The organism is Pectobacterium brasiliense, from assembly GCF_016950255.1.
In the GTDB taxonomy this organism is placed as follows: domain Bacteria; phylum Pseudomonadota; class Gammaproteobacteria; order Enterobacterales; family Enterobacteriaceae; genus Pectobacterium; species Pectobacterium brasiliense.
In genome coordinates, this window is sequence record NZ_JACGFN010000002.1 from 863,761 (window position 1) to 921,431 (window position 57,671).

At 52.2% G+C, this 57,671-nt stretch carries 53 protein-coding genes, 2 pseudogenes and 2 CRISPR repeat arrays (2 of these 57 only partly in view); of the genes and pseudogenes, 35 read left to right on the forward strand and 20 right to left on the reverse strand.

What is annotated here, in order from left to right; translation table 11 throughout:
* Positions 1–408 carry the 5' portion of a helix-turn-helix domain-containing protein gene (locus H4F65_RS18435; protein ID WP_010279168.1) on the reverse strand. Its footprint begins 186 nt before the window's first position, so 408 of the gene's 594 nt are visible here — the first part of the coding sequence; its start codon is at positions 406–408; its stop codon lies beyond the left edge, outside the window.
* Between the two features lie 123 nt (positions 409–531).
* Between H4F65_RS18435 and H4F65_RS18440 the strand changes: the two genes are divergently transcribed.
* Complete coding sequence (locus H4F65_RS18440) at positions 532–1,488, forward strand: DMT family transporter (RefSeq protein ID WP_010279170.1); 957 nt, start codon at positions 532–534, stop codon at positions 1,486–1,488.
* Here the strand turns inward: H4F65_RS18440 and lysA are convergent.
* Positions 1,485–2,747, reverse strand: coding sequence for a diaminopimelate decarboxylase (lysA, locus tag H4F65_RS18445; protein ID WP_010279173.1), 1,263 nt, complete (start codon positions 2,745–2,747; stop codon positions 1,485–1,487). The genes H4F65_RS18440 and lysA overlap by 4 nt on opposite strands.
* A 150-nt stretch (positions 2,748–2,897) precedes the next feature.
* Here lysA and H4F65_RS18450 point away from each other — a divergent pair, with 150 nt between their 5' ends.
* Entirely contained in the window at positions 2,898–3,821 is a 924-nt protein-coding gene (locus H4F65_RS18450) for a LysR family transcriptional regulator (RefSeq protein WP_010279176.1), read from the forward strand.
* Positions 3,822–3,849: 28 nt separating this feature from the next.
* On the opposite strand, the gene H4F65_RS18455 is transcribed toward H4F65_RS18450, so the two are convergent.
* Positions 3,850–4,770, reverse strand: a complete 921-nt coding sequence (locus H4F65_RS18455; RefSeq protein WP_010279179.1) for a LysR family transcriptional regulator — start codon at positions 4,768–4,770, stop codon at positions 3,850–3,852.
* A 107-nt stretch (positions 4,771–4,877) separates the two neighbouring features.
* Here H4F65_RS18455 and H4F65_RS18460 point away from each other — a divergent pair, with 107 nt between their 5' ends.
* The 8 genes from H4F65_RS18460 to pspG all read left to right on the forward strand — a co-directional run bounded on the left by H4F65_RS18460 (position 4,878) and on the right by pspG (position 11,016).
* On the forward strand, positions 4,878–5,759 hold the full coding sequence (locus H4F65_RS18460) for an MBL fold metallo-hydrolase (RefSeq protein ID WP_010279183.1): 882 nt from the start codon (positions 4,878–4,880) through the stop codon (positions 5,757–5,759).
* Positions 5,747–6,403 carry a DsbA family protein gene (locus H4F65_RS18465; protein ID WP_010279187.1) on the forward strand — a complete coding sequence of 219 codons (657 nt, stop codon included), beginning with the start codon at positions 5,747–5,749 and terminating at the stop codon, positions 6,401–6,403. The genes H4F65_RS18460 and H4F65_RS18465 overlap by 13 nt, the downstream gene beginning before the upstream one ends.
* A 162-nt stretch (positions 6,404–6,565) precedes the next feature.
* Complete coding sequence (locus H4F65_RS18470; protein ID WP_010279191.1) at positions 6,566–7,129, forward strand: SMI1/KNR4 family protein; 564 nt, start codon at positions 6,566–6,568, stop codon at positions 7,127–7,129.
* A 35-nt stretch (positions 7,130–7,164) separates the two neighbouring features.
* Complete coding sequence (locus H4F65_RS18475; RefSeq protein ID WP_010279195.1) at positions 7,165–7,458, forward strand: DUF7677 family protein; 294 nt, start codon at positions 7,165–7,167, stop codon at positions 7,456–7,458.
* A gap of 118 nt (positions 7,459–7,576) precedes the next feature.
* On the forward strand, positions 7,577–8,359 hold the full coding sequence (locus H4F65_RS18480) for an ATP-grasp domain-containing protein (protein ID WP_010279199.1): 783 nt from the start codon (positions 7,577–7,579) through the stop codon (positions 8,357–8,359).
* A gap of 166 nt (positions 8,360–8,525) precedes the next feature.
* On the forward strand, positions 8,526–9,113 hold the full coding sequence (locus H4F65_RS18485; protein ID WP_010279203.1) for a hypothetical protein: 588 nt from the start codon (positions 8,526–8,528) through the stop codon (positions 9,111–9,113).
* Positions 9,114–9,555: 442 nt separating this feature from the next.
* Positions 9,556–10,578: a tRNA dihydrouridine(20/20a) synthase DusA gene (gene dusA, locus H4F65_RS18490; RefSeq protein WP_010279206.1), complete on the forward strand. Its 1,023-nt coding sequence runs from the start codon at positions 9,556–9,558 to the stop codon at positions 10,576–10,578.
* Positions 10,579–10,743: 165 nt separating this feature from the next.
* Positions 10,744–11,016 (forward strand): envelope stress response protein PspG, encoded by a 273-nt coding sequence (gene pspG / locus H4F65_RS18495; RefSeq protein ID WP_010279209.1) that lies wholly within the window; start codon positions 10,744–10,746, stop codon positions 11,014–11,016.
* A gap of 207 nt (positions 11,017–11,223) precedes the next feature.
* Here pspG and H4F65_RS18500 read toward each other — a convergent pair whose 3' ends face one another.
* The 3 genes from H4F65_RS18500 to H4F65_RS18510 all read right to left on the reverse strand — a co-directional run bounded on the left by H4F65_RS18500 (position 11,224) and on the right by H4F65_RS18510 (position 14,255).
* Positions 11,224–11,397 (reverse strand): hypothetical protein, encoded by a 174-nt coding sequence (locus H4F65_RS18500; protein ID WP_010279213.1) that lies wholly within the window; start codon positions 11,395–11,397, stop codon positions 11,224–11,226.
* Between the two features lie 103 nt (positions 11,398–11,500).
* The gene (locus H4F65_RS18505) at positions 11,501–12,889 is read right to left on the reverse strand and encodes a cytochrome P450 (RefSeq protein WP_010279216.1); all 1,389 of its coding nucleotides are present in this window, start codon (positions 12,887–12,889) and stop codon (positions 11,501–11,503) included.
* Positions 12,890–13,268: 379 nt separating this feature from the next.
* Complete coding sequence (locus tag H4F65_RS18510) at positions 13,269–14,255, reverse strand: quinone oxidoreductase (RefSeq protein WP_010279219.1); 987 nt, start codon at positions 14,253–14,255, stop codon at positions 13,269–13,271.
* A 127-nt stretch (positions 14,256–14,382) separates the two neighbouring features.
* On the opposite strand from H4F65_RS18510, the gene dnaB reads away from it, so the two are divergent.
* The 8 genes and pseudogenes from dnaB to tssD form a co-directional block, all read left to right on the forward strand.
* A complete protein-coding gene (dnaB, locus tag H4F65_RS18515; protein WP_010279223.1) occupies positions 14,383–15,789 on the forward strand; it encodes a replicative DNA helicase in 1,407 nt (468 codons plus the stop codon).
* Positions 15,790–15,830: 41 nt separating this feature from the next.
* Positions 15,831–16,913, forward strand: coding sequence for an alanine racemase (gene alr, locus H4F65_RS18520; protein ID WP_010279226.1), 1,083 nt, complete (start codon positions 15,831–15,833; stop codon positions 16,911–16,913).
* Positions 16,906–17,544 carry a hypothetical protein gene (locus H4F65_RS18525; protein WP_010279230.1) on the forward strand — a complete coding sequence of 213 codons (639 nt, stop codon included), beginning with the start codon at positions 16,906–16,908 and terminating at the stop codon, positions 17,542–17,544. Before alr ends, H4F65_RS18525 begins: the two co-directional genes overlap by 8 nt.
* 253 nt (positions 17,545–17,797) lie before the next feature.
* Positions 17,798–18,277 (forward strand): Lrp/AsnC family transcriptional regulator, encoded by a 480-nt coding sequence (locus H4F65_RS18530; RefSeq protein WP_010279234.1) that lies wholly within the window; start codon positions 17,798–17,800, stop codon positions 18,275–18,277.
* A gap of 251 nt (positions 18,278–18,528) precedes the next feature.
* On the forward strand, positions 18,529–19,143 hold the full coding sequence (locus H4F65_RS18535) for a YitT family protein (RefSeq protein WP_010279239.1): 615 nt from the start codon (positions 18,529–18,531) through the stop codon (positions 19,141–19,143).
* Between the two features lie 64 nt (positions 19,144–19,207).
* A complete protein-coding gene (locus tag H4F65_RS18540; RefSeq protein WP_010279242.1) occupies positions 19,208–20,401 on the forward strand; it encodes an amino acid aminotransferase in 1,194 nt (397 codons plus the stop codon).
* Positions 20,402–20,484: 83 nt separating this feature from the next.
* Positions 20,485–20,982 carry a M48 family metallopeptidase gene (locus H4F65_RS18545; RefSeq protein ID WP_010279245.1) on the forward strand — a complete coding sequence of 166 codons (498 nt, stop codon included), beginning with the start codon at positions 20,485–20,487 and terminating at the stop codon, positions 20,980–20,982.
* Positions 20,983–21,364: 382 nt separating this feature from the next.
* A pseudogene (gene tssD / locus H4F65_RS18550) lies at positions 21,365–21,601 on the forward strand (type VI secretion system tube protein TssD); the annotation flags it as partial.
* Between the two features lie 49 nt (positions 21,602–21,650).
* On the opposite strand, the gene H4F65_RS18555 reads toward tssD, so the two are convergent.
* From H4F65_RS18555 to H4F65_RS18570, 4 genes are read right to left on the reverse strand one after another with little or no spacing between them, the layout of a single operon-like run.
* A complete protein-coding gene (locus H4F65_RS18555) occupies positions 21,651–22,058 on the reverse strand; it encodes a DUF1240 domain-containing protein (RefSeq protein WP_010279252.1) in 408 nt (135 codons plus the stop codon).
* Between the two features lie 45 nt (positions 22,059–22,103).
* A complete protein-coding gene (locus H4F65_RS18560; RefSeq protein ID WP_010279254.1) occupies positions 22,104–22,511 on the reverse strand; it encodes a DUF1240 domain-containing protein in 408 nt (135 codons plus the stop codon).
* 57 nt (positions 22,512–22,568) lie between these two features.
* A complete protein-coding gene (locus H4F65_RS18565; protein ID WP_010279258.1) occupies positions 22,569–22,973 on the reverse strand; it encodes a DUF1240 domain-containing protein in 405 nt (134 codons plus the stop codon).
* Positions 22,966–23,823 carry a hypothetical protein gene (locus tag H4F65_RS18570; RefSeq protein WP_010279261.1) on the reverse strand — a complete coding sequence of 286 codons (858 nt, stop codon included), beginning with the start codon at positions 23,821–23,823 and terminating at the stop codon, positions 22,966–22,968. The genes H4F65_RS18565 and H4F65_RS18570 overlap by 8 nt, the downstream gene beginning before the upstream one ends.
* 251 nt (positions 23,824–24,074) lie before the next feature.
* A CRISPR array of direct repeats spans positions 24,075–24,942; the repeat unit is 28 nt; unit sequence TTTCTAAGCTGCCTATACGGCAGTGAAC.
* Between the two features lie 295 nt (positions 24,943–25,237).
* Here H4F65_RS18570 and cas1f point away from each other — a divergent pair.
* From cas1f to cas6f, 6 genes are read left to right on the forward strand one after another with little or no spacing between them, the layout of a single operon-like run.
* On the forward strand, positions 25,238–26,218 hold the full coding sequence (gene cas1f, locus H4F65_RS18575) for a type I-F CRISPR-associated endonuclease Cas1f (protein WP_010279266.1): 981 nt from the start codon (positions 25,238–25,240) through the stop codon (positions 26,216–26,218).
* Positions 26,215–29,511, forward strand: coding sequence for a type I-F CRISPR-associated helicase Cas3f (gene cas3f / locus H4F65_RS18580; protein WP_010279269.1), 3,297 nt, complete (start codon positions 26,215–26,217; stop codon positions 29,509–29,511). The genes cas1f and cas3f overlap by 4 nt, the downstream gene beginning before the upstream one ends.
* 23 nt (positions 29,512–29,534) lie before the next feature.
* Entirely contained in the window at positions 29,535–30,869 is a 1,335-nt protein-coding gene (csy1, locus tag H4F65_RS18585; protein ID WP_010279272.1) for a type I-F CRISPR-associated protein Csy1, read from the forward strand.
* Entirely contained in the window at positions 30,866–31,798 is a 933-nt protein-coding gene (csy2, locus tag H4F65_RS18590; protein ID WP_010279275.1) for a type I-F CRISPR-associated protein Csy2, read from the forward strand. Before csy1 ends, csy2 begins: the two co-directional genes overlap by 4 nt.
* Positions 31,799–31,811: 13 nt before the next feature.
* On the forward strand, positions 31,812–32,822 hold the full coding sequence (gene csy3, locus H4F65_RS18595) for a type I-F CRISPR-associated protein Csy3 (protein WP_010279277.1): 1,011 nt from the start codon (positions 31,812–31,814) through the stop codon (positions 32,820–32,822).
* A gap of 9 nt (positions 32,823–32,831) precedes the next feature.
* Positions 32,832–33,386 (forward strand): type I-F CRISPR-associated endoribonuclease Cas6/Csy4, encoded by a 555-nt coding sequence (gene cas6f, locus H4F65_RS18600; RefSeq protein ID WP_010279279.1) that lies wholly within the window; start codon positions 32,832–32,834, stop codon positions 33,384–33,386.
* 129 nt (positions 33,387–33,515) lie between these two features.
* Positions 33,516–34,083: a CRISPR direct-repeat array (repeat unit 28 nt; unit sequence GTTCACTGCCGTATAGGCAGCTTAGAAA).
* A gap of 38 nt (positions 34,084–34,121) precedes the next feature.
* On the opposite strand, the pseudogene H4F65_RS18605 reads toward cas6f, so the two are convergent.
* A pseudogene (locus H4F65_RS18605) lies at positions 34,122–34,540 on the reverse strand (secondary thiamine-phosphate synthase enzyme YjbQ).
* Positions 34,541–34,555: 15 nt separating this feature from the next.
* The gene (gene uvrA, locus H4F65_RS18610) at positions 34,556–37,390 is read right to left on the reverse strand and encodes an excinuclease ABC subunit UvrA (RefSeq protein WP_010279281.1); all 2,835 of its coding nucleotides are present in this window, start codon (positions 37,388–37,390) and stop codon (positions 34,556–34,558) included.
* Positions 37,391–37,464: 74 nt separating this feature from the next.
* Here uvrA and H4F65_RS18615 point away from each other — a divergent pair, with 74 nt between their 5' ends.
* The 3 genes from H4F65_RS18615 (at position 37,465) to H4F65_RS18625 (ending at position 39,304) form a co-directional block, all read left to right on the forward strand.
* On the forward strand, positions 37,465–37,659 hold the full coding sequence (locus H4F65_RS18615) for a hypothetical protein (RefSeq protein ID WP_158527647.1): 195 nt from the start codon (positions 37,465–37,467) through the stop codon (positions 37,657–37,659).
* Positions 37,640–38,182 carry a single-stranded DNA-binding protein SSB1 gene (gene ssb1 / locus H4F65_RS18620; RefSeq protein WP_010279283.1) on the forward strand — a complete coding sequence of 181 codons (543 nt, stop codon included), beginning with the start codon at positions 37,640–37,642 and terminating at the stop codon, positions 38,180–38,182. Before H4F65_RS18615 ends, ssb1 begins: the two co-directional genes overlap by 20 nt.
* 126 nt (positions 38,183–38,308) lie before the next feature.
* Complete coding sequence (locus H4F65_RS18625) at positions 38,309–39,304, forward strand: LacI family DNA-binding transcriptional regulator (protein ID WP_010279285.1); 996 nt, start codon at positions 38,309–38,311, stop codon at positions 39,302–39,304.
* 178 nt (positions 39,305–39,482) lie between these two features.
* On the opposite strand, the gene H4F65_RS18630 is transcribed toward H4F65_RS18625, so the two are convergent.
* Both H4F65_RS18630 and H4F65_RS18635 read right to left on the reverse strand, forming a co-directional pair.
* Positions 39,483–40,916, reverse strand: coding sequence for a glycoside hydrolase family 32 protein (locus H4F65_RS18630; protein ID WP_085996928.1), 1,434 nt, complete (start codon positions 40,914–40,916; stop codon positions 39,483–39,485).
* A 1-nt stretch (position 40,917) separates the two neighbouring features.
* A complete protein-coding gene (locus H4F65_RS18635; RefSeq protein ID WP_010279288.1) occupies positions 40,918–42,183 on the reverse strand; it encodes an MFS transporter in 1,266 nt (421 codons plus the stop codon).
* A 335-nt stretch (positions 42,184–42,518) separates the two neighbouring features.
* Here H4F65_RS18635 and H4F65_RS18640 point away from each other — a divergent pair, with 335 nt between their 5' ends.
* The 4 genes from H4F65_RS18640 (at position 42,519) to H4F65_RS18655 (ending at position 45,713) form a co-directional block, all read left to right on the forward strand.
* Entirely contained in the window at positions 42,519–42,977 is a 459-nt protein-coding gene (locus H4F65_RS18640; protein WP_010279291.1) for a GNAT family N-acetyltransferase, read from the forward strand.
* A 61-nt stretch (positions 42,978–43,038) separates the two neighbouring features.
* Positions 43,039–43,452, forward strand: a complete 414-nt coding sequence (locus H4F65_RS18645; RefSeq protein ID WP_010279295.1) for a hypothetical protein — start codon at positions 43,039–43,041, stop codon at positions 43,450–43,452.
* Positions 43,453–43,672: 220 nt separating this feature from the next.
* A complete protein-coding gene (locus tag H4F65_RS18650) occupies positions 43,673–45,097 on the forward strand; it encodes an SIR2 family protein (RefSeq protein ID WP_010279298.1) in 1,425 nt (474 codons plus the stop codon).
* Positions 45,098–45,110: 13 nt separating this feature from the next.
* On the forward strand, positions 45,111–45,713 hold the full coding sequence (locus H4F65_RS18655) for a TIR domain-containing protein (RefSeq protein WP_010279302.1): 603 nt from the start codon (positions 45,111–45,113) through the stop codon (positions 45,711–45,713).
* Positions 45,714–46,174: 461 nt separating this feature from the next.
* Here the strand turns inward: H4F65_RS18655 and H4F65_RS18660 are convergent, their stop codons facing one another.
* Genes H4F65_RS18660 through H4F65_RS18685 form a run of 6 tightly spaced genes read right to left on the reverse strand, consistent with a single transcriptional unit; the run spans position 46,175 to position 53,959 of the window.
* Positions 46,175–47,212, reverse strand: coding sequence for a LacI family DNA-binding transcriptional regulator (locus H4F65_RS18660; RefSeq protein WP_010279307.1), 1,038 nt, complete (start codon positions 47,210–47,212; stop codon positions 46,175–46,177).
* Positions 47,212–48,264 (reverse strand): carbohydrate ABC transporter permease, encoded by a 1,053-nt coding sequence (locus H4F65_RS18665; protein ID WP_014916590.1) that lies wholly within the window; start codon positions 48,262–48,264, stop codon positions 47,212–47,214. The genes H4F65_RS18660 and H4F65_RS18665 overlap by 1 nt, the downstream gene beginning before the upstream one ends.
* Before the next feature lie 8 nt (positions 48,265–48,272).
* The gene (locus H4F65_RS18670) at positions 48,273–49,271 is read right to left on the reverse strand and encodes a carbohydrate ABC transporter permease (protein WP_010279314.1); all 999 of its coding nucleotides are present in this window, start codon (positions 49,269–49,271) and stop codon (positions 48,273–48,275) included.
* A gap of 23 nt (positions 49,272–49,294) precedes the next feature.
* Entirely contained in the window at positions 49,295–50,386 is a 1,092-nt protein-coding gene (locus H4F65_RS18675; RefSeq protein WP_010279317.1) for an ABC transporter ATP-binding protein, read from the reverse strand.
* Between the two features lie 2 nt (positions 50,387–50,388).
* Positions 50,389–51,495, reverse strand: coding sequence for a beta-galactosidase BglB (bglB, locus tag H4F65_RS18680; RefSeq protein ID WP_010279320.1), 1,107 nt, complete (start codon positions 51,493–51,495; stop codon positions 50,389–50,391).
* Position 51,496: 1 nt separating this feature from the next.
* The gene (locus H4F65_RS18685; RefSeq protein ID WP_039319051.1) at positions 51,497–53,959 is read right to left on the reverse strand and encodes a hypothetical protein; all 2,463 of its coding nucleotides are present in this window, start codon (positions 53,957–53,959) and stop codon (positions 51,497–51,499) included.
* A gap of 453 nt (positions 53,960–54,412) precedes the next feature.
* Between H4F65_RS18685 and H4F65_RS18690 the strand changes: the two genes are divergently transcribed.
* The 4 genes in view from H4F65_RS18690 to H4F65_RS18705 are tightly spaced (at most 25 nt apart) and all read left to right on the forward strand, a layout consistent with a single transcriptional unit that may run on beyond the window.
* Positions 54,413–55,720, forward strand: coding sequence for an ABC transporter substrate-binding protein (locus H4F65_RS18690; RefSeq protein WP_010286561.1), 1,308 nt, complete (start codon positions 54,413–54,415; stop codon positions 55,718–55,720).
* Positions 55,717–56,268, forward strand: a complete 552-nt coding sequence (locus tag H4F65_RS18695) for a glucosamine kinase (RefSeq protein ID WP_010286564.1) — start codon at positions 55,717–55,719, stop codon at positions 56,266–56,268. The genes H4F65_RS18690 and H4F65_RS18695 overlap by 4 nt, the downstream gene beginning before the upstream one ends.
* On the forward strand, positions 56,265–57,170 hold the full coding sequence (locus H4F65_RS18700; RefSeq protein ID WP_010286567.1) for a glucosamine kinase nucleotide-binding domain-containing protein: 906 nt from the start codon (positions 56,265–56,267) through the stop codon (positions 57,168–57,170). The genes H4F65_RS18695 and H4F65_RS18700 overlap by 4 nt, the downstream gene beginning before the upstream one ends.
* A gap of 25 nt (positions 57,171–57,195) precedes the next feature.
* On the forward strand, positions 57,196–57,671 hold the start of the coding sequence (locus H4F65_RS18705) for a metallophosphoesterase family protein (protein ID WP_010286569.1). The gene runs 1,348 nt beyond the window's last position; only the first 476 of its 1,824 coding nucleotides appear in the window; its start codon is at positions 57,196–57,198; the stop codon falls past the right edge of the window.

Sequence of the window (57,671 nt, forward strand, 5' to 3'; positions counted from 1 at the left end):
AGAGACTCTGGCTTCCCCCGGCTGTACTTTCAGCCGATAGATATCACGCTGCGCGCCTGCCGGGCACGCAGCCAGCAGCGTCGCGGCATAGTTCGCCTGCTCGGAGTAGGTTGCTGCGCCTTCGTTAGCACGAATCACCTGCACATGCTGGCGAGGCTGCCCAATCAGTTGGCTGACTTGTACATCAAGCGCCATCGCCAGCGCCCAGAGCGTTTCCAGACTCGGGTTGCCGATCCCGGTTTCCAGCTGTGAAAGCGTTGATTTTGCCAACCCTGCGCGCTTTGCCAGTTCGGTCACTGACAGATTTAACCGCTCTCGTTCACGCCGAATAGAAACGGCCAGCCGTGCGATGGGCGTAATCTCCTGCGCCCCCTTTTCCTGATTATCGATCGTCATATTGTTCACCATAACGTCCATTCGTTCGACTTGACGAACGAATGGTTTGTGTTCATTATTTTGTCCTGTTGTTCATTATAAAGAATGTTGTTCGCTATAGCAGCAATCTCGACACACTAACAGGCAGGAAAAAAGATGGCACCTCAGACTCGCGGCACGATAGAAATGGCTATCGCGATGATCATTTCCGGCACCGTTGGCTGGTTCGTTTTGACAGCGGGACAGCCAGCCATGACGGTGGTCTTCTGGCGCTGCGCATTCGGCGCATTGACGATGCTCATCGTCTGCGGATTATTGGGTCTGCTGCGACGGGGCATCATTAGCAGGAAGCAGGCTGGCATTGCCGTACTCGGCGGCCTGGCACTGGTATTCAACTGGACGCTGCTATTTGGCGCTTATGCACACGCGTCTATCGCCGTCGCCACCGTGGTTTACCACACGCAGCCCTTTATGCTGCTGGGGCTAGGCGCGATCTTTTTCAGGGAAACGCTCACTCTCAACAAAATCGGCTGGCTGCTGTGCGCCTTTAGCGGCATTGTCCTGATCGTCAGCGCCCAAGCGGGGGCCGACGGCAACGACAAAAGTTATCTGTCAGGCGTGCTGATGGCATTGGGTGCCGCGTTCTTCTACGCCGTGGCGGCCGCGATAACGAAAAAACTGTCCGGGATCCCACCGCACGTACTGGTGCTGATACAGCTGCTCGTTGGTGTCGTCATCCTTGCGCCCTTCGCGACAATGCCGGTTTCCCCTACGGCTTCACAGTGGGGAATGCTTGTGACTATCGGCGTGATCCATACCGGGCTGATGTCGACGCTGTTATACAGCGCGATCCAGAAGATCCCGACCGCGCTGGTTGGCGCGCTATCGTTTATCTATCCCGTTGTCGCCGCGCTAGTAGGCTGGGCAGCTTTTGGGCATCGGCTGGATGCGATGCAGCTTGCCGGTGCGGTCGCGATTCTGCTGTCCGCCGCCGGCATGACGTTCGGTTGGTGCATCACGTTCAACAGGCAAAAGCGTCGTCTGCATCAAGCTGTACGTTCGGGGGAAAAACAGAACGCTTCTCCCCCGATCGAACCGAATCATCCCGATTAAAGCGCTTCCAGCGCCAGCAACTCGTCCAGCGTCTGGCGACGGCGAATCAGGCGCGGTTCACCGTTTTCGAACAGCACTTCTGGCAGCAGCGGACGGCTGTTGTAGTTCGAGGACATGGATGCACCGTACGCGCCGGTGTCATGGAAAACCAGATAATCGCCAACCTGTGCATCCGGCAGCGCGAACGTTTCCACACCGCCACCCGCCTGCTGGGTAAACACATCGCCGGATTCACACAGCGGCCCGGCAATCACGCTATCGCGCAACGTGGACTGGCTGATATCGCGGCCATCGCCCGGCAGCAAAGAAACATGGTGATAACTGCCGTACATTGCCGGACGCATCAGATCGTTAAACCCGGCATCGACCAGCACAAAGTGGCGACTCCCCATAGATTTTATCGCCCGCACTTCCGCCACCAGCACGCCGGATTCCGCGACCAGAAAACGTCCTGGCTCGATTTCCAGCGTCACCGGGTGACCGAGATGCGCGGCAATTTTCTCACGCGCCGCGTTCCACAGCCCGTAATAGTGTTCGGTATCAATCGCTTCTTCACCGTGGCGATAGGGAATCGACAGCCCGCCGCCCGCTGAAATCGCCTCGATATCCTGACCCAGTTCAACAACCTGCTGCACCATCGCCTCGCACACCTGTTCCAGATGGCCGTAATCGACGCCAGAACCAATGTGCATGTGGATTCCCACCAGCTTCAGCTGATAGCGCTGAATGTGCGCCAGCGCCAGCGGTAAGTCGCCGTACCAGATGCCGTGCTTGCTGTTCTCGCCGCCAGTGTTGGTTTTCTGGCTGTGACCATGACCAAAGCCCGGATTCACACGCAGCCACACTGGATGCCCCGGCGACTGCTGCCCAAGCTGTTCCAACATATCGACCGAGCCAGCGTTAACCGGAATGTTCAGTTCGGAAACGCGTTGCAGCGTCGGACGATCCAATAGATCGGCAGTAAATACGATCTCATGCGCGTCGGTACCCGGCACAAAGCCTGCAATCAGCGCACGCTCGATCTCACCCAGCGATACCGAATCCACTTTCACACCCTGCTCACGCATCAGGCGCAAAATATGCGTGTTGGAACACGCCTTCTGCGCAAAGCGGATTGTGTCGAACTGGCGTAGTTGGGCGATGCGGTTAACGATGGTCTGCGCGTCATAGGCCCAAACCGGGCAACCAAAACGTGCAGGCAGTTCACGCAGGCTTTGCGCGTTCAGAGCATGGGTTACGTCATTCAGATCGTGTGGCATAAGTGTTACCGATTTACAGGGTTAAACGTGGTTGAGAAACACTATAAAAACCCCCCAATAGGTAAACAAATATCGTTTTAAGCACACTCTATTCATTTCTGATATGGTTTATCAAAATGATGGTTTATAAAAATAAATGAAGGAGGCGACATGGCAGCAATATCCTTACGGCACATCGAAATTTTCCATGCGGTTATGACGACCGGGAATCTGACGGAAGCGGCAGCGCTGCTGAACACGTCGCAGCCGACCGTCAGCCGCGAGCTGGCACGCTTTGAGAAGTTGATTCAGATGACGCTGTTCGAGCGACTGCGAGGCCGGCTTTACCCCACCGCGCAGGGGCTACAGCTGTTTGAAGAAGTGCAACGCTCGTATTATGGGTTGGATCGGATTATCAACGCCGCCAGCGATATTCGCCGTTTTCAGCAGGCGCAGCTTTCGATTGCCTGTCTGCCCGTGTTCTCACAGTCGCTGCTGCCCGACGCCTGCAAACCGCTGCTGGCGCGTTACCCGCTGCTTAATCTGCACATCATTCCGCAAGAGTCGCCGCTGCTGGAAGAGTGGCTGTCTGCACAGCGCCACGATTTGGGCTTAACGGAAAACAGCCTCACGCCAGCCGGTACAGAACGGCAAACGTTGATGTTGCTCAATGAAGTGTGCGTGCTGCCAGAGGGGCATCCGCTGGCGCAAAAAGCAGTGCTCACGCCGCAGGATTTTGCCGATGAGCCCTTTATCAGCCTGTCGAGCGCCGACAGCTATCGCCAGTTGCTGGATAAGCTGTTTCAGGAACAGGGCGTGTCGCGCCGGATGGTACTGGAAACGCACAGCGCGGCATCGGTGTGTGCGATGGTGCGGGCGGGCATCGGGCTGTCGATCGTTAACCCGCTCACCGCGTTGGATTATGCCGCTTCCGGCGTGGTCGTGCGGCCTTTCAGCATCGACGTGCCTTTTACGGTCAGCCTGATTCGTCCGCTGCACCGCCCTGCTTCGGCGCTGGTCGATACCGTGATTGATCAACTCAAACAGTATGCCGCCGATGTGCCTTCGCGTCTGGGGCAGGTCTTGCAGTGCTAATAACGTGATTCGCTTGTGATTAGTATCGTCACATCGCCGATGGCTGTGCCAGTGCCCGCCAGCGAGGATCGTGAGCAAACCATTCCACCAGAAAATCCAGCAGGGTACGCAGCGCAGCGGGCATCTGGCGGCGCGAGGTGTAAATACCGTAAATCCCCATCGCCTGCGGGCGGTATTCCGGCAACAGCGCCACTAATTGTCCACTAGCGAGATAAGGTGCCACAGAATAGCGCGGTTGCAGCGCGATGCCGGCTCCTTCCAGCGCACCCGCTAGCAGCACCAGCGACTCGTTGCCGCTCAGGTTACCGCTAACGGGAATCGTAAACTTTTCATCACTGCGGGAAAAATGCCACAGACTTTTGCCGAAATAGGTGTAGGTCAGGCAGTTATGAATCGAGAGATCGGTCAACTGTCGCGGAATACCGTACTCATTCAGATAAGAAGGCGATGCACACAGTACCGACTCACAGCGTGAAAGCGGTCGGGCAATCAGATTGGGATCCAGCTCGTTGGTGATGCGCAGCGCCAGATCGATACGCTCCTCGACCAGATTCACCGTGCGGTTATTCATTTGCAGATCGATAGCAACGCGAGGATGCCGCCGCAGGAAAGTCGTTATCGCCATACCGAGCGCCCCCTGCGCCAGCGACTGCGAACAGCTGACGCGCAGCAAACCGCTTAACGTGGCATCGTCGGTATCGGCTTCGACGCGCATGTCTGCCGTCAGCGCCAGCATCTCCCGGCAGCGTGCCAGCGTTTTTTCACCCGCATCCGTCAGGCTCAGCTTACGCGTGGTGCGGTGCAATAGCCGCGCCCCTGCCCACGTTTCCATCTCCGCCAGATAGCGCGTTACCATCGCCCGGGATATGTCCAGCGTCTCTGCCGCCGCAATCATGCTACCGCGGTCTATAATCGTGACAAACACTTCAGCAGCCGTAATACGATCCATAAATTAGTCCGTTTTATGCAACAAATAATTGCCCGTTTTGCGGTTTTTCGTACGATTAATGCAACATAACATGAACCCACTTTCTGTCATACCTGTGGAGTATCACCATGTCTAAATCTATCGCTTTTACCGTGTCTTTACTCGCTGCATCGCTGGGTCTGGCTTCTGCGGCTAACGCCGCCGAGTTAAAAATCGACGTGTTTAATCCAGGTGAAGCCAGCATATTCCCGGTTTCTTCTGAAATTATCAGCGGCGATAAAGAAGTCGCGCTGATCGATGCGCAGTTCCAGCGTAACGATGCCCAAACGCTGGTTGATCGCATCAAAGCCACCGGAAAAAAACTGACCACCGTCTATATCAGCCATTCTGACCCTGACTACTATTTCGGTCTGGACGTGATTAAAGCCGCCTTCCCGGACGCTAAAATTATTGCGACTCAGGCGACCATCGATGCGATCAACGCCAGCAAAGACGGCAAAGTGGCACATTGGGGCCCGCTTCTGAAAGAAAACGCGCCGAAGGAGATCGTGGTTCCTCAGGCACTGGAAGGCGATAGCTTTACCGTTGATGGCAAAAAACTGGAAGTGAAAGGACTGAAAGGGCCAACGCCGGATCGCACCTTCGTCTGGATCCCTTCGCTGAAAGCCGTGGTCGGCGGTATTCCGGTGTCTGCCAATATCCACGTCTGGCTTGCCGATACCCAAACGCCAGAATCTCGCGTTCACTGGCGTGACACGCTGAAATCCATTGAAGCGCTGAAGCCCACCACCGTCGTGCCAGGTCACTTTATCGCGCCAACGGATTACACCTTGAAAAACGTGACGTTTACGCTGCAATATCTGGATACGGTGGAAAAAGAGCTGGCAAAAAGCAAAGATTCTGCCGAACTGATCGCAGCAATGAAAAAACACTACCCGACGCTGAAAGAAGAATCGGGTCTTGAACTGAGCGCCAAAGTCCTGAAAGGTGAAATGAAGTGGCCACAGTAAGACTGCATTATATTTACGATCCGTTGTGCGGCTGGTGCTACGGTGCCGCCCCACTCGCGCTGGCAGCGCAGGAAATTGATGGGCTAGATCTGATCCTCCACGGCGGCGGTATGATGACGGGCAGCAATAGCCGTACCATCACCCCGGAGTGGCACGATTACGTGATCCCCCACGATCGCCGCATTGCACAAATGACCGGGCAAACCTTCGGGGAAGCGTATTACGAAGGACTGCTGCGCGACACCAGCGTCGTGCTGGATTCTGCGCCACCGACGGCTGCCGTACTCGCCGCGGAAGCGATGGATGATAAAGGCATGGTGATGTTGCACGAGATCGAGCGTGCGCACTATGTTTCCGGGCTAAAAATCGCCGACACCGCCGTGCTGCGTCAGTGCGCGGAAGCAATCGGTCTGGATGGCGAGGCTTTCAGCACCGAGTTCTCCTTTATCCAGGCAGAAACGCTGTCAAAACACATCAACGCTAGCCGGGAATTACTGGCGAAAGTGCGTGGACAAGGCTTTCCCACTTTTGCACTGGAAGATGCCAACGGGAATTTCCAGCAAATCCCCGCAGCAAACTACCTCGGTCAGGTAGATGCATGGCGCAAGGTGCTGACACAGATGGTCAACCACGCCACCGCATAACGTTCTCATCACTCTTCCCAAGGGAGCAAGCCACGGCCTGCTCCCTTTTTTCGCTCCCGATATCGGCTGTATCTCATCCCCGTAAACCGCTAAAGTATTTCCTTCGTGATAAATCAACGCGCTACCGCGTTTATTCATCAATCCCGTTGAGAAGGAAGCAACATGAACGAACAGTGGTCTGTTTTTGAAACATGGTTGGAAGCACACTGGCCTGAAGGACGTAAAGGGCTCAATCCCCCCGCCACGGAACAAGAGATCAAGGCGCTTGAACAGGCGCTTGGCACCTCTCTGCCTGAGGACTATAAAGCCTGCCTGCGTGTTCATAACGGGCAAGATACCTACTCCGGCGGCCTTTTCGAGAACGCAGAATTCTTATCCACACACGCGGTATTGGAACAATGGGAAATCTGGCAATCGCTGCTTAGCGATGGGCAATTTGAGGGCATCCAGTCCAGCCCAGAAGACGGCATCAAGGCTGACTGGTGGAATGCAAAATGGATCCCCTTCACCCACAACGGCGGCGGCGATCACTACTGCCTCGATCTCGATCCGGCTACCGGAGGCCAGCACGGCCAGATTATTACCATGTGGCACGACATGGACGAGAGAGAGAAACTGTCCTCCTCATTCGCAGACTGGTTCCAGAACTATGTCTCCGACGTGATTGCCGGAAAGTACGTTTACTCTGATGAGTACGGCGGGCTAACACCGATTGATGAGCTATAAATGCGTAAAGCAGTCAATAACAGGAGCGATTTACCATGAAATTAAGCCACAGTTTTAGCAGCGCATTAAGAACGTTCGCCTATTTCATGGCTAGCGGCACCCAAAATACGCTAGAAGGCATTGATTACCTTTCACTGTACGGTGAAGAGCCGAGTGCGTTTGAACAGGTCTTCGCTATCTACGCCAATGTGTTAGAGCTGGATGAAGACGGCAACGTACTGAACGCCAAATATGCCGAAAAACGAGCCACAGACTATTTACGGCAATACTGCGACCCCAGTTTCACCGTCGAACCGCCTTATGAAGACTGGGAAGTTGAGCTGCATTAATTTTCCCAGAGGGTTCAATCCCTTAAAATGAAAATCGCTGCTGAACACCGGCAAAATAAGACGTGTGATACGTTATTTTAAATTTCAATGTCACCCTTTCTCTTTTGAGATAACTTACATGAATATAATTTACCCCAGTGATTACTTTGATAGTTCAAAAGTGGATGAGATTTTTGAGGCGGAATATCATTCGGCTAAAGAACGTGGCTTATCGTGTCTGTTATTATCAACGCAGCATGTATCCAATGGGAAATACAAGTTTTCAAAGGACCTTGAATCGAATTCCCCAGTAATTTGGCGAGGCTGGATGTTCAAATCGGATGAATATAAGAGCCTGAGCGATGCGGTGACTCGGAATGGCGGTAATATGCTCGTATCCTTAGAAGATTACCTCTCAAGCCATCATATTACGGGATGGTATAAATCATGCGAAAAATATACGCCAGAGACCACTTTCTTAAAAGAAAGTGATGACTTCGATCAGGTGACTAACCAGCTAAAATGGCCCCGCTATTTTGTTAAGGACTATGTTAAATCGCTAACCACATCCAGAGGGTCTATCGCTGAAAATGCTGAAGAGATCCGCGAAATAATAGCCGCCATTAAGCAATTTCGTGGCGACATTGAAGGTGGCATTAGTCTGAGAAAAGTTGAAGACATTATAAAAACCAGTGAAAGACGCTATTTTTCCTTTAGAAATAACGTGTACTCTTCTGACGGCATGGTTCCGGATCTTGTTGCTGAAATAGCGCAGCATATTAGCTCACCTTTTTTCTCGATTGATATGGCTGAAAACGCTGCTGGTGAACTTCGCCTGATAGAAATTGGCGATGGGCAAGTCTCTGATATCAAAGAATGGAACGTCGACAAGTTTCTTCAAATGTTTCTTAATATGCATTAGCTCAGATTTGGGCTACCGCTTGTGTGAGCCAGAGCAATACTTCCCCTGGCAAACGGCTTCATGCCCTGAGCGTACGTGGAGTCACACCATCAAACCACGCTAAGAGATAGCGAAAAGTATTTATAAAACAGATGCCAATTCAGTTATTCATGGGAGTGATAATACGATGGTATTCGGATTTGTTACGAAGAAAGCGCTAACTGACTGGCAAAATAAACCCTTATATCTGCCGCAGTTTCAGTTCTATGAGCGGCACCGCACCGTCATAAGCACTACCACCCCTGAAAAAATATTACCGGCAATTGCTGACTATGATGCCCAACAGGATGTCATTGTTAAAACCTTAATGTCGGTGCGGCAACTGCCGCAAAAATTACGACGCCATAAATCTGAAAGTGCGACGAATCCGTTTGGGCTACACAGTTTCACTTTATTAGAAAACACAAAAACCGAACTTTGCTATGGCTTAAGAGGACAATTCTGGAGGAGCGATTTTGGCCTTGAGGATGTACCCGATATTAGCGCCTATTGCGCAGCACTCCAGACGGGCAACGCAAAGCTGCTGATGCGATATCAGGTTCAACAACTCGCTACCGATGAATATGCCCTCTGCACAGAAACCTTCATATATTGCCCTGACAGAACGACACAGTTAAAAATGGCTGGATATTGGCTGGCAATCAGAGTGGGGAGTGGCTGGATTCGGCAAAGGATACTCAAAGCAGTAAAGCTTGAGCTCGAGAAAGTGGGCTAGTAGCCTCACGGCGGATAATAGTGCGATTAATTACGTCTAACCTGGCATTGGACACAATCAACTGGATGTCAAAAGTGGGACACTTGAATCGTTGTTCAAAGCCAAAGCCATATGGGAAATGTGCTCGCTTATAATTCGTTGCCGACCTGACCTCCCATCAATCTAACCGCTAGGTGCAGAGGACGTATCCAACTTTTCGATGCGCTAAACCACTGGAGCAAGTCACAGCCGGATCAAACCTGAGCCAATACACATAATACGCCGCTAACAGCGTCGTGATTCATATTTATTGGTGTCAGGTTATCACGCGCTTGGGACGCCAGCTATCTGGCGCAGGGTAAGATAACTATCCGTCACGACCCGTTCCCTGTGCTATAGTCGCCCCGCAAAAGTAACCTCAGACCACACCGCCAGACACACACGAAACGATAACTGACAAACCATGACCGACGTAAAATCAGGTACACACCACACGGTATCCACCGACTCTCGCGCTTCTCGCCTTAACCGCTTCTCCATCGCGCCGATGCTCGACTGGACCGATCGCCACTGCCGTTATTTTCTTCGCCAGTTGACTAGCCAGACGCTGCTGTATACCGAAATGGTAACGACAGGCGCGATTCTTCACGGTAAAGGCGACTATCTGGCCTACAGCGAAGAAGAACACCCGCTGGCGTTACAGCTCGGCGGTAGCGATCCGCAAGCGCTGGCGCAGTGTGCCAAATTGGCAGAACAGCGTGGCTATGATGAAGTTAACCTGAACGTTGGCTGCCCGTCTGACCGTGTACAGAACGGTCGTTTCGGTGCCTGCCTGATGGGCGAAGCGGCGCTGGTAGCAGACTGCATCAAGGCGATGAAAGACAGTACCTCAATCCCGATTACGGTGAAAACCCGCATCGGCATTGACGATCAAGACAGCTATGAATTCCTGTGCGACTTTATTCAAACCGTCGCCGAACGCGGCGAGTGCGAGACGTTTATCGTCCACGCGCGCAAAGCCTGGCTATCGGGCCTGAGTCCGAAAGAGAATCGGGAGATTCCACCGCTGGATTATCCGCGCGTTTACCAGCTCAAGCGCGATTTCCCTGCGCTCACTATCGCCATCAACGGCGGCGTCAAAACGCTGGAAGAAGCCAAAACGCATTTACAGCATCTGGACGGCGTGATGATGGGCCGTGAGGCTTACCAGAATCCTGGGATTCTGGCGCAGGTTGACCGTGAGCTATTTGGCATCGACGCCGCCACGCCGGATCTGGCTGGTGTGGTGCGGGCCATGTATCCCTATATCGAGCGTGAACTCTCTGGCGGCGCGTCATTAGGCCACATCACGCGCCATATGCTCGGCATGTTTCAGGGCATCCCCGGCGCGCGTCAGTGGCGACGCTATCTGAGTGAAAACGCCCACAAACCCGGTGCTGACGCTGCGGTGGTAGAGCGTGCGCTAGCGCTGGTTAATCTGGTTTAAAAAACACTAACAGTTAGTCTTTTCCACCAACATTCTTTCATTTCTCTTCCCCGTGCCGCTGGTAAATCAATCACTTACCAGCGGCGCATCTTGGCATGATTCTTGTTATAGCTTATGTGGCACGCAGAACTTTTCTCTGCGGTTTAACCGCTACAGGAGCACACCATGTTGGAAATTTTCTTCGTTATTGGCTTTTTTATCATGCTGATGTTGACGGGCGTGTCACTGCTGGGCGTGATTGCAGCACTGTTTGTGGCATCCCTTTTTATGTTGATTGGTGGGCTGTTTAGCATCGCGATAAAGGTGCTGCCGTGGCTGATTTTAGCCGTCGCGGCGGTGTGGCTGTGGCGCAAATTTAGCGGTCGACCTGTCTACAACTCGCACCGCTATACCTATCGCAAATACACGTATCGCCAGCGCAACGGAAATGAGTGGTAATGCCAGAAAAATCTGAATTACGCACGAAAATGACGGGCAACGCCGTATTTAACACCAACTTGTTTTACTACGGCTTGTTTTAACGGCATGTTTTAATATGACCTGCTTTAGTACAAAAGTGTGCGCCAGCAGATATTTTTTCCCGGATGTGGCTGCTAGGATGACGCCACAGTTTGACACCCGATTGTCGTTTATAAGGTGAGCAAACTAAATTGGGTAAATAAAACGTTGGGTAAATAAAACAGGGTGGCGAATAAGCCACACGATTTCATCGTCGTCAGGGAAATAATAGCCGCACAGCGGCACTTTCGTGACGATCACCACGCTGTACCCTACATACAGTTTGATGAAATTGGCGTTACGCCAAAGCCTTTCAGGCAATAATACCGACTCTTAACGAGTCGGTATTATTGTCAGGCTCTGTCACTCAGCAACCGCCTTCCCTGACCTCAGCACATTCACTTACACACCATATCTACTCTTGCTATTGCAACGGCTCACGCTTGTGTAGCTTCACACGAAAGCCTGATGGCGACATCGTAAAAGCAAAGCTTTCAGTGACGTCCGATGCGGGCTGCTGCGCCTCGACGCGGAACCCGCCGCACAGCGCGTGAAATCCCAGTTTAATTTCCATTAATGCCAGCGACCGTCCGGGGCACATACGCGGCCCGCCACCAAAAGGCTGAAGATCGGAAAAAGAGGCCTTTCCGCGTTCAAGCCATCGCTCAGGCACAAAATCATCAGGCTGCTGAAACAGCACGTCGTCAAACCCGCTCGCATTCAGCATCAGCAACAGAGGCGTGCCCTTTTTGATCAGGAAATCATCAATAACGGTGTTCTTCGTTGGCTCAAGATACAGCAGCGGTGCAACGGGCTTGAGCCGCATCGATTCATACATCACAGCGGTGAGCCAGGGCAGTCGCGGAAGCGGCCACGGGAGGAGTGCTCCGGCACCATCAGTCGCCTCTTTACACTCTTGAAAAACGCACTCTTCGACCGAAGGCGCTGAGCAAAGCTGGAAACTCATCCAGGCCAGCGTATTCGCCGTCGTATCCTCCCCCGCGAGAAGGAGCGTAATCGCATTGGCGACAATGTCGTCGTCTTTCAGCGTCCCGTCTTTTTTCTGCTCGGCAAGCATCACCTGTAGCATATTTTCCGGCGCTTCTATTAATTGCGGATTGAGCCGGAGGCGTTTCCGCTGGCGATAAATAAACCCATCAACATATTCACGAATCAGGCTCAGGCTTGCATCGAACTGCTTATCTCGCTCCCTCCTGATGTACCGCCATAAAGGAAACAAAGAACCACTGCGGGCATTAATCATGGGAAATAGGTGACGTAAGCTTTGCGACAGCGGGTTTTCCCCCTGTTCGAGCGTATTCACGTCTTCACCAAAAGCCAGTAATGACGTGATATCAACCGTATAACGCTTGAATTCTTCCACGAGGACAACGGCTTCGCCGGTTTCAGCCAGCATCGTGAAACGGTCTGATAGCCGGGAGGTCACCTTCCTGAGGCTGGGATAGAAATACTTCAGATGGGCGGGCTGAAACATCGGCTCCGTCAGTCTGCGCTGATGCTCCCAGCGTTTCCCTTCCGATGAGAAAACTCCGTTCAACCCCGCTTCCTGAAACACGGATTCAATGCTGCTGATACGCCGAAACTCGTCAGGGCGGGATTTCATGATGGTGCGAATACATTCCGCGTCGGCAATCACTATCGCGGACGTGAACCCCAGCCTTAAGCGATAAAAGCGGCCATATTGCGCTTTCCACCGCAGCATCTGGAGATGAACATCACTTCGTTTCAGGTAATCAACATGCCCGAGAATACTTCGGGTTGGGGGCATTGGCAGGCGTTTGATGGATCTCATACTCACATCCTTCTTTAGTGTGTTCAAAATCAGGCGAGAAATCGCCTGTGAAAACAACAATCGAGATAACGGAGAGGTAAAGAGAGAACCATTTTTGAAAAAATGCCGTGGAACCGATGCTCACAGCCAGACGCAACATACGCGTTCAATTCTGCTTATTGGGATTGATGTACGGCGCAGACAACGAGCAAGGCACAAAACCTGAGTGACCGTCTTAATCTGCTTTTCGTCAAATCCTACAGAGAGGCGTTTAAAAAACAAACAATCCGTTTTGGTTTTTTTGTTAAGAAGTAATACTGTCGGCCGCTCTTTTCCCTGTCTGGAAAAGGGGGCGGGAGAAGTGAGGTTATCGCCAGAATACGATAACCTCATTAAACAATTAGCCCGGAATCAGCAGGCATGAGCCCTGCGTACTGCGGCTTTCCAGCGCCCGATGCGCGGCTTGCGCATCCGACAGCGCGAACTTCTGGTTCTGCGGCACATCTACCGTAATCGCCCCGCTGGCGATCAGTGAGAAGAGTTCATTGCTGGCTTGTTCCAGCTCGGCGCGATTCGTCACGTAGCCAAACAGCGACGGACGCGTGACGTACAGCGAGCCTTTCTGGTTCAAAATCCCCAGATTGACGCCGGTGACTGGCCCAGACGCATTGCCGAAGCTGACCATCAATCCACGGCGGCGCAGGCTATCAAGCGAGGCTTCCCAGGTATCTTTCCCGACCGAGTCATACACAACGTTCACCTTCTGCCCATCGGTCAGTTCTGCGACGCGCTGCGCAATATTCTCGGTACGGTAATTTATGGTCGCCCAGGCACCCGCCTGTGTTGCCCGCTCCGCCTTCTCGTCGGAACCCACCGTCCCGATCAACTTCGCCCCCAGCGCCTTCGCCCACTGGCAAGCGATCAGCCCAACACCACCCGCCGCGGCATGGAACAGGAAGACTTCATTCGGCTTGATTTCATACGTCTGGCGCAGCAGATAGTAAACCGTCAGCCCTTTCAGGAAAGAAGCCGCTGCCTGCTCAAAGCTGATGGCATCCGGCAGCAGCGCCACCTTTTCCGCCACCACGTTATGCACGTCGCTATACGCGCCCAGCCCGGACTGCGCATACACCACGCGATCGCCGACTTTCAGCACGCTAACCCCTGCTCCGACTTTCGTCACGACGCCTGCCGCTTCGGTTCCCAGCCCGGAAGGCAGATCAGGAACCGGATACAGGCCGCTGCGAATATAGGTATCGATAAAATTAATGCCGATGGCGCGGTTCTCAACCTGAACCTCTCCCGCAGCGGGGTCGGCAGGCGTGAAATCCACATATTGTAGAACCTCTGGGCCACCATAAGCTCGGAACTGAACGCGTTTTGCCATGTTATCTCCTTAATCGTGACAGGTTCATCATTGCTCTATTATGGATATGGATTGTGTTATTTCGGACGTGTGACATATACAATGCCTCCTAATCCAATGGCAAATCAACCGGTAAAGAACCCGTTTCATGGCAGAGAAAAGACCCACCAATAAATCGAATGAACCCCGTGACCGCCAGATGGAAGGTCTGAAACTTCCGCCACATTCGCTGGAAGCGGAGCAATCGGTATTGGGTGGCCTGATGCTCGACAATGAACGTTGGGATAATGTCGCCGAGCGTGTTGTCGCGAACGACTTCTATAACCGCGCCCACCGCCTGATCTTCACCGAAATGCAGCGCTTGCTCGAAATGAGCAAGCCCATCGACCTGATTACGCTGTCCGAATCGCTCGAACTGCAAGGTTCGCTGGAATCCGCCGGTGGCTTCGCCTATCTTGCCGAACTGGCAAAAAACACCCCCAGCGCCGCGAACATCGGAGCCTATGCCGATATCGTGCGCGAGCGCGCCGTGGTGCGTGAAATGATCTCCGTCGCCAATGAGATCGCCGATGCGGGCTACGATCCGCAGGGCCGCAGCAGTGAAGATCTGCTCGATCTGGCGGAATCCCGCGTCTTCCAGATCGCCGAAAACCGCGCCAGCAAAGACGAAGGTCCGAAAAGTATCGATCGCATTCTGGAAGACACCGTTTCCCGTATCGAGCAGCTGTATCAGCGCCCGCACGACGGCGTAACTGGCGTGTCTACCGGCTATCAGGATCTGGATAAAAAGACCGCAGGATTGCAAAAATCTGACCTGATCATCGTCGCGGCGCGTCCATCGATGGGTAAAACCACCTTCGCCATGAACCTGTGTGAAAACGCGGCGATGATGCAGGATAAACCGGTATTGATCTTCAGTCTGGAGATGCCCGGCGAACAGATCATGATGCGTATGCTGGCTTCCCTGTCCCGAGTGGATCAGACCCGTATTCGTACCGGCCAGTTGGACGATGAAGACTGGGCGCGTATTTCCAGCACCATGGGGATCCTGCTGGAAAAGCGCAACATGTACATCGATGATTCCTCCGGCCTGACACCAACCGAAGTGCGATCCCGCGCCCGCCGCGTGTTCCGTGAACATGACGGCCTGAGCCTAATCATGATCGACTACCTGCAATTGATGCGTGTGCCGTCGCTGTCCGACAACCGTACGCTGGAGATTGCAGAAATTTCCCGCTCGCTCAAAGCATTGGCAAAAGAATTGCAGGTTCCCGTCGTCGCGCTGTCGCAGCTTAACCGTAGCCTGGAACAGCGCGCCGATAAGCGCCCGGTCAACTCGGATCTGCGTGAATCCGGCTCCATCGAGCAGGATGCCGACCTGATTATGTTTATCTATCGTGATGAGGTTTATCACGAAAACAGCGACCTGAAAGGCATCGCTGAAATCATTCTGGGGAAACAGCGTAACGGCCCGATTGGTTCCGTTCGTTTGACCTTTAACGGGCAGTGGTCGCGCTTTGATAACTATGCCGGCCCACAATATGACGATGAATAACGCAGCGCTCAGCAATGACAACACTGCACTAAGGAACAAGAATGAAAACGGCAACTGCCGTCATTAACCGGCGTGCTTTGCGCCACAACCTGCAACGTATCCGCCAGCTAGCACCTGGCAGCCAGGTCGTTGCCATCGTGAAAGCCAACGCCTACGGCCACGGCATGATCGACGCTGCCCATACCTTTTCCGACGCTGACTGTTACGGCGTCGCGCGGCTCTCCGAAGCGCTGGCACTGCGCGCCGCGGGTATCACCAAGCCTATCGTCCTGCTGGAAGGTTTTTTCTCCGCCGACGATCTCCCGCTTCTGGTGGAGCACCAGCTAGAAACCGCCGTTCACAGCCCCGAACAGCTTGCCGCACTGGAACAGGTCACGCTGCCACAGCCGATCCCCGTGTGGATGAAGCTGGATAGCGGCATGCACCGCCTTGGCGTTCTGCCGGAACACGCCGACGCGTTTTGGCAACGCCTGACCGAATGCCGCAATGTGGTTCAGCCGGTCAATATCATGAGCCACTTTTGCCGCGCCGATGAGCCCGAAGCCGGAACCACCGAACGCCAGTTGGCCTGCTTCGATGCCTTTACACAGGGTAAACCCGGCGCACAGTCCATCGCGGCCTCCGGCGGCATTCTGCTGTGGCCGCAGTCGCACCGCGATCGCGTTCGTCCTGGCATCATTCTCTATGGCGTGTCGCCGCTGGATAACGAAGACGCCGCGCATTTCGGCTTCCAGCCTGCGATGACCTTTACGTCTCACCTGATTGCCGTTCGCGAACACAATGCGGGCGAAGCAGTCGGTTACGGCGGTACCTGGACCAGCCCACGCAATACCCGTCTGGGCGTGGTAGCCGTCGGCTACGGCGATGGCTATCCGCGCTGCGCGCCAGCAGGAACCCCCGTGCTCATCAACGGGCGCGAAGTGCCGCTTTCCGGTCGCGTATCAATGGATATGATTACGGTGGATTTAGGGCCGAATGCGCAGGACAAGGTTGGCGATGAGGTCATTCTTTGGGGGCCAACGCTACCGGTTGAACGCATTGCCGCGCATACGGGTGCCAGCGCCTACGAACTGATTACGCGCTTAACCCAGCGCACTGCGTTGGAATACGTCGACGGTGAGTAAAAACGAACCAGCAGGTTTTTATCGGCAGGCGCATGGCTTGCCGACCTTAAAACGGGTTATCTACTATGCGGCAAGCTGGCTTGCCGTCTCCGCGATCCTGACGCTGTTTGCTCTCATCAATTTCTATACTCTGAAACCGACGGATGTCGGCGGCACGCTGTTTGGCGGCATGTTTAGCGCGATGTTCGATCTCATCTACTGGTCTTGTGCCGCATCGGGTTTCTGCTTTCTGGCACTCTTTCGGCTTTCAGGATGGCGTGTTGCCTGGATACTCGCGGGTCTGGTGCAAATCGGTATCAGCGCCCTGTGGCGGATTCAATATTGGCAGGATTATGAAAACGAAGAGCTGATACTTTCCCCGATGCCCGGTGAACTGTATGTATCCATGCTGGTGGGCGCAGGCATGGCGGCTATCGGCATAGTGAAATATCGACACGCGCGGCGCAACCCAGTCGCTCAACACCCAACCTATGCTAAAGCCGTCGCCGCACTGCTGCTCGTTGCGCTTTATCTGGCGCTTCCGCTACATCTCTACCTGCGTGAACCTCTCCCCTACTGCGCCTTTAGCCCTGACGGGCAGCAGTTAAGTGTCTGTCTCGGAGACAATGACGAGCGGATTATTGTGGAGTGATGGATTTACTGCCGTATAGGCAGCTTAGAAATTCACTCGAAGGGAAGCCGCGCGTTCAAATCAGTTCACTGCCGCATAGGCAGCTTAGAAACACAGACAGCCATTTGAAACCATGGCGTGGATGTTCACTGCCGAACAGGCAGTTAAGAAAATAGAGCTCTCCCAAAGTCAGGAATAAAAAACTCATAGGCAACGCGGCCTAAAAAGCTGGTAGTCTGTTTGGCCGACTGCCTGATACTGTTTAGGAAACGCGATGTACCACATTGATGACTTCGATCTGAAAATCCTGACGTTGCTACAGACGAACGGCCGCCTGACCAATCAGGAACTGAGCGATCTGGTTGGGCTTTCCGCCTCGCAGTGTTCCCGCCGTCGTATCGCGCTAGAACAGGCACAGCTGATTCTCGGCTATCATGCCCGTCTGTCGCCGAACGCGGTCGGACTGGAATGTCTGGGATTAATTGAGGTGCGACTGATCAATCACACCAGCGAATACGTTGAGCGCTTCCACCAGATGCTGGGGGAAGTGGATGCCATCATCGACGCCTATAAAACCACGGGTGATGCCGATTACCTGTTAAAAGTCGCCGTGGCAGATCTGCCCGGACTCAGCACGCTGATTAGCCAGATTCTGTCGCAGAACAAGAGCGTCGCGCACCTGAAAACCTCAGTAGTATTAAACCGCCTCAAAGAGAACGGTTTGATGATGCCAGAACGGCCTGCGTTGCCCTAAGTTGGGGCAATCGCCTCTATTTGGTGCATAAAAATGAATAATTCGCGCAACAAAAACCAAATAAATGCACAAAAAAGACAAATAGATAATAAAAAACGCACGAATCGCGCATTATTTTCATTCATATAATTCAATACGTTGCTCTTATCGCAGGCGAGATTATGCTGATGCCAGCCGCTAAGCAGCACTATCTGGTGCGATTCTTGCTTTGGTAAGCACATGTTTTTACGACAGTCTGTTGAGTGCTCACCATGGATAACGTTATTCCCACACAAAAACTATCACACACGCTGCTGGAAGATATTCTGGCGATACTGATCGGCACGCTGATGGTGTCGTTTGGCGTCATTCTGCTGCGTCAGGCCGGTGCCCTCACCGGCGGCACCGCAGGTATCGCTTTTCTTATCCACTATCTGACAAACGTCTCCTTTGGCGTCGCGTTTTTCCTGCTGAACTTGCCCTTCTACTATCTGGCCTTACGCCGCATGGGGTGGGAATTCACGGTGAAAACGTTCTGCGCCGTCGGGCTGGTTTCGCTGTTTTCCGACCTGCACCCGATGTTCGTTCATTTCGATCAGCTCAACCCGTTCTACGCCACGCTGTTTGGCAATATCATCACCGGAATCGGCTTCGTGGTGCTGTTCCGCCACAAGGCCAGCCTCGGCGGCATGAACATTCTGGCGCTGTATCTTCAGGACAAATACGGCCTGCGGGCGGGAAAACTCCAGATGGGCGTTGACGTTGTGATTGTGCTGACTTCCCTGTTCGTGGTAAGCATACCGATGTTGATTGCTTCGATTCTGGGGGCAACCATTCTGAACCTGATTATCGCGATGAATCATCGCCCCGGCCGTTACGCGGCCTGATTGTCCCCCACCATCGTCGGGGTTGCGGTACCCATAAAAATGACACATTCAGGAGAGCTACACTGTGTTTCAAAACGTTGATACCTATGCCGGAGATCCTATCCTGTCTCTGATGGAAAAATTCAAACAGGATCCAAGAGCGGATAAGATCAATTTGAGTATCGGGCTCTACTACAACGAGCAGAATATTATCCCGCAGCTGCGCTCCGTCAGTGCGGCAGAAAGCAGCCTGAAACAGCCAGCGCAGAGCGCGAGCTCTTACCTGCCGATGGAAGGGCTACAGCCTTACCGTACCGCGATCCAACAACTGCTATTTGGCGAAAACCACGCGGCGCTGGAAGCGGGTCGCATCGCCACCATCCAGACGCTGGGCGGTTCCGGTGCGCTGAAAGTCGGTGCGGATTTCCTGAAACGCTACTTCCCGAATTCAGAAGTGTGGGTCAGCGATCCAACATGGGAAAACCATATTGCGATCTTTGAGGGGGCGGGCTTTAACGTTCACACCTACCCATATTTTGATAGCGAAAGCCTGGGCGTGAAATTTGACGCCATGCTCGCCACCCTGCAAACGTTGCCAGCACGCAGCATCGTGCTGCTGCACCCGTGCTGCCACAACCCGACTGGTTCTGACCTCACCACTGAACGGTGGGATCGCGTCATTGAGGTCATCATCCAACGTGAGCTGATTCCGTTTATGGATATCGCCTATCAGGGCTTTGGCCTCGGGATTGAGCAGGATGCCTATGCGATTCGCGCCGTTGCCAGCGCGGGCGTTCCTGCACTGATCGCCAACTCGTTCTCCAAGATTTTCTCACTGTATAGCGAGCGCGTCGGCGGCCTTTCCGTGGTGTGTGACGATGCTGACAGCGCACAGCGCGTGCTGGGTCAGTTAAAAGCGACCGTCCGCCGCAACTACTCTTCCCCACCGAATTTCGGCGCACAGGTGGTCTCTAAAGTCCTGAATGACGCGCAGTTGAACGCTGACTGGAAAGCGGAAGTCGAAGAGATGCGCACCCGCATTCTGAGCATGCGTCAGGAACTGGTTTCCGCACTGAAAAACGCACTGCCGAACCGTAACTTCGACTACCTGCTCACACAGCGCGGCATGTTCAGCTACACCGGATTCAGCCCGGAACAGGTTGATCGTCTGCGTGAAGAATTCGGCGTGTACCTGATCGCCAGCGGCCGTATGTGTATGGCGGGGCTTAACCACAGCAACGTCCAGCGCGTTGCTGCGGCTTTCGCCGCAATTCAGTAAATCGTAAAATAATAAAGCCACTGGCTTAACCGACTCACGGTTGTGAACTCGCTTAACTCAGTGGCTTCTGTGATAAAAATCCCATGACCCAGTTACGCTACCTAAACGGCTATCCCCCAACGATTGTTGCCCAAGTACAAACGCTCCTCGATCAAGGCAAACTCGGCCTTTGGCTGGAAAAAAGATACCCTGACCGCCATCCGATCCAGAGTGATAAGTCGCTCTATCAATTTGTCACCGAGCTGAAACAGCGCTATTTGAAAAATGCCCCGGCGATATCAAAGGTGCTTTACGACAATAAACAAAACCCGATAAAAGGGACGCTAGGAACCAATACGTTTGTGGCACGTGTGCAGGGCGGAAAATTAAAGTCCAATAACGAAATCAGAATAGCGACGCTATTTCGTGACGGGCCGGAAGATTTCCTGCGGATGATCGTGGTACACGAACTCGCTCACCTCAAAGAAAAAGACCACAACAAGGCCTTCTACCAACTCTGCTGCCATATGGACCCTGATTATCACCAGCTGGAATTTGATATGCGAATCTGGCTGAACTGGCGAGAAATAAATGCGGGTTAGGATCTATATTCCCTGCAAAAAGGAAAGGCGGATTCGTCAGAAAAACAGAGTAACTCTGATTTTATTTTAATACGTTGATTTTTATTATTTCATATCGCGTAAAAATAACGCTGAGGTGAACGAAACCGCCGGGTGAGCGGCAGGACGCCGCGAAAGTCAGCGCCGCGTCGGGAACGCGTCGCTGGCGGCCCGACTGCGGAGTCGATCGCCGAAGGCACCGCTAAGCGGCGTTATTTCCCGCGAGAAGCCAGGGGCCACGGGGTGATGGCGATTGAACACCCCGTGTCGGGCGCATGCGACTCACGTTGCAAATAATCGCATTCGTCAACGCGCACGAAACCCTCTCTTTGCAGGCATAAATCACTATCTCACTGATCTATATGTTGATGTGACATTTTATTTTTATCGCGTCAATTCCGCTGGGCAGTTAGAGCTTTATTACGAAGTGACCTTAACGGATGCGAGCATTGTCGACGTCACCTGTGTCTACCCACACGTCATCGATAACAATGACATCATGCCGTATGAAAAAGTCCAGCTGAAATATAAAACCATAGCATGGAATCACAAAATCGCAGGAACGTCGGGTTACAGCATTTGGGAGGAAATGAGCCTCTAAGATTTATGACCTTTGATAACAGGCGCATCTTATCAGGTGTGCTTGTTATTCACCATTCATCACAAAGAGCGATATTTTTCACATATTTATTGGGATCCATCCAGGAGTTTTTAGGACAGATTTCATAGCCTTGTTCTCTAAAATTAAAAGATATATACATAGATGCAACAAAACTAACCACCACACCAATAAAAAACAAATAACCACACACACTTGCTAATATCCCATGCATTCCTATAGGTTTGTTTTTTACTGCCATGTAAAACCCTAAATACGAAAAGTAGAATAATATTGGCGCACCAAAAATAAGTATACCTACTTTCCATGAAAAGATAATGACATCGTTTAGCCTAAATAGATTCCAATAGCCGTTAAAAGAAAACCATATTCCCCAGCATGTAAGAATAAAAATCAACACTGAGAACGCGAAAAATAATGGCCTATTTATTTTAAACACGAACAATCCTCCACAAGCATGAATAAAAACCTATCAGATCATTGTTTACCATTCATCACAAAGAGAAATGTCTTTCACATACTTATTGGGAGCTATCCATGAGTTCTTAGGACAGGTTTTATAATCTTGATCATTAAGATCATATGATATATAAATTGATAAAAAAAAACTAACAACCGCACCAAATATAGCCACAACAGCTAATGAGTTAGCTAGTTTATTATTCATTTTAGGCACTTCATTTTTTATAGCTGAATAAAATGCCAAATATGAAAAATAAAACAACAAAGGTGATCCAAATATCATTAAACCAAGTTTCCATGAAAAAATTATCACATCACTTTTTTGTAAAAAACTCAAATATCCATTGAAGGAAATCCAGCTAATAAAACATGAAATAAGAAAAAGGAAAACTGCAAACGCACCAACTAATGGCCTATTTACCTTAACCACGACTGTACCTCCCCCAGGCATGAAAAAGCATTCCCTATCAGACGTCCATTTTTGTTCTTACTCTTTACAAAGAGCGATGTCTTTCACATATTTATTGGGAGCTACCCATGAGCTCTTGGGACAGATTTTATAACCCTGTTCATTAAGGCTATAAGAGATATACATAGATGAAAATAAACTCACCGCAGTACCAAAAACAGCAAATATAACCAATACATTTGAAACTTTATTATTCATTTTAATTGGTCTATTTTTTACAGCAGAAAAAAAACCAAAATAAGAAAACTGGAACACTATTGGAACTAGAAAAATTATCACCCCGAGTTTCCATGAAAATGAAATAACATCATTTAGATTAAAGAAATCAATATACCCGTTTAAAGAGAACCATCCTCCCCAGCATGAAAGAAGAAAAATAAAAACTGAATATATGAAAAAAAAAGGTCTATTTATCTTAACCACGACTGACTCTCCCCCATGCATGAAAGAATTGATCAGGATGGTATGGTGTATATTGCTTTTTATGCGATTTCAAATTTTTTATTATCGTCTCACTTATTTTATACTCATTATCCAACCACAGTAATGAAAGACTGACTATCACCCCAATAGCAAAGATGCCAAAAGCAATGCCAATAACACTGAACCCCGTAGCCATAAGCCCAGTCGCTAATGTTTTCGCCCCCCATGCAACCCCAACCGATACAGCTAACTTTGCCGCATCCATCGTTAAATTAACAAAGAAATCGGTCAGTGCGTATTCATCTTTCACCATCAATTCAATGGCTCGATAAGCGCCTGAAAACACAATGCAGAACCTTGCCCCAGTCGCAATACCACTTTCAATACCTTTTGTACCTATCCCTATATCGAGTACTTTTTGGTTACTGACTAAATATCGAGTGGCATCTAAATACTTTCTTACCCCCGGATAGCCAGATAATTTTATGTACTTACTACCATTTTTCCCGACATATTCCGTTGCCGTGACGCCGAACCCTTTCATCTCCATCACGATTCTGCTCACAGACACCGATTCTGCAATATTTCCGGCAAACGACGAGATGGGATCGGTACAGGCAAAAATGGCCGTTTTCCACGACTCATTAGGGTTTGGTGTACATAACGTCTTTAAAAAATACGTCGCTTCCTGCACAGTTAATATGGCATGAATGTTATCGTTATTTATTTCATTGAGTTGAGCATGTAATTTCTGATAGTTAATATCAGCATGCTGCTTTTTAAAATCAAGATGATCTTCTAACCGATAGTCATCATCAACAAGTGTTTTTAAAACCGGATCGTATTTCACAGCATCTCATTCCTTTGAATTTTACTTAAGTCAACGAACTATTTCCCTGTAAGGTTACTTTAACGGAAAAATGATGATTTTTAAATGTTAATAATGCCAAATCCGCAATTTTCCATCCCACACAAAGAAACCCGTTACTTAAAAATGTCACGAGAAAAGGGAATCAAAAATACGTTATTTAAAGGCGATAACACATCAAACACTGACGATAGTGTTACCTCGATAATAGCCAGATAATGGCACTTAAGGCGTGGATAAACTGCCTGTACGGCAGTGAACTTTCTTCCTGCAAAAAAATCCCGCCGACGCGTTTCTAAGCTGCCTATGCGGCAGTGAACGATTCAAGAGGCAAACATTGACGTCATCAATATTTCTAAGCTGCCTATGCGGCAGTGAACATTATATTATCGCCTTTTTTTATCTCAGTAAGTTTCTAAGCTGCCTATACGGCAGTGAACTGTGGGCGCTGTTGAACATCAAAGCCGCGGGTTTTCTAAGCTGCCTATACGGCAGTGAACACCTACATTCAATTCCCGTCATCCAGCTTTAACTTTCTAAGCTGCCTATACGGCAGTGAACTTATTAAATTTAATGGCTCTAATAAATTCCGATTTCTAAGCTGCCTATACGGCAGTGAACTTGCTGACGCAATTAAAATGGCTAGTGAGCAATTTCTAAGCTGCCTATACGGCAGTGAACAATTTTCTTTATCTTCCGCCACGTTTTCGCATTTTCTAAGCTGCCTATACGGCAGTGAACGCTTGCTTCTTTTCAAACTCGCCAGCTTCAACTTTCTAAGCTGCCTATACGGCAGTGAACTATGTTCGAGAAGCTGCGACAAGCGCGGGCATTTTCTAAGCTGCCTATACGGCAGTGAACTCTCGCTCACGGTCAACGACGAGGCGAACGGCTTTCTAAGCTGCCTATACGGCAGTGAACAGCAACTGTGACCGGATGGCATTTACGCTATCTTTCTAAGCTGCCTATACGGCAGTGAACAAAGAGATGGCCCGCGAGTTTATTGACGCTGCTTTCTAAGCTGCCTATACGGCAGTGAACTGGCTTTTTTCTGATTTCGGCCTGCCGTTTTCTTTCTAAGCTGCCTATACGGCAGTGAACAGTAGCCCGATCACTCTAACGGTTTGTTTTATTAGCAGCAATTGCCGTTTTCCCTGCAAAAACCCTTTTTTTCAGCTCATCTGTAACTCATTGATTGTTAAGCTTGTGAAATAGACCAAATAAAAAGGGTCTGTGTTTGGGTAATATTTTTTGCGGTCAGAATTTTTCATATACAACTGTGATAATCTGATTTTCGTTAGTTTTCTGAAGATTATATTTTTTCTTATCAAATGGTTAGCCTGCGATTTACTTCGCTGGCGTCACAGCTATTATCGATTGCGGCAGAAAATACATTATGGATAACGCCTTTAGCCCTTCGGACTTAAAAACCATTCTGCATTCCAAACGCGCCAATGTTTATTATCTCCAGCATTGCCGCATTCTCGTTAACGGTGGCCGTGTCGAATATGTCACGGAGGAAGGAAACCAGTCTCTGTACTGGAATATTCCCATCGCCAATACCAGCGTGGTGATGTTGGGAACCGGCACTTCTGTAACGCAGGCAGCGATGCGGGAATTTGCCAGAGCCGGTGTGATGGTTGGCTTTTGTGGCGGCGGCGGCACACCGCTATTTGCGGCCAACGAGGCGGAAGTCGCGGTATCCTGGCTATCGCCACAGAGCGAATATCGGCCAACCGAGTATTTGCAGGATTGGGTCAGCTTTTGGTTCGATGATGAGAAAAGGCTGGCTGCCGCCATCGCTTTCCAACAGGTGCGAATAACACAAATTCGTCAGCACTGGCTGGGCTCGCGTCTGTCCCGAGAATCTCGTTTTACCTTTAAGGCCGACCATCTTCAGGCGCTTCTGGATCGCTATGAAAAAGGGCTAACCGACTGCCGCACCAGCAATGACGTGCTGGTGCAGGAAGCAATGATGACCAAAGCCCTGTACAAACTGGCCGCTAATGCCGTGAGCTATGGCGACTTTACCCGCGCCAAACGCGGCGGTGGCACCGATCTGGCTAACCGTTTTCTCGATCACGGCAACTATCTGGCTTACGGGCTGGCTGCCGTCGCGACATGGGTGTTGGGTCTGCCGCACGGGTTAGCGGTGTTGCATGGTAAAACTCGCCGTGGTGGGCTGGTATTCGACGTCGCCGATTTAATTAAGGACGCGCTCGTACTGCCGCAGGCGTTTATTGCCGCGATGGAAGGCGAAGATGAGCAAGAATTTCGTCAGCGCTGCCTGACCGCATTCCAACAATCTGAGGCGCTGGATGTGATGATCGGCAGCTTGCAGGATGTCGCTGGCAAGCTGAGCCAGGTGGCTCGATGAACATTCTGCTGATTTCAGAATGCAATAAGCGCGCGCTGGTCGAAACCCGCCGGATACTGGATCAGTTTGCTGAGCGCAAGGGCGAACGCACGTGGCAAACCGCTATCACGCAGGAAGGGCTGAACACGCTACGCAAGCTGCTGCGCAAAACAGCGCGTCGTAACACGGCTGTCGCCTGTCACTGGGTTCGCAGTGCGAATCATACCGAACTGCTGTGGATCGTCGGTAATTTGCGGCGTTTTAATGCACAAGGGAGCGTGCCGACCAACACCAACAGCCGCGATATTCTGCGCTCGAAAGATGAAAACCCGTGGCACAGCGCCGAGGTGTTTAGCCTGCTGGCCGCTATTGCTGGGTTATTTCACGATGTCGGCAAGGCTAACGCACTATTCCAGACGGGGTTGAGCGGTACAGGTCCACGCAGCCAACCGTATCGGCATGAATGGGTATCGCTGCGGCTGTTTCAGGCCTTCGTGGGGGAGCAAGACGACAAAGGCTGGTTAACCGCGCTCAGCACGGTGACTCCAGAGGCAGAAACAACCCTGCTGGCAGCCTTACAGCGGGATAAGCAAACGCCCAGTAGCAGTCCATTTCGCACTTTGCCGCCGCTGGCGCAGGTTATCGCCTGGCTGATTGTTTCGCACCATCGGCTGCCCGTGTTTAACAAATCGGCAGAGCTTGCGCCCAACAGCAGTGAACCCCAGCTCGACTATGCAGAAACATGGTTAACCGACCATCTCTCGGCACAATGGAATGCACTCAATCATTGCAAGCTCGATGTCACGCCAGCCAATCTGGCACAGGTGTGGCAGTTTCCGCATGGCACGCCGCTACGCAGCAGCGTCTGGCGTGAGAAGGCGCGCAAGTTTGCGGGTCGAGCGCTAAAGCTCCCCTCATTCATGCATTTCGCTCGGTTAGATCAACGACTGACCGTGCATCTGGCGCGTCTCGCACTCATGCTGGCTGACCATCATTATTCAGCAGGCGCGGCAACGGTTGGCTGGCAGGATATGGCTTATTCAGTCTGGGCTAACACCGATCGCAAAACGGGGGAATATAAACAGAGGCTGGATGAACACTGCGTCGGCGTCGGGCAAAATGCTCTGCTGCTGGGGCGCAGTCTGCCGCATCTGCGTGACACGCTACCCGCAATTACTCGCCACAAAGGATTTCGTCAGCGCAGCACGCACCCGCGCTTTCGCTGGCAGGATCGCGCATTCGATCTCGCCTGCTCTATTCGCGAATCCAGCAAGCAGCATGGTTTTTTCGGCGTCAACATGGCCTCGACAGGCCGGGGGAAAACCTTCGCTAACGCCCGAATTATGTATGGCTTGTCGGACGAAACACTCGGCTGTCGCTTCTCTGTCGCGTTAGGGCTACGCACGCTGACGCTACAAACGGGTGATGCGCTACGGCAGCGCTTAAAGCTGGATGAAGACGACCTAGCGGTGCTGATTGGTTCACAGGCCGTGCAAGATCTCCATGAAATGCAGTTGGAAAATGAGACGCGCCAACAAAACACCGCGCAGACGGGCAGTGAATCCGCCGACCCGTTGTTCTCTGAACATCAGTATGTTCGTTACGATGGCTCGCTGGACGATGGCAGGTTAAAGACGTGGCTGGAACGTAGCCCAACCCTGCATCAATTACTGAGTGCACCGGTGCTGATCACCACCATCGATCACCTGATGCCCGCTACAGAAAGTCTGCGCAGCGGACACCAGATTGCCCCGATGCTACGGCTATTGACCTCCGATCTGGTACTCGATGAACCGGATGATTTTGGGCTAGAAGATCTTCCCGCACTCTGCCGGCTGGTGAACTGGGCAGGCATGTTGGGATCGCGTGTTCTACTTTCCTCGGCCACATTGCCGCCCGCGTTAATTCGCGCGTTGTTCGGTGCCTATCTTGATGGCCGTGCTGCCTGGCAACAGGCTTACGGCACACCGAATACGCCCTTGAACGTGTGCTGCGGCTGGTTTGATGAATTTGATTGTCAGCATGAGCAGTACGGCGATGTGAAAGGCTTCATGACCAGGCACGATGCGTTCGTTCAGCAGAGGCTGAAGAATCTTACCAAAGAGGAACTCCCGCTCCGGCTAGCTTCCATTGTGCCCGTCAGCAGCCCCAGTAAAAATAAAGATGATGTTCATCTGGCCGTCGCACAGGTGATCCACCCACTGATACGAGATTTACATTCACAGCATCACCAACAGCATAAGAGCGGAAAAACCGTCTCGCTGGGGCTGGTCAGAATGGCAAACATCGACCCGCTGGTTGCCGTCGCCCGCCAGTTGCTTGCCATCCCCTCACCGCCGGATACCTGTATTCATTACTGCATTTATCACAGCCAACATCCGCTGGCGATGCGTTCCTATATTGAGCAGCGACTTGATGCAGCACTGATGCGTAACGACGCCGATGCACTATGGCAGGTCGATGAAATTCGTCAGGCGATAGAAAACGCGCCGCCGCAGCATCATATCTTTGTGGTGTTAGCGACCTCGGTCGCCGAAGTGGGTCGTGACCACGACTACGACTGGGCGATTGTCGAGCCCAGCTCAATGCGTTCATTCATTCAACTCGCCGGACGAATATTGCGCCACCGGCAGGATAAACAACATGTGCCTAAAACGCCGAATATCTGCTTACTTAGCCACAATATTCGCGCGCTGAAAGATGAAGACGTCGCGTACTGTAAGCCGGGGTTTGAATCTGACGATGAACAGCTAACCACACATGACCTTCGTCAGCTATTGCAGGAGGAGGACTACCGTCATCTCAACGCCGCCCCGCGCATTGTGCAACCGGCGCCCCTCATCAAACCGTTTTCGCTGGTGGCGTTAGAACATGCTGTTTTAGGAAAAACGCTGCTTGGCCTTAAAAATCAAAAGCTCGATGACCTGAAACGCCCGCCCGCCGCATTCTGGTGGCGTGCACATCCGCACTGGAACGGTGAGTTACAGCGGCGCACGCCCTTTCGAAAATCCGACAGAGATGAACCGTACACCCTGTGGATCGCCGATGACGATGAAGATGCCGTTTTCATGATACCGGACGACGGCCCCAGTAAATGGAAGCAAAGCGATGTGATCCGTCCCACTTCACTGCACATGGCAGAAGGCGTTTGTGCGTGGATCGATCCCGACTACCACGCCTTATACCAGCAGCTGGCAGACGAGAAACAGTGGGAACTCAAACGGGTTAGCGCTCGCTTCGGCGAAATCCGCCTGCGGGAAAAAGAAGAAAAAGACTGGCTCTGGCACCCGCTGTTAGGAGTGTTTGGACAGTGACAAGAATAACAATAGGAGGAGGAATGGAAGAAAGCAGACTGACACGGTTCATCGTGTCCTACATCAACAATCGAAAGCAAGCCAAACTGGATGCGTTCGATAAAGAAGCGGAGAAGAAACGTGCGACGCTCAGCGGTGAAGACTTAGCCGCAGAGGAATTGGATCTGGCCGAGAAGCGGCGAGAGATTGAGCAAAAACACGAGGTTCGCGCGTGGTTAAGCGATGCCGCCAGCCGCGCCGGACAAATCAGTCTGGTCACCCACGCGTTGAAATTTACCCACAGCGATGCCAAAGGCACCAGCGTCTTTAGCACCGGAACGGTAACGGAGGCTAAAACGCTTTCGACCGCAACACTGGCACAACCCGCTATCGATGCCGTGGGAAACGCCGCCGCCCTTGATGTCGCCAAACTGCTCCAGACTGAACACGACGGGGATTCGCTGGTCGCGGCCCTACAGCGTGGCGATCACCATGCATTAGAAAAACTGGCAGAAAACCCGGAACAGCTCGCACAGTGGCTGGTGGGGTTTCAGCAAGTCTTCACCGATCGCCAGCCCAGCTCACATAAGCTAGCCAAACAGATCTATTTCCCCATAGCAAACGGTGAATACCATCTGTTAAGCCCGCTGTACTCCTCTTCACTCGCGCAAGCGCTCCACCAGCGAATTAACACCGTGCGCTTTGGTGATGAAGTAAAAGCGATTCGTCAGGCGCAAAAAGCGAATCAGTGGCATGAGCAGCTCTCCATCAGCTACCCCTATCTGGCGGTACAGAATATGGGCGGCACCAAGCCACAAAATATTTCATCACTCAATAGCAGCCGCAGCGGCCGTTCCTATTTGCTCAGTAGCGCACCGCCACAGTGGAACAGCATTGAAAAACCACCGCAGCAGCATGACTCTATTTTCCGTCCACGCGGCGAGGTGGACTATCACACACGAGCGACCTTAGCGCAGATGCAGCGCTTTCTGCTTAGCGTCAAAGAGGTGGAAAACAATCGCGACATTCGTCACCAGCGCCTGCGCTATCTCGACCAGTTGATCGACCAGCTCTTCTTTTATGTCTCCAGCGTGCAAAACCTGCCCTCCGGCTGGAGCGCAGAGTCTGAACTGAAACGCGCCCAGCAACTGTGGCTCGATCCTTATCGTGCAGAAACGGATACGGTTTTCCGCCGCGAGCGTGAAGCTGGAGATTGGCAAAAGGCTGTGGCCTACGATTTTGGCCGTTGGCTGAACCGTCGGCTCAAGCATGAAGACTTGATCTTCGGCGAAATCGAACGCCGCGAATGGTCTACCGCCGCGCTGTTCAAACGCCGGATGCGTGAAATGGAAAGCGCACTGAAAGAGGATCTGGCATGAGCACATTAATTATCCTTCGGCGTATCAAAGTCGAAAATGCCAACGCCATTGCCGGGTTGACCTATGGCTTCCCCGCTATTACGCACTTTCTCGGCTTTACCCATGCGCTGTCACGCAAGTTACAGGCCCGCCACGGGTTGACGCTGGACGGCTGCGGCGTGGTGAGCCATCAGCATCAGCTACACGCCTACGGTTCTAGCTGGGAACGGAGTTTCGCCCTGACCCGCAATCCATTGACCAAAGAAGCGAAAACCGCTGCTTTCAATGAAGAAGGCCGCATGCATATGACCGTCTCGCTGTTAATCCGCTGCGAGGGCCAGATCCCGGCGGATACCACGGCATTGTGTGATTTCCTCACCCAGCAGGCACAGTGCCAGCGACTGGCGGGCGGCACCATTGTTGATATCGAACGCGTCACCATCCAGTCATTACCCAGCGACGAAGCAGAAACTCGTAAAGTTATGCGCCGTTTGTTACCTGGCTTTGTACTAAAAGATCGCACATCGCTGCTGCATGACCATTTCCAGACGCTACAGCAGGACAATCCGCAAGCGGAACTGATTGATGCCTGGCTGAACTTCGCCGCGTTAAAAATGCGGGCAGAGCGCGATCCCAACGGGAGCAATGTACAGTGGCAGTACCAGCCCAAACCCGGTGGCGGTGGTTTCTTGATCACGCTAATGATCGGCTACCGCGCCATTTCGCCGCTTTATGCTCCCGGTGAAGTCGATAAAACCCGCGATCCGCACACGCCATTCTGTTTTGCCGAAGCCGCCTACGGCATCGGGGAATGGCAAGGCGCGCACCGCATCAGTGATATCCGCCAGATACTCTGGGAGTACGACTATCAGAACGGCGATTATCACTGCCGCCAATTAGCAGACACCCATTCAGCAGCAGAAGACATTTCCTACGAATTCGATGACTAAAAAGGACGACATCATGGCAAAAGCATCAACAAGTTTAAAAACCGCATCGGTACTGGCTTTTGAACGCAAGCTGGCGAATTCGGACGCGGTAATGTACGCAGGCAACTGGGCGCAGCAGGATAACTGGACGCCTATTGCCATTCAGGAGAAATCGGTGCGCGGGACGATCTCCAACCGCCTGAAAAATGCCCTCACCAGCGACCCCGCCAAGCTGGATGCAGAAATCCAAAAAGCCAACCTGCAAACCGTAGACGTTGCCGCCCTTCCCTTCGGATCCGATACCCTGAAAGTCGTGTTTACTCTGCGGGTGCTCGGTAATCTGGCGCAGCCCTCGGTCTGTAACGATCAGGATTATCAAACCGCGCTGGGTAACATCATCACCGGATACGCTCAGGGTCAGGGTTTTGGCACACTGGCGGCACGCTATGCGGAAAATATTGCGAACGGTCGTTTTCTGTGGCGCAACCGCGTCGGGGCGGAAGCCATTCGCGTGGTCGTTACCACAGGTGAGCAGCGTTGGGAATTTAACGGTGAAGACTATTCGCTACGGGCGTTCAGCCAACCAACGGGTGACCTTGCAGCACTGGCGCAAGCCATTGAGCAAGGGCTGGCTGGCGATACATCGGTGCTTTTTACCGTGGAAGCCTACGTGCAGCTCGGTAACGGACAGGAAGTCTTCCCGTCTCAGGAACTGGTGCTCGATGAAAAAGCGCGTAACGGCAAGAGCAAGATTCTCTATCAGGTGAACGATGTCGCGGCTATCCACTCGCAGAAAATCGGTAACGCGCTACGCACCGTTGATGACTGGTATCCGGCGGCGGATGAAGCGGGCCCGATTGCCGTCGAACCCTACGGTTCCGTCACCAGCCGGGGTAAAGCCTACCGCCAGCCCAAGGAGAAGATGGATTTTTACACGCTGCTGGATAACTGGGTGATTAAAGGGGATGTTCCTGCACCGGAGCAGCAGCATTACGTGATTGCCACGCTGATTCGCGGCGGCGTGTTCGGTGAAAAAGGCGAATAAGGTGGCAGCATGGATCACTATATTGATATTCGCGTCCAGCCCGATCCCGAGTTCACCGCCTCACAGCTCTTGAACGCGCTGTTTGCCAAACTGCACCGAGCACTCGGACAGGTGGCGGATGGCAAGATCGGGATCAGCTTTCCCCAAGTGGGTAAAACGCTGGGGGAATGTCTGCGGCTGCACGGTACAAGAGAGGCGCTCTCGACGCTCGAGCAAACGGCCTGGCTGAAAGGATTGCGGGATTACACGCAGGTTTCTGAATGTAAAATCGTACCTGACGGCGTGAAATTTCGCACCGTGCGCCGCGTTCAGCTCAAGAGCAGCGCAGAACGGCTACGTCGACGCTCGGTGAACAAAGGCTGGCTGACAGAGGCGGAAGCCGCAGCACGAATTCCTGATGCGGTGGAAAAACGTAGCGCACTGCCGTTTGTGCAAATTAAGAGCTTGTCCAACGGTCAGATGTTCTTCGTGTTTATAGAACATGGCCCGTTACAGGATGCTCCTGTCGCAGGACGCTTTTCCTCCTATGGCCTAAGTGCAGAAGCCACCGTACCCTGGTTCTGACCCTTTTTTGGCGACCAGTTGCAACCCATTGATTTTTAATTGCGGTTGGTCGCCCTAATAAAAAAGGGTTTTTCGACAAAAAAGTCATATTCTCTTTAACAATCTGGTGGTTAGATTAAAAACCTAACCGTTCACTGCCGTATAGGCAGCTTAGAAAGCATTATTCACCGCTGGCAACCACTGTATTCTGTTCACTGCCGTATAGGCAGCTTAGAAAGTTACCCCGTCTATGCAATTTCAGGATCAAGAGTTCACTGCCGTATAGGCAGCTTAGAAAGATGCGGTTGCGCTGGGTATGGCGACTGATGCGTTCACTGCCGTATAGGCAGCTTAGAAAACGTTGATTCCTGATGGATTTGCGCCGCGAAAGTTCACTGCCGTATAGGCAGCTTAGAAACATTAGCTCTGATGATTCATCGGATAGGTCGAGTTCACTGCCGTATAGGCAGCTTAGAAAATACCCCGTGTGATTAAGAACATCTTGATATCGTTCACTGCCGTATAGGCAGCTTAGAAAGGCAAGACGCTTTGCTCTAACCATTCCTGCATGTTCACTGCCGTATAGGCAGCTTAGAAATAACGACTTCAGTGACCGGCCGAATGACACGCGTTCACTGCCGTATAGGCAGCTTAGAAAGCGATGATGACGAAAAGATAATGAGGAATAAAGTTCACTGCCGTATAGGCAGCTTGATACTATCGAAATGCGTCGCTGGTGCGACGCATTTTAGAGGCTTATTCCCCGTGGAGGGTGACAACCAGCGAGCGGCTGCCGCCGTGGTTGCGGTGTTCGCACAGGTAGATGCCCTGCCAGGTGCCGATGTTCAGGCGTCCGTTGGTGATGGGGATCGTTAGACTGTTTCCGAGCAGGCTACCTTTTAGGTGCGCCGGCATGTCGTCGCTACCTTCATATGTATGGCGGTAATACGGCTCATCCTCAGGCACTAAACGATTAAAAAACTCTCGAAATCCTGCCGCACCGTGGGGTCGGCATTCTCGTTAATCGTTAGCGCCGCCGAGGTGTGTTTGATGAACACCTGCATCAGCCCGACGTTTATCTGACGCAGTCCAGTAACCTGCGCCAGTATTTCGTCAGTCACCAGATGGAAGCCTCTGGCTTTCGGCTTCAGGCGGATTTCATATTGCATCCACATCGCAGCCCCCTGCTATCAGGCTTCGCGTGCCAGAATCGGCCGCAGGAAGCGCGCAGTGTGAGACTGTTCGCACTCTGCCACCGTTTCCGGCGTGCCGGAGACCAGAATTTCTCCGCCGCCGCTGCCGCCCTCCGGTCCTAAATCGACAATCCAGTCAGCCGTCTTAATCACGTCCAGATTGTGCTCAATCACCACGATAGTATTGCCCTGATCGCGCAGCTGATGCAGAACGGTAAGAAGCTGCTGAATATCGGCAAAATGCAGGCCAGTCGTAGGTTCGTCGAGAATATACAGCGTCTGTCCGGTTCCGCGTTTTGACAACTCGCGCGACAGTTTCACACGCTGTGCTTCCCCACCAGACAGCGTGGTGGCCGACTGCCCAAGGCGAATGTAGGACAGGCCGACGTCGATCAGCGTTTGCAGCTTCCGCGCCAGCGCCGGAATGGCATCAAAGAACCCTCGCGCTTCTTCAATGGTCATATCCAGCACTTCATGAATGCCTTTGCCTTTGTATTGAATTTCCAGCGTTTCGCGGTTGTAGCGCTTGCCTTTGCACTGGTCGCACGGCACATAAACATCCGGCAGGAAGTGCATTTCGACCTTAATCACGCCGTCGCCCTGACAGGCTTCGCAGCGTCCACCGCGCACGTTAAAGCTGAAACGGCCAGGGTTGTAACCACGGGTACGTGCTTCCGGCACGCCAGCAAACAGCTCACGAATCGGCGTGAAAATGCCGGTATAGGTTGCCGGGTTGGAGCGCGGCGTGCGGCCAATCGGGCTTTGATCGATATCGATCACCTTATCGAAATGTTCCAGCCCTTGAATTTCACGGTGAGCGGCAGGTTCCGCCAGCGTCGCGCCGTTCAACTGACGCTGCGCCAGCGGGAATAAGGTATCGTTGATGAGGGTGGATTTACCCGATCCCGACACGCCGGTGATGCAGGTAAATAGCCCAACCGGCAGCGTTAGCGTGACGTCTTTCAGGTTATTGCCCTTCGCGCCAATCAACTTCAGCACTTTGGTCGGATCCGCAGGCACGCGCTGTTGCGGGATTTCAATCTTGCGTTTACCGCTGAGGAACTGCCCCGTCAGCGAATCCGGCACCGCCATGATCTCTTCCATCGTGCCTTCTGCGACAATCTGGCCGCCGTGCACGCCCGCGCCGGGGCCGATATCAATCACATGGTCGGCAGCACGAATCGCATCTTCATCATGCTCCACCACAATGACGGTGTTGCCCAGATTACGCAGGTGAATCAGGGTTTCCAGCAGGCGCTCGTTGTCGCGCTGATGCAGGCCGATAGAGGGCTCATCCAGTACGTACATCACGCCAACCAGCCCGGCACCAATCTGGCTCGCCAGACGAATACGCTGCGCCTCTCCGCCGGACAGCGTTTCCGCCGAACGGGAGAGTGACAAATAGTTCAGCCCGACATTCACCAGAAACTTCAGCCGATCGCCAATCTCTTTCAGCACTTTCTCGGCGATTTGGGCGCGTTGCCCGCTGAGCTTCATATTCTGGAAAAACGTCATCGCATGGCCGATGCTCATATCGGAAATCTGCGGCAGCGTCGTCTGCTCAACAAACACGTTACGCGCTTCTTCACGCAGGCGCGTTCCGCCGCAACTGGCGCAGGAGCGGTTGCTGATGAATTTCGCCAGCTCTTCGCGCACCGCCGTGGACTCCGTCTCTTTATAACGGCGCTCCATGTTGTGCAGCACGCCTTCAAACGGATGGCGACGCACCGAGGTATCGCCGCGATCGTTGATATATTTGAATTCGACGTTTTCTTTGCCGGAGCCGTACAGAATCACTTTCTGCACCGCGGCGCTCAGGCTTTCAAATGGCGCATCGACGTCAAACTTGTAGTGCTCCGCCAGTGAGCGCAGCATTTGGAAATAGTAGAAGTTGCGGCGATCCCAGCCGCGAATCGCGCCCCCCGCCAGCGACAGCTCGGCATTTTGCACCACGCGGGACGGATCGAAGAACTGCTGCACACCCAGACCATCACAGCTTGGACACGCGCCCGCTGGGTTGTTGAACGAGAACATACGCGGTTCCAGTTCGTGCATGCTGTAGCCACACACCGGACAGGCAAAGTTCGCCGAGAACAGCAGTTCTGGCTGCGTCGGGTCGTCCATATCCGCGACCACCACGCTACCGCCGGACAGATCCAGCGCGGTTTCAAACGACTCTGCCAGTCGCTGCGCCAAATCTTCACGCACTTTAAACCGGTCAACGACGACTTCGATGGTGTGCTTTTTCTGTAATTCCAGTTTCGGCGGATCGGACAGATCGCACACTTCGCCGTCGATACGGGCGCGGATGTAGCCCTGTGAGGCCAGGTTTTCCAGCGTTTTACTGTGTTCGCCTTTGCGATCCTTCACAATCGGTGCCAGCAGCATCAGGCGCTTACCTTCCGGCTGCGCCAGCACGTTGTCCACCATCTGGCTGACCGTCTGCGCATCCAGCGGCACATCGTGCTCCGGGCAGCGCGGTTCACCCACGCGAGCAAACAGCAAACGCAGGTAGTCATGAATTTCGGTAATCGTCCCGACCGTGGAACGCGGGTTATGCGAGGTGGATTTCTGTTCGATAGAGATGGCGGGCGACAGCCCTTCTATATGATCGACGTCCGGTTTTTCCATCAGCGACAAAAACTGACGGGCGTAGGCGGAGAGAGATTCCACATAGCGCCGCTGCCCTTCGGCATACAGCGTGTCAAACGCCAGCGATGACTTACCCGAGCCCGACAAACCGGTGATTACGATCAGCTTGTCACGAGGGATTATCAGGTTGATATTCTTGAGATTATGGGTACGAGCACCACGAACTTCGATCTTATCCATTCACACACTTCCCGGAATAAAAACGGTTTGTCATCGCCTCTCGAAGGGAGAGAACCGGTACGAAACGAGCAATTATGGCACAAAAAAAACTGAATGGATATCCAGTATTAAACCCGCTTACTTTGCAAACGCTGCAAATCTTACTTTCATTTCTGAAGCCATTTCGCAGGTATGACAGAGAGTTTTCCCATGGTAAGATTGATCGTTTAGACTTAGAAAATAAATCTACCGATTCATCAGGAGACGAGCATGGCCAGCAGAGGCGTTAATAAAGTGATTCTTGTCGGAAATCTGGGTCAAGACCCGGAAGTCCGCTATATGCCGAATGGTGGTGCAGTTGCCAACATCACGCTGGCTACGTCGGAAAGCTGGCGTGACAAGCAAACCGGTGAGCAGAAAGAGAAGACCGAATGGCACCGTGTCGTGCTGTTCGGCAAACTGGCAGAAGTCGCAGGCGAATACCTGCGCAAAGGCTCTCAGGTTTACATCGAAGGCGCACTGCAAACCCGTAAATGGGCCGATCAGTCTGGCGTAGAGCGCTACACCACCGAAGTCGTTGTTAACGTCGGCGGCACCATGCAGATGCTGGGTGGACGCCAGGGCGGCGGCGCACCAGCAGGCGGTAACGCAGGTGGCGGTCAGCAACAGGGCGGTTGGGGTCAACCTCAGCAGCCGCAGGGCGGCAACCAGTTCAGCGGCGGCGCGCAATCTCAACAGCGCCCTGCACAGAACAGCGCTCCAGCACAAAGCAACGAACCGCCAATGGATTTCGACGACGACATTCCGTTCTGATTTCGAAAGTATCCTTGTCACATTGATGGTTACCACATTCTTTTGTGGTAACCATTAGCTCTTGAAACATTGATTCATCACCCTTTTATGATAAAGGGTCATCATCTTCATCATAATGGAAAAAGTATGGTTTCCCTGAAGGATGTGGCGCAGTTAGCGGGTGTGTCAATGATGACGGTGTCACGCGTCCTCAACCATCCCGATACCGTTCGCCCTGAAACCAGAAAGCGCGTCATGCAGGCGGTGCAGACGCTTAACTACATCCCCGACCATTCCGCACGAAAAATACGTACCCAGCGTAACAACGCCTCCACGATTGCGATTCTGGCAAGAGATACCGCAACGACGCCCTTCTCCGTCGAAATTTTATTAGCAATAGAACAAACGGCGCGGGAAAAAGGCTGGAATAGTTTTCTCATTAATATCTTTTCAGAGCAAGACAGCGAACGTGCGGTACGACAGCTGTTAGCACAGCGCCCAGACGGAATTATTTATACCACTATGGGGCTTCGCCATGTCACGCTGCCAGATGTACTGAAAGGGGAAAATGTTATTTTAGCGAACTGCCAGTCAGACGATAAGTCGCTTCCTGCCTACATCCCCAACAATTTTGACGCACAGTATCAGGCAACACGCTATCTGATTGATCGTGGCTACCAAAAACCCCTGTGCTTTTGGCTACCTGACGCAGAAGCGGCAAGCCGCGACCGCCGCAACGGGTTTGAGCATGCCTGGCAAACGGCCGGACGTTCATTATCAGACACCTCGCAGCATCATATGATGTTGGGAGATGAACACTACACGGACCTGGCAGAGTTACTGGCCATCAAATTAAAAGATAATCATCCTGACTTTGATGTCCTCATCTGCGGTAACGATAGGATCGCCTTTATCGCTTATCAGGTCTTGCTTGCACACGGCATTGCTATCCCCGAACAGGTTGCAGTATTAGGGTTTGATAATCAGGTAGGCATGGGCAATTTATTCCTCCCTCCCCTTTCTACCATACAATTACCTCACGATGAGATTGGCCGGCAGGCAACGCTTCACATTATTGAAAACCGCGAAAACGGCGGTTGTCAGCAACTCCCTTGTCCGCTCCTGATCCGTTCATCGACATAATACGGCTGCTGTAAGATTCGCTTTTACGTTTGACGAAGACTCAGCAACAGTGAGACTACCGAGTCTTCGTGTATCAATGCACCAATCTTTTGATTATGCGGCGGTTTCAGTACGCAATGATTTAGTACGTAATGAATAGCGCATCACAGTAAACGATTGATTGCGATGCAAACAGGCGCTATTCAAGACGCCAAAGCGAACCGCCAAGCATGACCGCCTCTCCCTGACTGGAATAAAGCGTCAATGCACGCTGCTCCGGCTGCGGATAAATTCGACTCGTCATACAGGCTTCTCCATCGTTCACAAATACTTCCACCGAAGAACGATCGATAAACATCCGAATTTTTATCTGTTCAGACGGTGGTAACGCGATACTCCGATAGCCGTCTATTCCTTCATGTAGATAGCGACGCCATAACACCAGCCGCTTAGCCTGATTATCCACATACAGTTGCAGCCCCTCTCCCAACCTGACGCCATACTGCTCTGCCTGACTGCGTGCCATATCCCAACAGATTTCCAGTTCAACCGCATCTGCACAAGGCGTGATAAGAAAGGGATCCGTCATGGTCGCGGGCTCAATAAGCTGCGGTTGCTGGCGCAGGCTTTCCAGTTCACGAACCGGCCGCTGATATAGCTTTCCATGACATTCAATGAGTTCACGCGGCAAGGTAAACGATCCGGCCCACCCTTCCTGTTTGGACGGCATAGGCGACTCCCACATGTCCATCCACCCTAAAATGACGCGTCTGCCGTCTGCCGTTAAAAACGACTGTGGCGCATAAAAATCGTGCCCATGATCCAGCTCTTCGAAAACTCCCGTCCGTTTAAACACCGTTTCCGGCTGCCAGTCCCCCTGCAATACAGCGCTTTGAAAGCGATTGCGATAGGCATAGCCTTCTGCTTTCATCCCCTGAGGAGAAAACATGAGGTAGCGATGTTCACCTAATGGAAAAAAGTCCGGGCACTCCCACATATACCCTTCTTGCGCATCGGCATGGGCCAGTACCTGTTCAAAACACCATTCCGATAATGACGAGCCGCGATACAGTAATACCTGCCCCGTATCGTTCTTGTCCCGCGCACCGACCACCATCCACCAAGAGCCATCCTCACGCCAGACCTTCGGATCGCGAAAATGCATGATGCCTTCTGGCGGTGTCAGGATGACGCCTCGTTTTTCAAAATGAATGCCATCATGGCTGATTGCCAGACACTGCACTTCACGGATGGCACTATCGTCCCCTTCTCCTGATAACCAGACATGTCCGGTGTAAATCAGCGATAGCACGCCATCATCATCTACCGCACTGCCGGAGAAGCAGCCATCAAGGTCATATTCATCCCCTGGAGCCAAGGCGATAGCCTCATGCTGCCAGCGCACCATATCCGGGCTTGTCGCGTGTCCCCAATGCATCGGTCCCCAATGTTCACTCATGGGATGATGTTGATAGAAAGCATGGTAGACACCATTGAAATAGATCAGACCATTGGGGTCGTTCATCCAGCCCGCTGGCGGCGCTAAATGGTAATGTGGATAAAACGTATTGCCGCGCTGCGTCAACAACGCGTCCCGTGCAGATTCTGCCTGTATTAAACGTGATTTCATCATTTCACCGTGGTGCTGTATTCATATTTTCAGAAGCGGATTCATCATCCTCCGCGCGAAGCAATACGCCAGACACCAGAGTCAGAATGAGTACAGCGACCGCCAGTATCATATAGGTGTCAGCAAAGCCCAGTGCGTCATAGCCATACCCCACAATCGGGGAAAGGATCGCGGCACAAAATGAGGTAACAAACTGGAATCCGACCAGATAGAGCGTGGCCGACAGACGTTTGTCGAATTGCGAGGTAATGTATTTGAACATGGCGATGAGCAGGATCGGCAGTTCAACGGCATGGAGTAATTTTAACAACGAGATGGCAAGTGTCCCTTCCGCCAGCCCCGATCCGAATATCCTAAACGTCATGATAAGGCCGCTTAATAACAAGCCGCGTTTGGCACCGATACGGTTAACCAGAAACGGGGCTAAAAACATACCGCCGGCTTCTAAAAACACCTGAAACGAATTGAGGAATCCGAACATTTCGTTGCCGCGCGCAGGGTCGCTAAACAGTGAGGCGAAATAGACGGGAAACTGTTGATCGTAAACGTTATAGACGCTCACACCACAGACAAACACCACCAGAGACCAAAAGCGCGGCAAGCGCAGCAGCCCGATGGCATCTGCGATAGTTAGCGCGTTACTCTTACCGTATTCCAGCTCTCCCATCGCATGCGGCTTAATATCATTAAGACGCCATAACAACAGCAAGAACACACTGGCTGATACACAGGCCATCCAGAAATTCAGGTTAGGATCGATGTTAAATAACATTCCTGCGAAGAACGTCGCCCCCGCCCACCCAAGCGATCCCCACATACGGGCTTTTCCGTACTCAAATCCCGTAATGCGGCTGACACGCTCGGTATAGGATTCCAGAACCCCAATCCCTGCGAAAAATGTGGCACCGACATAAACGCCGACGCTGAATGCACCGAGGTACATATTCCAGCGTAGCAGCGGTGTTCCGACAAAAATAAACCAGGGCCCGCTCAACAGCAGCAGTACGCCAATGCACCACAACAGATTTTTGCGTAGCCCCAGCTTATCCTGAATAAAACCATAAATCGGCTGAGCGAAAAACGCGGTAAGGCTGATGATTGAAAAAATGATCCCCGTATCCGCTCCCCGCAGGCCAACCTTCTGGTTAAGCCACAACGAGATCAGTGAAAAGGCTGAAGACCATGTCCAGAAGAAGGCGAATAGCAACCCACTTAATTTTAAGTAATTTTGTCTGGCAGAGTGTGCCGGTGTATGCGCGTATTTATTCATGTTGGTTTATTCCGCAAGAAGTTCACCGCCATTGTTAACGTTAACAATTCATCATTTAAATCATTCTTGTGACGATATGGGATGATAATCACAAATGTTAACGTTAACTTAAAGGTTTTGTGACCTAACCGTCAATTTTTACTCATGTCAACGCACGGGAACCGGAACAAAAATACAGCTTCTTCTTTTTAGTCTCAGCCAACCAGGAGAGTGAAAAAATTGGTCTGCTACTCTCTCAATAAGTGGAGGGGAACATCCATCTATTTGATTGCTATTTTATTCCGGTAAATATCAGCCTGATTGCCAGCACTTATCCACGAAAATATGAGAGTAAGATGATGAATAGAGACCAGGAAATTATTGTTAATTCCGTTGAGCCAGACGATTACGAACAGTGGCTGCCCTATTGGAGGAGTTATCAGGAATTCTATAAGGTGCAGCTTTCCGATGAGGTCACGGAAGTCACCTGGAATCGTTTTTTTAAAGCCGAGATTCCCGTGCACTGCGCCGTAGCACGGGAAGGGGTGCATATTATTGGTTTCGCACACTTTGTTTTTCACGATTCCACCTGGGGCGTAAACTCTTATTGTTACTTAGAGGATCTGTTTGTTACTCCGACCGCTCGCGGTAAAAACGTTGGCAAAAAACTGATTGAATACGTGAGAGAACGGGCACAGGAAAAAAGCTGCGATCGGCTGTATTGGCATACTCAGGAAACCAATAAAACAGCCCAGCGTCTTTATGATTGGGTCGCGGAAAAACCGGGCGTTATTGAATATAGAATGCCGCTTTAACTATAAAAAGATAAGCAGTAGAGTGATGCGGCGAAAACGCCGTATATAAATGGATTTTAAAATGAACTACCAGTCTGCTTCTCTTCTTATCTACACCGTCAGGATCTTTTTTGCAGTTTGCCTCTGTGGCGCGCTGGCGCTTGTCGGCATCAGCGCCCCAATTTTCTATCTTCTTGCGATGGGGCTGGCTTATCCCGTCATCGTCTCTATACGATTGCACAGCCTGAGTGAAAAAGGCATTGCCCTTTTACCAAAGGAAAAAAGCGAATGGATGGTCTATGTGCACGGCATTCCCGTGCGCGAAACCAGAACGTCATTAACCAACCTGTATTTTTTTAGTGCCGAAAGCGCGCAGACGTTTTTCCTGCGCGCCTATACTGGGAAGTTGCTGATTCAGATTTGCGCGGTCGTCTTATTAGTACGGCAGACGATGGCGGTCAGTTGGCCGTGGTTTTACCTTGGTGCGGTTGCTTAATGAGCAAAACCTATGGATTACAAACCATAAACATAATTAGGTTAAAAATAATCACATAAATAAAGAATATAACCACATAAACCTTTAGTTGATATTTAGGTATTACACATGTATAAAGCATTGATAGCTTTAATTCCCCAATACATTTCCAACCTTAAAAAAATCAAAAAACCTTAATGAGATTTGAGTTAAATATATGTTTAGTCATGAACAAAACACGATGATTGATCGTATAGTTAAAGAATTAGAAGAACATAATTTTGCAATTTTTGCTGGGGCTGGTTTATCTGCTCCTGCTGGGTACTTAAATTGGAAAGAACTTTTGCGCCCACTATCAGTTGAATTAAAATTGAACATTGACAAAGAAACTGATTTAGTTTCTTTAGCCCAATATTATGTTAATGAAAATCATAGCCGGAGCCGGCTAACAGAACGATTAATTGATGAGATTGGCATATCCCAAAAAGTAACAATCAACCATCAGATTTTAGCAAAGTTACCTATATCTACTTATTGGACCACAAATTATGATGATTTAATTGAAAGATCATTAGAAGATGAGGGTAAACTTCCCGATAAAAAATTTACAAAAAACCACTTATCTCAAACAAAAAAAGGTCGCTCAGCAATCGTTTATAAGATGCACGGTGATGCTAGCTTACCGGAACAAGCAATTATAACTAAAGATCAATATGAATCTTACTCTTTGCATTTCGCACCGTTTGTAACAGCATTATCTGGCGATTTGGTTTCGAAGACATTCCTATTCCTAGGATTTAGCTTCACCGACCCTAACTTAGATTATATTTTAAGCAGAATTAGAATCCATTTTGAGACAAACCAAAGACAGCATTTTTGCATTTTTAGAGAAGTGAACAGAGATGATTATCATAATGATGATGAATTTTCATACAACCAACTAAAACAACAATTTGTTATTAAAGATCTCGCTCGATTTAGTATAAAAGTAATATTAATAAGTGCATGGACAGATTTAACATCTATACTGAAAGAAATAACGAAGAGATTTAGGTGTAAAAATGTATTTTTATCTGGGAGCGCACATGAATTTGGTAATTGGGAACAAAATGCAACAGAGATTTTTTTATCAAAACTCGGCGAAATTCTAATACAGGAGGGATTTAAAATAACATCAGGTTTGGGTTTAGGTATCGGTAATGCTTTTATTAGTGGTGCTATTAAAGAAATCTATGATAAAAAACATGCTAAAATTGACGACTACTTAACCATGAAGGTCTTTCCTCAATTTGTTGAGGATAAAAACACGAGAAAAAGAATTTGGAGTTTATGGCGAAAGGATTTATTAATTCAAGCTGGAATTGCAATATTTTTCATGGGAAATAAATCAACAAAAGATATTAATTCTGAAAAATCAAACATTACTCTAGCAGATGGAATGGAAGAGGAATTTCAAATAGCTAAGAACTTTGGATTAAAAATAATTCCAATTGGTGCTAGCGGTTATAAAGCAAAAGAATTATTTGACCGAGTCATGGCCGACTTCAATACTTATTATCCAAATGCGACACCTGAATTTCATGATGCATTTACTAAATTAGATGAATCTGTTGACGAGCCAATAAAATTACTATCTAAAATTCACAATATCATTAAATTAATTTAATGAGGAGATAAATATGTCAAAAAAAGTATTTTTTAGCTTTCATTATCAGGACGTTATAGATTTCAGAGCAAATATTGTAAGAAATCACTGGGTTCTTAAAGAGGAAAAAGATGATGCAGGATTTTTTGATAAATCCATATGGGAAGAAGCTAAAAAAACAAGCCCTATAGCTTTGAAAAAATTAATTAACAAAGCACTAGTTGGCACATCTGTTACGTGCGTATTGATAGGAACCAATACTTATCAGCGCCCTTGGGTTAGATATGAAATATTCAGAAGCATATATAAAGGAAATGACTGTTTAGGTGTAAACATAAACACTATAACTGGAAAAAATGGTCAAAAAAAACCTGTAGGTCAAAATCCATTTAGCTATACAGGAGTATATTTTAACGATGATGGTTCAAAATATTCATTTGCTACTAGAGAATTAATTAGTGACAATTGGTCCTACTGGGAAGAAATTGAATCAAAAAGAGAACATGACAATGATTATTTTGATAAAGAATATGCAAAAATCAATGCAGGGAAATTTATTCCACTAATAGAATTTTTCTCAACATATGATTGGGTTAAAGATGATGGATACAATAAATTTAGTGAATGGATAGGCTAAACACTCTGCTCATTTACTTTCCAATCAATAGAGGGCTCAAGTGTTTATCAACTTAGGCCCTAATATAGAAAAAATTATTTTATACAAAACACTGTTATATTTAACTACTAAAAATCACTTTTACAAACAGTAGAAATCACCATACTAATTTAGTTAGTATTTAGCATAGAGAAAAATCGATACTACAGTCAATTACTAACAATATTTCCAGAAAAATTATAACCAGAAGGCTATAAAATTAGTATTTTCCATAGTGCGACTAGCAGCCCGAACTCTTTTTTTGATATAAAAAATTATTAATAAATATTATAATTTCAAATTAGTTTTAGAAAAATAAAATATCTGTTCATCGAGAAGCTCGTCTCTCCCAGCCAAAGCGAATGGTACGGTGGGTATATCAAGTCTCGAGACTACCGCGTCACAGTGCTTGAGCGGCTGCTGTCACTGAAATAACACCCCGCCTACTCCACCCGCCGTACCGATTCTCTGACCACCACCTGTCCGGCTAGCTCGGTGCGCTGGGCAATACCCAGCGCCTGTGCAGGCGTCATTTGCTGTGCCAGAAGCTGCAGCGCCGCGCGGGCGATGGTCTCAAACGGCAGATGCACCGTGGTGAGCGAAACCGGCAGCATATCGAACGGCAGGATGTCGTCCATCCCCATCACCGACATGTCCTCCGGCACCCGCAGCCCATGCTGATAGAGTGCGTCGATCACGCCGATAGCCTGATTATCCGCGGCACAGAAGATCGCAGTGACGCCCAGCCTGTCGGGGTTAGCCGTCAGCCAGCGCAGTAGCGCGTCACGCGCGGTACGCGGATGGAAATCCGGCAGCGAGAGGATCAGATCCTCATCCAACGCAATGCCCGCCTGCATGAGCGCATCCCGATAGCCGCGCTCGCGCTGTTTGATCGTCATGCGCGACGTCCAGGTCAGGTGCAGGATCCGCGTATGCCCTTGTTCGATCAGGTAACGCACGCCCGCAGCCGCCGCGTAGTGGTTGGCGGGCGTCACGCTGCTCAGGCGCATTGAGGGATCTTCACCGTTGATCAGCACCGCCGGAATGCCGCTTTCCGCGACGGCGTTCAGCAGCGTCGGGTGATCGTCATTCACAATCAGAATGCCGCTCTCTTTTCCGCCCTGAAGTTCACGCAATAACTGCTGTTCGTTAATGGTGTCGTGCTCCCCCAGAAACGGACGCAGTTGGATATTGCGTTGCAGACAGAGCGTTTTCAGGGCGTTAATCAGCGTCAGCGACACCAGATTGTACTCGCTCTCCAGCATCAGGTTGCGCGGCGTCGCCAGCAAAATGTGGCGCAGCGGCTCGGTCTGCGCGACGGTCGCTTTGGCCACTTTATGCAGCGGATACCCTTGCTCGGTGGCAATCGCCATGATGTGCTGTCTGACTTTGGCGCTGATCGGTGCCGTCCCGTTCAGCGCGCGGGAAACCGTGCTGATGGAAACCCCCGCGCGGTCGGCAATATCCTTGAGTGTCGCCATTATTTCATCCCCGTGTTGGCAATCCCCGTCGTGATGTATTTTTGCAGGAAGACGAACACCGCCGTCACCGGCAGAAGCGAGAGCATCGTCATCGCCAGTATATAGTGCCACTGCACCGAGAACTGCCCCTGAAACGCATTCAAACCGATTTGCAGCGTAAAATTATCCTGACTTGAGAGGACGATCAGCGGCCAGAGGAAGTCATTCCAGCGCCAGATCACCGAGAAGATCGCCAGCACCGCCAGCGCGGGCGCGGTTAACGGCAGGATGATCTTCCAGTAAATACGGAATTCACTGGCGGCATCGATGCGCGCCGCCTCGATCAGCTCATCGGGGATCGTCAACATATATTGCCGTAGCAGGAATACGCCGGTCGGCGTCGCCACCGTGGGAATAATCACGCCCCACAGGTTATCGCCCATATTCAGGCCAATCACCACCAGGAACGTCGGCACCATCACCACCGACAGCGGAATCATCATGGTGGAGAGAAACAGCGTCAGCACCGTACCGCGCCCGCGAAACTCGTATTTCGACAGCGCAAACGCCGCCATCGAACTGAGCAACAGGGTCAGCAGCGTCGCCATCACAGTCACGAACACGGTGTTCTTCAGGTAGGTGGCAAAGTGGAACTTCGTTATCGGCGTCGTGTAGTTCTCCGTCTCCAGATGCAAGGCCTTCATCGGCACCAGATCTTTCGTCGACACACGCACCACCTCGCTCGGCGCATCCGGGTTCACCAACTGTGCAATCAGGCCGATGCGTCTAACCAATGCCATAGTTTTCGCTTCGCCGTCTTCCTGCTTAACCTGCCACAGCTCCAGCGGTTTCGGGTACTCCGGTAACGTGATGGTATCCGCCGCCTGTGGCAGAAAACTGGGCGGAAAACGGTTAATCTCCGCGGGCGTTTTGAACGACGACATCGCCGCCCACATCACCGGAATCATCACCAGCAGCGTACCCACCACCAGCCAAACCCAGCTCATGATATCCGTGATGTGAATGCGCCCCGGATGACGGGTACGGGTGAGAAATGCGATTATTTTCATCATGGCTCCCGTTATTTTTTCCCTTCCAGCCGACGCGTCAGCAGGAACTGTAACGCCGTCAGGATCATCAACACTACGCCCATCAACACCGAGGCCGCCGAAGCCAGCCCGTAGAGCGATGCGTTTGACGAAAAGGCCGTCTGATAGATGTACTGCACGATAAAGCTGTTGGCCGTACCGGGGCCGCCGCCGTTGGTGAGCACCCAGGCTTCATCGAAGATCTGCACGCTGTTGATGGTCAGCAGAATCACCACCACCAGAATGTTCGGTGCCAGCAGTGGCAGCGTCAGGCGATAGAAACCACGCCAGCGCGAAGTGCCGTCCACCGCCGCCGCCTCGTAGATATCACGCGGGATCGCCTGCAATCCGGCCAGCAGGATCAGGGTATAAAATCCAACGTGAAACCAGACGGAGACAAACACCACCCAGAAGCGCGATAGCGTCGGGTCGAGCAGGAAGGTGATCGGCTGCCCGCCCAGCGACGACAGCACCAGATTCAGCAGGCCGTTGCGGTTAAGGAACCACTGCCAGATCAGGCCAACGACCACCGGCGACAGCAGCACCGGATAGAAGAACATGGCACGGAAAAAGCCACGGGCGATAATCTTACGGTTGAGGATCAGCGCCGTTACCAGCGCCACCAGCAGCGTGCAGAGCACGTTGAAAAAGGTGAACGACACCGTGTTGTAGACGCCGGTCCAAAACAGATCCTGTTCACAGGTCGATGGCTCGGCGTAGTTGCCGCAACTCAACAGCGTGGAAAAGTTATCCACGCCGACGTAAGGGCGTTCCCACAGCAGGATATTGGTGCCGCCGGTAAAGGCGTAACAGACCGCGAGCAGAATCGGAATAAAGACAAAAACGGCGAACAGCAGCATATTCGGCGCGATAAAAAACCACGGCATCACTTTGCGGCCGCCGAGTTTTTGTAGCAGATTCACCGCTTTTTCCACTGGCGTGACCAGCTTATCGATCAGCGATCCTGCGGGCAGTAAGGCAATTTTTTTCATGTCGTCCTCTCCCGTCGCGATAATTAGTGCTCGGTACAACGCGGCAATGTGTCATCCGTTTTGCCGTCGAACAGATGGCAATACGTCGGCGGGAAGCGGACGAACACCGATTCACCTGCGGCGAACTCACGGTGCTGCGCCAGATGGACGATCATCTCATCGTCAATACCGCCCATTCGCCCGTAGATAAAGGTTTCATGCCCCATCATCTCGCAGCGATCGACGCACAGCGCCATGCCCTCGCCGTCCTCCACCAGCTCGCAGTGTGAAGGACGAATGCCGAGCGTGACGTTCTGCCCGACGGTGCCGATAAACGGCAGCACCAGACGATTACCCGACGGACACTGCACCTCAACGCCGTCCGCGCAGGTGGCGACGATCTGCGCCTGAAACATATTCATGCGCGGTGAACCAATGAAGCCGGCGACAAATTTATTTTTCGGCCGATTGAAAAGTTCCAGCGGCGTGCCAACCTGCTCGATGCGACCGGCGTTCAGTACCACAATGCGCTGCGCCATCGTCATCGCTTCCACCTGATCGTGAGTCACGTAAATCATGGTGGTGCGTAGCTTCTGATGCAGGCGGGACAGCTCGCCGCGCGTCTGCACACGCAGCTTGGCATCCAGATTGGAGAGCGGTTCATCAAACAAGAACAGGTCAGGTTCACGCACGATCGCACGACCAATCGCCACGCGCTGCTGCTGCCCACCCGACAGCGCACGCGGTCGGCGATCCAGATAAGGTTCCAGTCCCAGCATACGGGCGGCTTCATCAATACGGCGGGCGATTTCGTCTTTGGGGAAGTGCAAATTCTCCAGCCCGAATGCGAGATTCTTGCGCACCGAAAGGTGCGGGTAGAGCGCGTAAGACTGGAACACCATCGCAATCTTGCGCTCTGCTGGCGTGAGATCGTTCACTTTGCGGTTGTCGATCCACAGTTCGCCGCTGCTAATCTCTTCCAGCCCGGCAATCATGCGCAGCAGCGTGGATTTTCCACAGCCCGACGGCCCCACAAAGACCATGAACTCGCCATCATGAATCGTTAAGTCCACGCCTTTGATGATGTTCACCGCACCATAGCTTTTGTGGACGTTTTTTAGTTCCAGACTCGCCATTGTCAGCCCTCGCAAACAGAATCTAACTGTGCCAATAACATCAGCATGACCAGCGCCTGCCCGTAAGGCACGGCAACATTAGGAATATCGCGATAGAACTGTAAGTCGTGCCCCATCGCCGTGCCGTCCGAGACACCCTGCACCACACCCTGTGCGTCAATCTGCGCCACTACGGCGGCATAGCCTTTTTCCAGTACGTCCTGCGGGAAATCGTGCAGCATGCCCAATCGACGCGCCGTCAGAATCCCGGCGATAAATCCGGCGCTGGCGGACGTCTCCAGCGGCGAATCCGGGTCATCCAGCAGCGTATGCCACAGGCCAGACTCGTGCTGGCAGCGTGCCAGCGTTGTCGTTTGCTGTTCCAGAATCGCTTCCAGCGTGCGCAGAACTGGCGCGGACAGTTGATCCTCCGCCAGCACTCGCATTTCCGGCAGAACCAGCGTGATCCAGGCGTTGCCGCGTCCCCAGAACGCATTCGCATAATGATGGCGACCAACGAACGTCCAGCCGTGATACCACAGCCCGCTGCGCACATCGGCCAGATAGCGCGCATGTGTAACGAGCTGGTATTCCGCTTCTTCGATCAGATCGCGGCGGGAGAGCAATTTCCCTGCCACCACCAGAAACAGACCGGCCATAAACAGCGTGTCATCCCACAATTGCCCGGTGTTCGGACGCTCTTTCACCGTGTGCTGGAAGCCGCCGTCCTCGGTTTTCGGCAGCGAGTGCAGCAGCCAGTCCGCCCAGTCGCTCACCGTTTCACGCCACTGCGCGGGCGCATCCGGTTTGTCCTGACACAGCAACGCCAGCACCAGCATCGGCGCCGTCGAGTTGATCTGACGCGGCGGCAGCCCGGCATCCAGCTTTTGCTGATACCAGTTCGCCAGCGTCGTCAGCATGGTGTCGTCCTGCGTCAGATGCGCCAGCTTCCAGAAACCGTACAGCCCGACGCCGACCTCCCAATCCCATTCCTCAAATTGAATCGTCAGTCCGGCATCCGGCGCATCGTCCTGCGTCACGCTGTCGATCGCTTTCAGGCGGCAAAATGCCCGCGCCACCTGCGCCAGCAGCGCTTCGGTTTGTTGTCGGTTAAGTGAACCTGTCTGCATGTCATGGGTTTCCTGTGTTGAACTGCGGGACGACCGGGACATCGTCGGGGAAAATGAAAGGCTGCTGCGCCACGCTGAATCCTGCCGCGTAGCTAAAGGCCAATTCGCCGTAATCGGGATCGTCGATACGCACGCCGTCGCTGTCCTGTATCAGAGAACGCCCTCGGAAGCGGGCAGCGAATGCGGCGAATCCTTGTGCGCCGTTGCCGCTGTCTACGGCAACGAACCAGACGTTCTGTTCGCCATACGCGCGTAGTTCGCCTTCCGCCTGCTGGCCTGCGGTCGCAAACGGCTGCAATCCGGCGGGATTATGAAACGCGGCATAGCCGTTACCGCCGCGTACGAAGCACCAGACGTCTTCAACGATGACGTCATCCAGCGCGGTTTGTGGCAGATAGAGATGTGTCCAGGGGCGGGCATCCTTTTGCAGGTCGAACACCATCAGCGCGCGATTGCGATGCTGCATCAGGTGCGGCAAACGTCCGTTGCCCGCCCAGTAAGAAGGACGGTGCACGCCGTCAGGGCGATCTTCGCCGGGGTGATTCACCCACAGGCGGGCGGCATAGTGCGTACCCAAACGTACATCCAGCAGATGCTGCTGGTGTCCGGGCTGGCCGGGGTGATGATCGAAGACGGAAGAAAACGCCACGTCGCGCTGCTTCCAGGCAATGATGCGGGCGCTGCGGTTCAGCCCCTGCACCCAGCGCGCTTCTGCACCGTGCGGCAGTGACCAGTGTGCAATTCGATCCGTCGTTTCCGGCGGCTGATAGTCGCTCAGGCACAGCAGCGGCAGCGCGGCACAGTGCGGAATCAGCCAGCCCTCGCCCCACATCAGCGCACACAGGCCGGACAGCTCGGTCAACATGCCGGAGCGCAGTTCTTTATCGTAGGCGCGCCCCATGGTGCCAACTGCAACGCCGTTCTGGTGTACCCACGCCGTCATCAGCATGATACGGTCAATCACCACGCGAGATTTCTCGCGCAGATCGGCGTCCTGCGCCAGTTCATACAGCGCCACCAGTCCAATCAGATCGATGGGGTAATAAGCTGCCGAGTTCCACTCCACCAGCCCGTGCTCCAGAATAGAATCAAACCAGCGCGTCAGGCGCTCGTGAGCAATCGCCTTTTGCTCCAAACCGCGGCGGCCGCTGCATGGGAAGGTGTCATCAGGGAAGTTTTGTCCGGCCAGATACTGCGCGACATGGAAACACAGGCAGTGGTTTTCGCTCCAGAACCACATGGTGTCGTTGCCCGGTTCATCAATCCAGTAGCGGAAACCGAGAATCGCGCTGCGCACGCGCCGCCAGTCCTGCGGCGGCAACTGCTGCCCCTGATAGCGCTGCCACAGCCAAATCAACGGCACCAATTGGAAATCGGCACAGTCTTCACGGCGGCTGATTTTTTGCAGCGCGCTGTTGAGAATCGGTGCGGCGGCATCGCTGCCCTCGCCCGTCGCGACAATCGCCAGCAGCCGTCCGAGGCGCTCAAAGCCGTGCAGCGCGGTATGTCGTAGCACCGCTTCACGTCGCGCGGCCAGCGTCGGTAATGCAGGCATCGTTTGCGATGGCAAGCGCCCGAAACTGAGCGTGCGCGTCAGCGTAATACCATTGCAGGTCGCGGCACAGACCAGATCGTAGTAGCCCACCAGAGCTGCAGGCAGATCCACCTGCCAGCCGAGATTGCCAGCAGGCAGCGTTTGTTTTTGCTGCCATACGGGGACGGATTCGTTGACGTTGCCAATCAGCCGATGCGCCATCGTCACGGATTCCGGCAGCGGCTGCGCGCTATTGAGCACCAGCACAGGCGGTTGGATCAGGTTATTTTCCAGCGTCAGCCCGTTCACCCAGCTATCCAGCGCGGCCAGCTGTGCGCTGAGCGCCGCGTCTTCATCAAGCTGCCAGAAGAGCGTGTCGTTTCCCTGATAGCACAGGCTGAACAGGTAGTCGGTATCACGTTCGCACAGCTCTTCACTATGCACCACCAGCGTGTTCGCCCCTGCTTGCAGCGGCAGCGTGATGTCACAGGTTTGTTCGGTATTGCGGGTAAAGGGCGTAAAGCGGGTAATCGGCTCGCCGTTCAGCCACAGCGTGACGCCGCCGCAGGTGCTGAGCGTAAACGGTGCCGTTTGCACGCTGTCGCTGTGGATCACGCAGCGGGAAAAGCGCTGCACGTGAACCGGACACGGCCAGAAATCGCTGAAATTTACGCTGCGGCTTTCATCGCCGCCGCTCCACATCAGCGGGAAGCGTAAATCGTCCGGCAGCGCCACCTCACGCTTTGCCTCTTCCTGCAAAAAACGCACGCGACAGGGCAGCACGCCGACATCGACAAAACCGTTAATAAAGCGGTAATTCACCTTATCCGGCAGCGTATCCGGCTCGGCGAAATAACGTTTTCCCGTCAACTCGGTGATAAGAAACCGATTAATGACGCCGTTCTTCTTTAATTTCCAACCGATATTCATACTGAATCCTGTTTACGGCGTTGAAAAATAAAATAACGAAAAGGTATGGCGGTACTTATTTGCACTTTCACTGTGCACACCCTGCCAATATTTAGGGCAGCGGGTCATTCTCTGCACCGTGATATCGCAATTAGAATGCAAATTTGCATTAAATTGTCATTTGCATTCATTTATTGACATTTCGCATTAATAAATAAGATTCTCGCGTTTATATATGTGATTAATATCACAAAAATGCTTCATTTAAATCAACATTTAAAATATCTTTAACCTGCTTCACATAAATCAATCAGCGTTCTGTCCATGATTGCATGATGAAAATGACAGATGAATGCAAATTTGCATTAATTAAAAGACAGCCTAAATCGCAGGAATAAAATAAACCCCGTCGCCAACGCCAGGGTATTTACGTCATTAATCAAACATAAGATGTGCTCACCAACGGAGAGGTTTATGATGCGTTCCAACACCGCGTTATTTTTTTCCGCCCTTGCACTGGGGTTATTCAGCAGCAGCGCGTTAGCCGCTAAAACGCAAATAACATTTTTATATAGTGACGACGATCCCGAATTAGTGCATTTCATGGAACAGAAAGTAAAAGCTTTCTCCCAGAGCAATGAGCGCATCGATGTGAATTTTGTCAGCACGGGCTATAACGCGCTGCAAACACAATTACCGATGCAGCTGGCGGCAGGCTTAGGCCCGGATATTGCCAAAACCACGCAAATGGGGCTGCTCGGCTATACGCTGGATTTGCGCCCTTACCTGAAAGATCCGGCCGCCTTTGAGAAACGCTACAGCGCCGGCATCGAAAAAATCATGCGCGTGAAAGGCGTGCATAAAGCGGATGCGCTGCCGGGCTTTGTCGCGTCCTGGACCGCCGATCTGCCGTTCGTTAACGTCACGCTGTTTGAACAGGCGGGCGTGCCTCTGCCGCAGCCGGGCTACACGATTGATGACTTGATGAAAGCCTCGAAGCTGGTCGCAGAAAAAACCGGCGTGCATATCCCCTTCACCATCGACCGAAGCGGTTTCCGCTTCTCCGGCCCAGCCTACTCTTATGGCGCACGTTACGATAAAGACGGGCTGATCAACTTCCCGGACGCCGCGGCGCAGCAGTGGATTAAAGATCTGAAGCGCTGGTCGGACGAAGGCGTGTTCCCGCGTGAAATGTGGGGCGCGGCAGGCGGTGGTCAGTACAAGAGCATGGCGGACGATTTCGTGAACGGCAACATCGTGACCTACTTCTCCGGCAACTGGCTGTTGAACCAGTTCAGTAAGCAGATTGGCGACGGTTTTGACTGGAAAGTGCTGCCTGCGCCGTGCAAAGAGAAATGCATCTCGATGGGCGGAGCGACCTTCATCATGCCGTTCACCACCACCAAACACCCGCAGGAAGTCGCCGAATTTATGGAGTGGCTGGGCAGCGAACCTCTGCAACGTGAGATCGCCGAGCGCTTCAATATCATTGTCGGCGCGGATATCACCGATCTGCACTATCAGACCAAAGATAAGCACGTGATCGACGGCCTGAACACCGCGCGTGAAGAGATCAAAAAGATCCCGTCTTACGTCTTTGATTGGGAACGCATGGAAAGTCTGGGCGCGAACGAACTATACCCGATTATCCTGACGCGCTTTACCCAATATCTGAACGATCAGGTGTCGTTTGATGAGTATCTGCGCCTGACGTCAAACGATGTGAAGCGCCTCAACGAAACGATCGCGACCAATCAACAACAGCGGAAAAACGCACCGTGAAATGGCAGTTGAGGGAGATCGACATCGATGGCGATCGTCCCTTTGATCGCATTAGCGAAAGCACGATATGCGAACAGCGCTGGCCGGGACAACATCGCTATCTGCTGGTCACTGGCGGTTTCACCCGTCTGCTGCACTGGCATGACGGCCTTCTGACCTGCCGCGGCGGCGATAGCTTCCCGATCGGCGACCCGGCCAGCCTGTCGCGGCTAGGGCTGTGGGCGGTACAGGAGATGCTTCAGGCCGTTGAGGGCATCACGCCGCTTACGCCGCTCAGCGAAGCGCTGTTCCTGCACTTCGATAAGCATGTCGATCGCGTGATCGACTGGTCAAAGCAAGCACAGGCCGCTGACTACACCACGCTCGGGCACGTTGTGCTGGCACACCCGCAGGACGCACTGTCGGTGCAGTCGCTGACCCGCTGCGCTGGCGAGTTGACTCTGCTGCTCAACAGCCTGCCGGACTCACAGGCGGAAGCGGTCAGCCTCAGCGGCGATCTGGCGATTGCCTGTCTTCCCTATCTGGATTCTGGAGCGCACGCATCATGACGACATGGCTCTATGCCGGTGTAGATGGCGGCGGTACTGGCTGTCGGGCACGTATTTATCAGGCCGACGGTACGCCGCTCGGTCAGGGACACGGCGGTCGTGCCAATCTGCTGCTCGGTGTGGAAAGCGTGCGCCAGTCGGTGGACGATGCCATCGAGCAGGCGTTGAAGCACAGCGGGCTATCGCCGGATGACGCATCCCGATTGAAAGTCGGACTGGCACTCGCTAGCGCAGAACATCACGCCGCCTACGAGGCGTTTCTGGCGTTGCCACATCCTTACGCGACGCAGGTGCTCAATACCGATGCGCTGGGTGCCTGTCTGGCCGTCAATCAAGGGAAAGACGCAGGCGTGGTCATTGCCGGAACCGGCTCGTGCGGGCTGGCGTGGCAGAACCAGACGATTACCGCCTACGGCGGCCATGAATTCCCGATTTCCGATCAGGGTAGCGGCGCACGGCTTGGGCTGGCGGCGCTGCAACACACCTATAATGTGCGGCAAGGCTGGTGCGCGCCGTCTGCGCTCAGTCAGCGTATCGACGATTTCTTTTCCGCCAGCACTGCGCCCACGAACACGCTCGACGCGCTACAGACATTTAGCCAGCAGGCGAAACCGGGCGACTATGCGCAGTTCGCCCGCCACGTATTTGACTGCGCTCAGCAGGACGATGCCGCGTCTCATGCGCTGCTAGCGCAAACGGCCAGCGAAATCAGCCTGCTATTGGCCGCCGTGGCACGCCACGCAACACCTCGCTTATCGCTCATGGGCAGCATCGGTTTACATATTCGTCCCTGGCTGCCGGACGAGTGGCAATCCCAACTCGCCGCCCCGGTGGGTGATGCGCTCGACGGCGCGCGATTGATTGCCTGTCATGATTATGCGTTATACAGCCATCCGTTATAAAAAATAAATAATGCCGGAGACATCAATGACATCACTCACTCGCAGAACCTTCGTCAAGCTCGGCGCAGGCAGCGCCATTACGCTGGCTGGCGGTTTTTTTCACGCTAACGCCGAATCAGCAGCGCCCGCCAGTCCGCTGCGCATTGCCATTATTTCAGACGTCCACGTCCACAATATCTACGGCAACTACGATTTTGACGGCCTGCCCGATGCGCAGACCGGAAAGAAGCTAACCATTCGCACCCTGAAAGATTCGGTGAATTCGACCCGCATCTTCAATGAACCCTACTTTGCGCTGCTGGCCGCGCTGGACGAACTGGCAAAACAGCAGGTGAAATACGTGGTGCTGTCCGGCGATTATTCCGATGACGGCCAGCAGCCTACCGTTGAAGGGATTGCCGCCATCCTGACGCAGTATGAACAGCGCCACGGGATGCGCTTTTTCGCCACGCCCGGCAACCACGATGTCAATCGCCCGCAGGGGGATGACTCCTGGCAACG

Bases quoted from the DNA above. Each gene is read 5' to 3' on its own strand.
- H4F65_RS18630 (WP_085996928.1), bottom strand. From the start codon at position 40,916: ATGATGAAATCACGTTTAATACAGGCAGAATCTGCACGGGACGCGTTG.
- cas1f (WP_010279266.1), top strand. From the start codon at position 25,238: ATGGATAACGCCTTTAGCCCTTCGGACTTAAAAACCATTCTGCATTCC.
- H4F65_RS18535 (WP_010279239.1), top strand. From the start codon at position 18,529: ATGGATAACGTTATTCCCACACAAAAACTATCACACACGCTGCTGGAA.
- H4F65_RS18700 (WP_010286567.1), top strand. From the start codon at position 56,265: ATGACGACATGGCTCTATGCCGGTGTAGATGGCGGCGGTACTGGCTGT.
- bglB (WP_010279320.1), bottom strand. From the start codon at position 51,495: ATGCAGACAGGTTCACTTAACCGACAACAAACCGAAGCGCTGCTGGCG.
- H4F65_RS18655 (WP_010279302.1), top strand. From the start codon at position 45,111: ATGTCAAAAAAAGTATTTTTTAGCTTTCATTATCAGGACGTTATAGAT.
- alr (WP_010279226.1), top strand. From the start codon at position 15,831: ATGAAAACGGCAACTGCCGTCATTAACCGGCGTGCTTTGCGCCACAAC.
- H4F65_RS18615 (WP_158527647.1), top strand. From the start codon at position 37,465: ATGGCACAAAAAAAACTGAATGGATATCCAGTATTAAACCCGCTTACT.
- cas3f (WP_010279269.1), top strand. From the start codon at position 26,215: ATGAACATTCTGCTGATTTCAGAATGCAATAAGCGCGCGCTGGTCGAA.
- H4F65_RS18485 (WP_010279203.1), top strand. From the start codon at position 8,526: ATGGTATTCGGATTTGTTACGAAGAAAGCGCTAACTGACTGGCAAAAT.
- dnaB (WP_010279223.1), top strand. From the start codon at position 14,383: ATGGCAGAGAAAAGACCCACCAATAAATCGAATGAACCCCGTGACCGC.
- H4F65_RS18640 (WP_010279291.1), top strand. From the start codon at position 42,519: ATGATGAATAGAGACCAGGAAATTATTGTTAATTCCGTTGAGCCAGAC.
- H4F65_RS18675 (WP_010279317.1), bottom strand. From the start codon at position 50,386: ATGGCGAGTCTGGAACTAAAAAACGTCCACAAAAGCTATGGTGCGGTG.
- H4F65_RS18645 (WP_010279295.1), top strand. From the start codon at position 43,039: ATGAACTACCAGTCTGCTTCTCTTCTTATCTACACCGTCAGGATCTTT.
- H4F65_RS18545 (WP_010279245.1), top strand. From the start codon at position 20,485: ATGACCCAGTTACGCTACCTAAACGGCTATCCCCCAACGATTGTTGCC.
- H4F65_RS18450 (WP_010279176.1), top strand. From the start codon at position 2,898: ATGGCAGCAATATCCTTACGGCACATCGAAATTTTCCATGCGGTTATG.
- H4F65_RS18625 (WP_010279285.1), top strand. From the start codon at position 38,309: ATGGTTTCCCTGAAGGATGTGGCGCAGTTAGCGGGTGTGTCAATGATG.
- H4F65_RS18665 (WP_014916590.1), bottom strand. From the start codon at position 48,264: ATGATGAAAATAATCGCATTTCTCACCCGTACCCGTCATCCGGGGCGC.
- ssb1 (WP_010279283.1), top strand. From the start codon at position 37,640: ATGGCCAGCAGAGGCGTTAATAAAGTGATTCTTGTCGGAAATCTGGGT.
- cas6f (WP_010279279.1), top strand. From the start codon at position 32,832: ATGGATCACTATATTGATATTCGCGTCCAGCCCGATCCCGAGTTCACC.
- H4F65_RS18480 (WP_010279199.1), top strand. From the start codon at position 7,577: ATGAATATAATTTACCCCAGTGATTACTTTGATAGTTCAAAAGTGGAT.
- H4F65_RS18455 (WP_010279179.1), bottom strand. From the start codon at position 4,770: ATGGATCGTATTACGGCTGCTGAAGTGTTTGTCACGATTATAGACCGC.
- H4F65_RS18470 (WP_010279191.1), top strand. From the start codon at position 6,566: ATGAACGAACAGTGGTCTGTTTTTGAAACATGGTTGGAAGCACACTGG.
- H4F65_RS18690 (WP_010286561.1), top strand. From the start codon at position 54,413: ATGATGCGTTCCAACACCGCGTTATTTTTTTCCGCCCTTGCACTGGGG.
- H4F65_RS18460 (WP_010279183.1), top strand. From the start codon at position 4,878: ATGTCTAAATCTATCGCTTTTACCGTGTCTTTACTCGCTGCATCGCTG.
- H4F65_RS18660 (WP_010279307.1), bottom strand. From the start codon at position 47,212: ATGGCGACACTCAAGGATATTGCCGACCGCGCGGGGGTTTCCATCAGC.
- H4F65_RS18650 (WP_010279298.1), top strand. From the start codon at position 43,673: ATGATTGATCGTATAGTTAAAGAATTAGAAGAACATAATTTTGCAATT.
- dusA (WP_010279206.1), top strand. From the start codon at position 9,556: ATGACCGACGTAAAATCAGGTACACACCACACGGTATCCACCGACTCT.
- H4F65_RS18505 (WP_010279216.1), bottom strand. From the start codon at position 12,889: ATGAGATCCATCAAACGCCTGCCAATGCCCCCAACCCGAAGTATTCTC.
- H4F65_RS18530 (WP_010279234.1), top strand. From the start codon at position 17,798: ATGTACCACATTGATGACTTCGATCTGAAAATCCTGACGTTGCTACAG.
- csy1 (WP_010279272.1), top strand. From the start codon at position 29,535: ATGGAAGAAAGCAGACTGACACGGTTCATCGTGTCCTACATCAACAAT.
- csy3 (WP_010279277.1), top strand. From the start codon at position 31,812: ATGGCAAAAGCATCAACAAGTTTAAAAACCGCATCGGTACTGGCTTTT.
- csy2 (WP_010279275.1), top strand. From the start codon at position 30,866: ATGAGCACATTAATTATCCTTCGGCGTATCAAAGTCGAAAATGCCAAC.
- H4F65_RS18510 (WP_010279219.1), bottom strand. From the start codon at position 14,255: ATGGCAAAACGCGTTCAGTTCCGAGCTTATGGTGGCCCAGAGGTTCTA.
- H4F65_RS18440 (WP_010279170.1), top strand. From the start codon at position 532: ATGGCACCTCAGACTCGCGGCACGATAGAAATGGCTATCGCGATGATC.
- H4F65_RS18685 (WP_039319051.1), bottom strand. From the start codon at position 53,959: ATGAATATCGGTTGGAAATTAAAGAAGAACGGCGTCATTAATCGGTTT.
- H4F65_RS18670 (WP_010279314.1), bottom strand. From the start codon at position 49,271: ATGAAAAAAATTGCCTTACTGCCCGCAGGATCGCTGATCGATAAGCTG.
- H4F65_RS18475 (WP_010279195.1), top strand. From the start codon at position 7,165: ATGAAATTAAGCCACAGTTTTAGCAGCGCATTAAGAACGTTCGCCTAT.
- lysA (WP_010279173.1), bottom strand. From the start codon at position 2,747: ATGCCACACGATCTGAATGACGTAACCCATGCTCTGAACGCGCAAAGC.
- pspG (WP_010279209.1), top strand. From the start codon at position 10,744: ATGTTGGAAATTTTCTTCGTTATTGGCTTTTTTATCATGCTGATGTTG.
- uvrA (WP_010279281.1), bottom strand. From the start codon at position 37,390: ATGGATAAGATCGAAGTTCGTGGTGCTCGTACCCATAATCTCAAGAAT.
- H4F65_RS18635 (WP_010279288.1), bottom strand. From the start codon at position 42,183: ATGAATAAATACGCGCATACACCGGCACACTCTGCCAGACAAAATTAC.